The sequence below is a fragment of the Natronorubrum sediminis genome (assembly GCF_900108095.1).
Classification (GTDB): Archaea; Halobacteriota; Halobacteria; order Halobacteriales; family Natrialbaceae; genus Natronorubrum; species Natronorubrum sediminis.
This window is the reverse complement of record NZ_FNWL01000004.1, coordinates 227950-276255: the sequence shown is the minus strand read 5'-3', so window position 1 is coordinate 276255 and position 48306 is coordinate 227950. Positions and strand designations below refer to the sequence as shown.

The window sequence follows — 48306 nt, the reverse complement described above, 5'->3', positions numbered from 1 at the left end:
CGCTACTGGTAGGCTTTGAGCCCGGTGAACGCCTCGCCCAGCACAAGCGTGTGGATGTCGTGGGTGCCCTCGTAGGTGTAGACCGTCTCGAGGTTGGCCATGTGACGCATCGGCGAGTAATCCGTGGTGATGCCGTTGCCCCCGAGCATCTCGCGGGCGATCCGGGATTGGTCGCGCGCCGTTCGCACGTTGTTGCGTTTAGCCATCGAGACGTGCTGGGGGCGCATCTCGCCGCGCTCTTTGAGTTCGGCGAGGCGGTGTGCGAGCAACTGGGCGAGCGTGATCTGGGTGCCCATCTCGGCGAGTTTGCGCTGTTGGAGTTGGAAGCGCCCGATCGGGCCGCCGAACTGGTCGCGATCCTGGGCGTACTGACGCGCCTCCTCGAAACAGTCGCGGGCCGCGCCGACGGCTCCCCAGGCGATACCGTACCGGGCTTGTGTGAGACACGACAGCGGCCCCTTCATACCCGAGACGCCCGGCAGCACGTTTTCTTCGGGGACGTGGACGTCGTTGAGGCCGATCTCGCCCGTGATCGACGCGCGCAGTGAGAGCTTCTCCGTAATCTTGTTCGTCGAGACGCCGTCGCGGTCGGTCTCCACGAGGAAGCCTCGGACCGGGTCGTCCTCGCTCGAGCGATCGCGCGCCCAGACGATGGCCACATCGGAGATGGGGGAGTTGGTGATCCAGGTTTTCGCGCCGTTCAGGACGTAGCCGTCACCGTCGGCTTCAGCATACGTCTCCATCGCCGAGGGGTTCGAGCCGTGTTCAGGCTCTGTCAGCCCGAAACAGCCGATGGCCTCGCCGCGGCCCATCGCCGGGAGCCACTCCTCTTTCTGTTCGTCGCTCCCGTAGGCGTGGATGGGGTACATGACGAGGGCACCCTGCACCGAAGCCATCGAGCGCAGCCCCGAGTCGCCGGCCTCGAGTTCTTGCATCAGTAGTCCGTACGCGGTTTCGGAGACGTTCGGCGAGCCATACCCCTCGAGATTCGGGGCGTAAAAGCCCAGATCGCCCATCTCAGTGATGAGGTCGGTGGGGAACGTGCCGTTCTCGAAGTGTTCGCCGATGTCCGGTTTGACGCGTTCGTCGACGAACTCTCGAGCCGTATCCCGAATCATGCGTTCTTCCTCCGCGAGGTCGTCTTCTACGTTGACGAAGTCGAGCATTACGTAGATCTAACGAGAGTGGCGATATAGACCTTTGTTTCGAGCGAGCCGAGAGGACGTGACAGAAACGGATGACACGAAAACCGACCGGGACGTCAGCGGTACGTGAGTTTGAGTTCGATTTCGTTGACGACGCCTAACAGCATGTTCGGCAGTTCCTCGCGGAAGTACGACCCCCGAAAGCGCTGTGCTGGGCCGGCGATCGAGACGGAGCCGTAGACGCCGTCGTCGAGGACGATTGCCGTCCCGACGGCCCGAATCTGCTTGTGGGACTCGCGGTCGTTGAACGAAATGCCCTCCTCGCGTATCGTCTCGAGTTCCGCCTCGAGTTCGTCTCGAGACGTGATCGTGTGCTCGGAGGCCGCGGGGAAGCCGTGTTCCTCGACGACCGCATCGAGTTCCTCCTCGGGTAACTCAGCGAGAATCGCTTTGCCGCCCGCGAGCATGTGCAACGGTCGTCGTTTGCCGACCCACGAGTCGGTCGGGACGCCTCGAGTGCCGAACAGGCGGTCGACGTAGACGGCCATATTGTTCTCGTTCGTGATGAGGTTCACCGTCTCGCCGGTGTCGTTGACCAGTTGTTCTAACACCGGTTTCGACGCCGAGAGGAGGGTATCGTAGTAGCGTTTGGCCTGCGTCCCCGTATCCATAAACCGCAGACCGAGTCGGTACCCATCGTCATCCTCGACGACGTAACCGTGGTCTTGCAACGTCGACAGGTGTTCCGAAGCGGTGCTGTTCGCGACTCCGACCTCGGCGGCGATGTCCGACAATCGTGCACACTCGAGGTCGGCCAGCGTTTCGACGACAGCGAAGGTCGTTTCTGTCGCCTTGATCCGGCGTCCGTTATCGGTTTTGCGTGTCATTGTCTATATTACAGTAGGTGAATGTACATATACTCTTTGATGATCCGGACCAGGAGAAGTGGTGAATATAGGGTTTCTGAGTGTTGTAGCGTGAAATTCGATATTCGGCTCTCGACGTGGCCACAACTATTCGGTCACACCGAAATCTACTCACGGCGAGATTCTTCAACAAGTTGGCGTTACGACTCGTCTCGAGAACGACGAAACAGGTTCGTGGTGGCGCGAGGAACGGTAATTTGGGCAAAGAAACGGAAAGCGAAATCTAGCGAAGAGTGTGAGTGGAGTGAGCATATCGATAGGAGAGGGGTTCGTCGAAGAAGTGACAGTACGATCGACCAACCCGCATCAGCCATCGTATATCGGGAATCCAGACGGTAGAGAGGCGGTTGCCGCCGAGACAGCGACGAAATGGTGTCGAGTCGAACGCACACGTAGTAGCGACAGACGAAATTTGACGGCCGTTTCGGAATCGTCGAATCCAATTCGAGAGAACGGCCAACTTCAGGAAGACGTTTCGATATAACATAGGTGGCTAGACACTGACTAGAGACACGTCGAGTTCACGTAACCGGGCAGATACTGATACATACCGTGTACGCTCGCGACGACGACGACAGTTTTCGACCGCTTGAGGCACAACAAGGGACAATCGGTCCGCTACTGGCGGGTTCCCACAATTGGAACTCCTCGTGAAAAGCGTAACCGTGTTTTCGGGATAACCAAAACCAGGTCCAACAAGACCGAGATATGGCTAGACGGGGTTCAAAATAATTAGCAGTTGCCAGTACAATCGACCACATTCTAAGATCGTGTCGAACAACAGTGTGAACGGAATCGAATCTTCGAGCAACAGTGGGGCGAGGAACGAGACAGGCCTGCACGCAATCGATAACACTGGTACCACTGTTCGACCACAGCGATCGACCGGAGACGACAGCGGGCGAGCCGAACGACGCTCTCGGTCGATCGAACGAATGCAAAACGAGCGACGAACATAGATTCCAGAAACGAAGCTCCTTCAATTAGATCTCTGAAACGTATCGATACTCGTCGTCCAGTGCTGCAGCGTCCTCTTCGAGCAACGCGACGACCAGCGACGGACTGTACTCAGTGAGATAATCGATGAGCGTCGCGATTCGTTCGGAGTCGATCGCCTCAAGTGAGTCCAACAGCACGAACGGGACGGTCTCGTAGACGTCGTGTGCCAAGTAGCCAGCCAATCCGAGGATCAATCCCGTGATTTCGCGTTCGCTCTCGCTGAGGTGTTCGACGGTGTCCTCGTACGCCGTGCCACTTTCGGTCTGGCGGATCACGTGGAGGGTGAAGGTGCTCTTCGTCACGATCTGGCGACCGTCGCGAACGTCCGTCTCCGCCCGTTCTAACCATATCCGTTCCAGATTCCGGTAATCGAGCAACTCGAGGACGGTGTCCATGTGCTCGTTGAACTCGTCGATCACCTGCTGTTCGATCCGTTCGACCGTCATCCGCATCTCTTCGATTTCGTCTTTGAGCCGTGCGTGCTCCGCCTCGAGGTCGTCCTCACGCCGGAGTTTCGACTCGATCGACTCGATTTCGTCCTCGACGCGTTCGAGGTCGCTCTCCAGGGAACCGAGGTCGTACTCGAGTTGATTCGCCTCGCGGTGGATCTCGAGAATCGCGTCGTAGGAGTCGTCTTCTTTCGACTCGATTTCGTCTTCGAGCGAGGCAATCTCTTCGCGCAGGTCGTCGCGCTCTGTGGCGAGGTCGTCGATTTGCTCGTCGGTGTCTTCGATTTCGTTTTCGAGTTCGTCGATACGACGGTCGATTTGGGTACGTCGTTGTGCCGTTTCCTCGAGGTCGGCTTTCTCGTCTCGAAGGGCAGCGATTTCGGATTTGAGATCGCTGACGACGTCGAGATTCTCCTGACACCGGTCTCGAAGGATCTCCGCGGTCGTTTCGATCTGGTCGACTTCGACCTCGCTGTGACAGGTCCAGCAGGTAACCGTCTCCTCGGAGACGAGCGCGTCCGTCACCGGGCCGTCAGTGTCGGATCGAGCGTCGGTGAGGAGTGACGGTGTATTTCCATCTAACATGTCCTCGTTGAAGCGGACGACGCTCTGGACGTCGCTAATTTCGGACTCGAGGCGCTGCTTTCGCTCTCGCAGGGACGAAATTTCCGATTCGAGTTCGGAACGCGTACTCGCGGTGGGTGCTGGCAGGTCCTCGAGTTCCGCTTCGAGTTCCGAGCGTTCGGATCGAAGCGAAGTGAGACTCCGTTTTTCGGTCTCGAGGGTGTATCGGACATCTTCGAGCGAACTTCGTTTCTCTCGGAGATCGGCGAGGAGTTGTTCGACTTCGTTTTTCTCCGCTCGCGTTTCCGCGACGTCGGCGTCGTGGTCGTCGAGTTGTGCTTCGAGGTCTGCGAGTTCCGCTTTCGTCGATTCGATCTCGTCTCGACGCTCCGTACGTTGCTCCTCGAGAGAGGGGAGTCGTTGTTTCAACGACGTGAGTTCCTCGAGTTCGTCGGCGATCTCCGCTCGGTTCTGAACGAGGCGTTCGGTTTCGGCCTCGATCTCGTCCGTGTCGACGGGTTCCATGATGAGTTCCCGGAGATCCTGCTCGGTCGTGACCGCCCGACGAATGTCGTTCGACTCGAGCAAAAACGCGAAGAGATCCGCCAGCGTCGAGTCCTCCAGGTACGGATCGCCCCCCGTCTGTCGCGTCCCGTTTTCGGTCGAGATCGTCCGCGTGTACGTTTCCTCGTCGATCGAGAGCGAAACGTGTGCCGTCGAACTGTCGGCTTTGACGGAGACGTTGTCGCTACCGAGGACGGCCATGATTGCCTGTAAAAGCGAGGTTCGATTCGTCGCATTTCGGCCCGAGAGCACCGTGACGTCCGATGACAGTCGCACAGCCGTCTCGTCGATACCCCCCACGTTCGACGCCTCGAGAGAGAGCGATTTGGTCTCGAGGGAATTAGTTACCATGCACGAATGACCGACGGCTGAGTACAAAAAAGATAGCACTGCGATTCCCAGAGATAACACTGGTACCTGTGTTATACACGAAGCGATCGGACGGTCGGCACACCGATTCGAGTCGACGGACCGATCACGAACACTCACAGCCGTGCTCTTCGAGGAGTTCGGTGACGGTGTACTGCGCGCCACACACGCGACACGTCGCCCGCACGTCGACGGTAACGGCGAGGTCACCGATGGCCAACTCGTCGGCGCGCTCGAGGCGCTCGAGGCGGTTTTCCGAGACAGTCTCGGTCTTGCTCCGCAAGCGTTCGATCGTGGTCTTCGTCTCGTCGAGGCGGTCCGTCTCGGGCTTCTCGTAGGTTGCGTCGCGATGTTTCGTGAGGTAGGTCCGAACCGCCTGATACGAGACGAAGTCGGACTCGAGTTGGTCGACGTCGACACCGCGACGCTCGAGACGACGGCGGATACGCGTCTGATCCGCCGAACTAACGTCCTCGTCGACGAGACCGTGATAGAGGGCGCCGAGTTCGGCCTCGAGCGAATCGCCGTCCGCCCGACGAATCGACGCCCGCAAGAGTTCGTGATTGACGTCGGCGGCGAGCGCTCTGAGACTGCGTCGCTCCTCGCCATCAGCAGTCCAGGCGCGTTCTAACTCGGCACCGAACCCCTCGAGGTCGTACTGCTGAATCACGCGTGCGACTTTCCCGCCTCTGGTCCGACGTTGCTCGTCGTCTGATTCCGCTGGAGCCATCGTTTTCGAGAGGTGGGCACAGCATCCTTACTGTTTCGGAGTTCGTGTCGTCGAACTATACGGAAGGAGGGGACGACTCCCGCAACGAGTGAAGCTCAAAGCAAAAGTAGTTACCCACTAGTTAATAATCGCGAGGTGGAGCGTGTTACCTAGCGCGATAATTCGACAGAGAGAGGCCAATATCGAACGATTCCATGACAATTATCAAAATCTACTTATGTGGAATGGTAGACCTATACTACTCTAAAACCCACTTTCCGGGATGATTTCGTTCGTTACCAGCCTGCTCATTGGATTCGTTTCGTCTTTCCAGACTATTTGTCCGAGTCCGTTCTCGATATTCGAATCCAACTTCTTTCAGTATTCGACGGCAACTCGGCAGCGAATAGTGGACGTCGTAGGTGTCCACTAAATACTGCTGGACGATCGACGGACTCCAACCCGAACCGACATCGTACGCATCGGGTGGGGACTCCTGTACCGTTCGTTCGAACTCGAGTCGCTCGTCTTCGGAGAGTTTTCGCGGTCGGCCGGGCCGGTGTTCGTCTTCGACGGCCGCCTCGAGTGACTCCGCGTCGAGTCTGTTGAGCCAACTGTAGATCGTCTTTCGCTCGACGTTGTGCCAGTCTGCGAGTTCTGTCTGTGTCACGCCATTTTTGTAGGCAATCGCTGCGAGCAAGCGCTGTGTCGGCTTTTTCCCCTCGACGTTCTCGAGTGCGGCGTGCAGTTCGTCGACGGAGAGGTCCTCGAGGTGATCCATTACTCCCCGGTAGGAGTTCTGAGTAAAAAGTTCTAACGCTTTTGGAGACGTGATGAGAGTAGTGAGATGTGAGAAGTGAGAGGTGGACGGTGGGAGGTGTGTGGTGGGCGGTAGGTGGTGGGTAGTGGGTGGTGAGTGGTGGGTGATGGGTGGTGGCGGTCGAATTGCGAGTGTAACTGACATCGAGGTCGAAACAATAACACTGTCGCGCTCGAGAGAAGCGGGTGTGATACTCGCCGGTAGCGAGGCGACGATTCCCGATCTCCTGCGCCTCGTCGCGCTTCCCGTCTTCGCCTGGGCTGCAGTTCGCGACGTTAAAACGAGACGCGTCTCGAGTGCCGTTTGGATCCCGCTTGCGTTTCTCGGAAGCGTGTTGCTCGTCTGGGACGGCTGGCTCGCCTGGAACGCGGAGGCGACCGTCTGGGCCTACGAGTTCCTCCTCCCGACGGCGGTGAGTCTCGGCTTCGTCGTCCCGATCGCCTACCTGTTCTGGTGGTTCGGCGGTTTCGGCGGAGCGGACGCGAAGGCGTTACTCGTACTGGCGTTGTTGTTTCCGACGTACCCACACTACGAAATCGGTTCGATGACGTTTCCGCTGACGGTGACGCCGATCGAGACGTTTTCGTTCACGATCCTGACGAACGCCGTCGTCATCGGCATCGCCATTCCGATCGCACTCGTGGTCGCGAACGCCCTCGCGGGACGATTCAACGGCGTGATGTTCATCGGCTGGCCCGTCTCGTGGGACCGAGTTCCCGAAACGCACGGCAGACTGCTCGAGGACCCGTCGGGACGGTCTCGTGGCGGACTCGACCTCGATGCGTTGCGGATGTACCTCCGCTGGCGCGGCCTCACCCTCGAGGACGTTCGGGAGCGGCCGGATCGATACCGCGATCCGGCGACACTGCCCGACGAGCCGAATCCGCCGACCGACGGAGCCGTCGACGCGGACGTTCGCAGCGACGGCGGGGCGGCCGTGGCCGACGATGAGGTATCCGAGGCGGCCGAAGCGGACGCGAGCGACGATGATCCGTGGGGAGCCGAGGCCTTCCTCGAGGACATTCCCGGGACGGCCTACGGTACCTCGCCCGCGGAGTTGCGGACGGGACTCGAGGTGCTCGCGGAAAAGGAGACCGTCTGGATTTCGCCGGGGACGCCGTTTCTCGTGCCCGTCTTCCTCGGTCTGGTGCTCGCGTTGATATACGGTGACGTTCTCGTCGGAACGCTCTTCTAACGCGGATTTCGGTTCGCCGAACGGTGGCCGGTTGGGATCAGGAGTACAGATAGCGTTCGTACAGCGGCACCAGCGCCGTCCAGAAGACGACGAACGCGGCGCCGAGAGCAATCAGGGCGAGCCACGGATCACCCCGTCCTGCGGGCGGGCCACTCGCGAGCAACGCGAGCGTTCCGAGGAACAACAGAGCGCAGACGACGACGCTACCGAGTTCGAGGATCGTCGCGAGCGGGTAGCCACGAAGGCGGGCGGCGAGATCGGCGACCATACGCGGATCTCGCGCGCGGATCGTAAAAATACCACGGCAGTCGGCGCGCGAACGGTCGATCAGGAGCAACTGGCCGTCCTCGAGTTCGACCGAGGTTCGATCGACGGCCGATATCTCCTCGAGCGGACGGGAACGGAGCGTCCGAACAAATTACGCGCGTGATTCGATGTCGGCAGCGATCTCGTCGAGTTCGTCGTCCGCGAGGTCGGTCGGGCCGTCGAAGACAGCGTGGATCGGTCCGCTCGAGTCGTCCTCGAAGCGAGGAACGATGTGACAGTGGACGTGGGGAACCTCCTGACCGGCCGCTTCACCGTTATTGAACGCGACGGTCGTCGCGTCGGCGTCGACGGCGGACTCGACGGCGGGAACCAGTCGATGGATCGTCGCGTAGAGATCCGAGGCAACGTCCTCGGGGACGTCGTTCAGCCGTTCGTACTCGTCTTTCGGGATGACAAGCGTGTGTCCTGGCTCGAGTGGGTTCGCGTCCAGAAACGCGATTGTCGTCTCGTCTTCGTACACGATTCGAGCGGGAATGTCACCCTCGACGATCTGCGTGAAGATCGTACTCATACGCAGGTATGTGTCGGCCGGCTGTATGAAGGTTACTCGCCGTGTCGTCGCGCGGGGCGACGAGCGGATAAACTGGGGTTAAATCGGCGCAAGTGCGGGTGAGCGTCGGTGGTGTTCAATACCCTCTGTCGTTGACACGCACGTGCCCGCACCGACGACGGGTACGCTTGCACAGTCACGAAACACACCATCACGCATCCCAACGCATATCGCCACCACCCATTTTTCGGCATCGGCTCCGCTACGGTTCGTCGTAAGCGGTGCAGTATCGGCTATGGAGCGCCGTCACACAACTCCTCGAGCGTCGACCGAATCGCCTCGAGGTACTCCGCCGGCTCATAGCCGAGTCGGCCGATCCAGACGTCCTGATAGGACGGGTGGAGAATCGGGACGAGCCAGGTCTCGAGACGGGAACAGCGAACGGGCTCGAGGACGGTCTTGAGGAAGCCGTCCAGTTCCCGCTCTTCGGCCGCGAGGACGGACGCCGTCGCGTGCTTTCCGGTGGCCAAAACGACGGTCGGCTCGAGCGTCTCGACTTCGGTCACGAGGTGCGTTCGGCAGTTCGTGCGTTCCTCGGGCGTCGGCTCGCGGTTGCTCGAGGGATCGTCCGGATCGGCGGGGAAGCACTTGACGGCGTTGGTGTAGTAGGCGTCGTCGCCGTAGCCGACCTGGTCGACGATTCGCCGAATGCGCCGGCCGGAGTGTCTCGAGGTGTAGGCCTTGCCGGTCCAGTTGCCGCCTCGCCAGGTGTCGGCGTCGGGAATCCCGGCTCCCGGTGCTTCGCCGACGACGAGCACGTCGGCGTCGAGCGGGCCGGTTCCCCACGAGATACACTCGCGGTGTTCGGCGAGGGCCGGGCAGCGCTCGCAGTTCGGTTCGATCACGTTCCGCATCGACGGGAAGGGAGGGTCGCTGGTGCCGTCAGCGTTCGAATCGAAGGACACGCTCGAGTTGAGGGCCGCGAGCAGTTTAGGCCGCTCGGTTCGGTCGACAACATGTGGCCGCCGGAGGGACATGTTTACCTCGCTCGAGCAACTCTCGAGAAGTAATGGCATCGTCCAATCCGGAACTGCTCGCGGAATTGATCGTCCTGCTTCTCTACGCGCTCGTCGCGACCGCCCTCACTGCCGCCGGCGTCGTCGTCGAGTACACGAGCGTCCAGTATCTCACCGCCGGCGAGGCCGCCGTCGGCGTCTGGCTCGCGGCGATTGGCGCCGTCATGCTCTACGCGGGCGTCTACGGTATCGGGTACCAGAAAGTGCTTCCCGAGCTGCTCGCCCGCCGGTAATCCGTTTCGTTGTCGATCGTTCGTACGTTCGTTTGTTCGTTTTGCAGCCGTGTCGTGATGGTTCCGATTCGTCGTTTCACGAGCGATGAGAGAAGAAGTACTCGTCGCGGAACGACTCGGGGTCCGGATGTTCGGCGCGGAACGCACTCGCCGCGGCGTCCATCGTCTCGAACTCGACGCCGGACGTCGACGACATGTACTCGAGGAGATCCTCGAGACGCGAGAGCCGGTGGGCCTGCCCGATCACCTGCGGGTGCAACGTCAGGACGAAGACGCCGCCGTTGACGTGCTCGACCATCCAGTCGAACTGGTCGTACCACCGCCTGAAGAGCGAGTCTTCGCTCACGTAACCCATTCGGTGGGGCTGTGACCACGTGTACGTCAGCGCCGGAAAGTCGTCTCGCTGCCACGAGGCGGGGAGTTCGACGATGTCCGTTGGCTCGCCCCGGTCGTATGGGCCGTCTTCCGGCGCGTTCCAGTCGTCGTAGACGTAGTGCGGTTTGAAGTCCGACGCCATCTTGCTCGAGTCCCACTCGAAGCCCAGTTCGAGGAGAATCTCGAGCGTGTGCTCGGAGAAGTCCCAGGCTGGCGAGGCGTAGCCGGTCGGTTTCTCGCCGGTGAGGTCGTATATCGCGTCGATTCCGCGCTCGATATCGGCCTTCTCGGCTTCCCGACTCTCGTAGGTCGAGGGACCGCGATGGGTCCAGCCGTGGTGTTGAACGCCGTGGCCGCGGTCGGCGACCTCGGCGCAAATCTCCGGGAAACTCTCGATGGTGTGTCCCGGAATGCACCACGTAGAGTCGACGTCGTAGGCGTCGTGGAGGTCGAGCAGTCGGTGGGCTGCGATTTCGGCCCCGAAGACCCCCCGAGAGTGTCTCGTGGGCGCGTCCCAGGAGTCGTACGACCAGAGCCACGTCGAGACGGCGTCGAAGTGATACGAGAAGCACACGGTGGCGTTCGACATGTCCGGAGCGTTCTGCGCGCTGGTACAAGTTGTTTGCTATGGGTTACCAACACAATGTTGGTCGACGGATCGTGTGGCGACGGTCGGCCCGCCCCGGGTTCACCGTCTGCAGGACCGATTCCCCTTTAATGTCGGAGCGAATCACTCCCAGTATGAGCAGGTTCGGCGAGGTCGACGACCAGTACGATCCCGACGCCCTCGAGGGGCGAGTGTTCGACTACTGGGACGACGTCGACGCCTATCAGCAGACGGTCGATCACCGGGCAGACGGTGAAACGTACTTCTTCGTCGACGGCCCGCCGTACACGTCGGGGTCGGCGCACATGGGGACGACGTGGAACAAGTCCCTGAAGGACGTGTACATTCGCTTCCTCCGGATGCAGGGCTACGACGTAACGGATCGACCCGGCTACGACATGCACGGGTTGCCGATCGAAACCCGTGTCGAGGAGCAACTGGGCTTCGAGAACAAGAAAGACATCGAAGAGTACGGCGAGGAGAACTTCATCGAGGCCTGCAAGGAGTACGCCGACGAGCAACTCGAGGGCCTCCAGTCCGACTTTCAGGATTTCGGCGTCTGGATGGACTGGGACGACCCGTACCGAACGGTCGAACCGGAGTACATGGAAGCCGCGTGGTGGGGCTTTTCGAACGCCGCGGATCGCGACTTGGTCGAGAAAGGACATCGCTCGATTTCCCAGTGTCCGCGCTGTGAGACGGCGATCGCGAACAACGAAGTCGAGTACGAAGACGTCGAGGATCCCTCGATCTACGTCAAATTCGACCTCACGGGCCGAGACGGCTCGCTCGTCATCTGGACGACGACGCCGTGGACGATCCCCGCGAACACGTTCGTCGCCGTCGACGAGGACGGCGAGTACGTCGGCGTCGAAGCAACGAGCGACGGCGAGACGGAGTTGCTGTACGTCGCCGAGCCGAAAGTCGAAGACGTCCTGCAGAAAGGGCGCTACGACGACTACGAGATCGTTGAGGAGCTGACCGGCGAAGACTTACTCGGCTGGTCCTACGAGCACCCGATGGCCGAGCGCGTTCCGGACCACCCGGACCACGACGGCGCGTGTGAAGTCTACGCGGCCGACTACGTCGACACTCACGGCGACGGCACCGGACTCGTCCACTCCGCACCCGGCCACGGTGAGGAAGACTTCGAGCGCGGGAGCGACCTCGAGTTCCCGATCTTCTGTCCCGTCGGCAGCGACGGGGTTTACACCGCCGAAGGAGGCGAGTACGAGGGCGAGTTCGTCCGCGACGCCAACGAGGGGATCATCGCCGATCTCGAGGCCGACGGCTCCTTGCTCGCCTCGGAGACGATCTCTCACAGCTACGGCCACTGTTGGCGCTGTGATACGGGCATCATCCAGATCGTCACCGACCAGTGGTTCATCACGATCACGGATATCAAAGACGAGCTGCTCGAGAACATCGAGGACAGCGAGTGGCACCCCGAGTGGGCCCGCGACAACCGCTTCCGTGACTTCGTTGAGGAGGCACCCGACTGGAACGTCTCCCGCCAGCGTTACTGGGGCATTCCGCTCCCGGTCTGGACGCCAGCGGACGGTGACGATACGGATCGAATCGTCATCAGCGACCGCGAAGAACTCGTCGAGCGCGTCGATCAGGATATCGACATCGACACGGTCGACCTCCACAAGGACACCGTCGACGATCTGACGATCACCGAAGACGGAACGACCTACACGCGCGTTCCCGACGTGTTCGACGTCTGGCTCGACTCCTCGGTCGCCTCGTGGGGCACCCTCGACTATCCCTCGGACGACAGCCGATTCGACGAGCTTTGGCCCGCGGATCTCATCCTCGAGGCTCACGACCAGACGCGGGGCTGGTTCTGGTCCCAACTCGGTATGGGAACGGCCGCCCTCGGCGAGAGTCCCTACGAACAGGTCCTGATGCACGGCCACGCGCTCATGCCAGACGGCCGCGCGATGAGCAAGTCCAAGGACATTCTCGTCGACCCACACGAGGCCATCGACCGCCACGGCCGCGACGTAATGCGGCTGTTCTTGCTCTCGAACAACCCGCAGGGCGACGATATGCGCTTCTCGTGGGACGGCATGCAGACGATGGAGGACAACCTCCGGACGCTCTGGAACGTCTTCCGGTTCCCGCTGCCGTACATGCGTCTCGACGGCTTCGATCCACAGGAAACCGAACTGGCGAACCTCGAGGACGACCTCGAGTTGGTCGACGAGTGGGTGCTCGCCCGCCTGCAGTCGACGAAAGCCGAGATGACCGAGCACCTCGAGGAGTTCCGACAGGACCGTGCAGTCAATGCTCTCCTCGAGTTCGTCGTCGAGGACGTCTCCCGATTCTACGTGCAGGCCGTCCGCGAACGCATGTGGGAGGAAGAAGACAGCGCATCCAAGGAGGCCGCCTACGCGACGATTTACCGCGTCCTGCGAGAAAGCGTCGTCCTGCTCGCCCCCTACGCGCCGTTCATCAGCGAGGAAATCTACGGCACGCTCACCGACGACTCGGCTCATCCGACGGTTCACATGGAAGACTGGCCGACCGTCGAGTCGGCCTTCGAAGACGAGCAACTCGAGGAAGACGTCGCTATCCTCCGCGGGATCGAGGAAGCCGGCGCGAACGCCCGCCAGCAGGCCGGACGAAAGCTTCGCTGGCCGGTTCCACGCGTCGTCGTCGCGGCCGACGACCAGCGCGTCGTCGACGCCGTTTCCCGTCACACCGACTTGCTCGAGGATCGGCTCAACGCCCGCGAGATCGAACTCGTCTCGCCGGAAGATCGCTGGGGCGAACTCGACTACAGCGCCGAGGCCGATATGAGCGAACTCGGGCCAGCCTTCGGTGGCCGCGCCGGCGAAGTCATGAACGCGCTCAACGAGGCCCGGATCGACGAACCGTCCCTCGAGGAACTCGAGGACGCCGTCTCCGGCGTGCTCGAGGACGACGAGACGATCGAGGAGTCGATGGTGTCGTTCGTCACGCAGACGCCAGACGACATCGCCGGCACCGCATTCGGCCTGAACGGCGACGACCGCGGCGTCGTCTACGTCGACGCCTCGTTGACCGACGACATCGAGAGCGAGGGCTACGCTCGAGAGGTCATCCGCCGCGTCCAGGAGATGCGAAAGGATCTCGAACTCGACGTCGAGGAGCGAATCGCGCTGGAACTCTCGATCGACGACGACCGCGTCGCGAGCCTCGTCGACGAACGGATGGCCCTCGTCCGCGAGGAAGTCCGCGCCGACGAACTCGGTGACCTCGAGGTCGACGCCGGCGCTCGCAAAGCGTGGGATGTCGACGGTGTGACGATGGAGATTGCACTCGAGCCGTTAGCGTCTGCTGAGGCGTCCGATTAGGACTGCCGAGCGGAGCGAGGCAGCTTTTTGGTCCAGATTTTTCGAGGCGGGGTGAGCGGAGCGAACCTGACGAGAAAAAGGTGGAGTCTGAGCCGTTAGCGTCTGCTGAGGCGGAAGGCTGACAAGTTGCTTCAGAACGTCGGGTGTTCCTCTCGAGTACGGCCGTGAACGGGCCATACCGACAGTCACGATGTCACAACAGTAATGGTAATTGACTCGACAGAGTGGTATAGTGACAACTCGAGGTGCAGTCTTCGTCTTCGTCGTCCTCCTGTGTGCGAGCCTTCCCGCGGGTGTCGTCGGAGCGGGCGAGTTCTCGTCGGCATCGGCTACGGACGCGGATACGAGCGATCCGGCGTTCGCCGCTGAGGTGACCGACGGCACGAGCGCGATGGCGGACGAGGACGACGTGATGGAGCAACGAACCGAACTGACCCACATACCGGATGACTCGGACGTCTTCGGCGTCGAAACGACGTTCGAGCCGCCCGAGGGAGTCCACGGATTCGAAGTCGGCCTCGAGTCCGACGCGGAACTCGAGGCCCTCGACGGGTTCGAAGAGGGTAGCGACGGAACGTATCGGTGGGACGAGACGACGGCAGAGCCCTCGATCGAGTACGCGATGCCGGCTGATCGAACGGACGACGGACATCACCACGACCACGCAGACGGCGGCTACTCCTTCGTCGACACCGGCGAGTGGGGACTCGTGCAGGTTCCCGACGTGAGCTACTCGCTGCAGGTGCCGGAATCCGAAGCCGTCGGCGTCGAGGAGACGGTGTCGATCGACGGCGACGGAACGGCCGGCAGTGACGTCGCATTCTTCGGCTCGCTCGAGGAATACGAGCGAACCGTCGACGGAGAGACGATCACGCTGGCAGTACCCGACGCGGCAGATATGACCGAGGAGCCCGGAGACGTGCTCGACACGCTCGAGACGGCCAGCGGGGACCTCGAACTCGGTCCGCGAAGCGACGAGACGTTGATCGTCGCGGCTCCGACCGACGCCGACTGGGGGCCACGAGGCGTCCAGTACGGCGACTCCGACGCGTGGGTGCGCGCCGACGCCGAACTCGAGGAGGCCTCGAACGTCTGGCTTCACGAGTACGTTCACGTTCGCCAGGGCTACGATACGTCGGCGACGACGAGCGACGCCGAGTGGCTCGTCGAGGCTCAGGCCGAGTACTACGCCGCCTCGCTCGCCCTCGAGCAAGGACTGATCAGCTTCGACGAGTTCGCAGACTTCCTCGAACGCGGCGAACAGCCACCGTACGCCGACGAAACGCTTGCGGAGCCGACGACGTGGGACGAAAGCGAGACGGACTACGTGAAGGGGCCGCTCGTCTACGGCGAAATCGACCGCCAGTTGCGAGTGGCCACCGACGGCGATCGAACGCTCGAGGACGTGTTCAGGCAGACCAACGCCCAGCACGCGGAGATCAGTCAGGAAGCGTTCCGCTCCGCACTCGAGGACGCGGGCGGCGAGGACGTCCGGGCTGTCGCCGAAGCGTACACGCAGACAGCGGAAACGCCCAAGATGTGGAGCGAGGGGGCACACACTGACGCATTCGAGCAGCCGCGCTCGAGCGTCGAGACCACCCTCGACGCGCCGTCGATCGACGTCGCGGGCGAGGAGTGGGAGTACTGGGAGAGCGACGAAATCGACGGTCTCGAGACCGACGGCGACGGCGTACTGGCGGTTCCCGAGGGCGAGACCGTCACCGTGCCGGTCGACGTCGAGAACACCGACGAGCAGGCTGGCACGGCCGGCGTGACGCTCGAGGTCGGAACGGAACTCGTTGACGGCGAGCAGCGAGCGCTCAAGGACGGCGAAACGGCGACCGAGACGCTCTCGTGGGAGCCAGGCGAACCCGGCGTCACCGACGTTCGCGTCGGCGATGAGCGCCTGACGGTGTTCGTTCGCTCGAGTCCGAGTCTGAGCGTCGAGGACCTCGAGGTCGAGCCGAGTAGCGTCGACGCCGGAGAGTCGGCGACGGCGGTCGCCACGGTCGAGGCCGCCGGCGACCTGCCCGCCGCCGGGACGCTTTCGTTTCGAACCGCGGACGGTATCGTCGACGGCGCTCCGGTCGCGCTCGCACCCGGCGAGACGGCGACCACGGAGGTGGAGTTGACGTTCGACGAGGAGACTCGCTACGAGGTCGCCGCGGGCGAGCAAACCGCGACAGTGACCGTCGGCGGCACAGTGGCGCAACTCGAGTCGATACCCGGGTTCGGCGTCGTCGCCGGTCTTCTCGCGATCAGCGTCGCACTCCGAATCGGGCTGCTCGGTCGACGACGCTGACCTGAGTTCGCGACCCGCTCGCTTTCTCGAGAAAAATTGTCACCGCGTGAGCTGGTAGCGACAGGCCGACTCGTCGTCGTGGACGCACGCCGTTTTCACGATCGTCACCTCGGCGTCGAACTCATCGGCGAGTCCCTCGAGTACACCCTGAGCCAGTCCGCAGTACGCCGGCTCGCGGTGCGTTCGATAGGCGAGGTGAACGTCGTCTGTGGACTCGCGAGTCGTGGTGAGCGACGGGAGCGAGGCGTCGGTCGTCGCCTCGTCGACGTCCCCTCGAATCGACTCGAGGGCGGCGAGGAACGCGATGAAGTCGTCGGTGCGAACGTGCGCGTTGAACGTCGAGAGCAGTTCGGGGGCAAGCGCTCGGCCGAAGTCGCGTTCGATCTGGCGGCGGTCCTGGCTCGCCATCGACGTGATGGCCGAGAGAATAGCCTGTATTTCGTGATCCTCGTACGAGGAGACCGGAAGATACAGCGTCGGCTCGAGATCCGCGCGCTCGAGAATCGTCTCCCAGGTCTCTTCGTCGGTGCGGTCGATGGCGTACTCCTTGAGCGTCTTGTGGACGATTCCGTGCATAATCGGTTGGAATGGCGTGTTGATTGGGAAGTGTTCGTTTGTGCCGTGTGAACGAACCCGATCTGGATACCACCGAATCAGTGTAGCACCTATATAATAGTTACAGACTGTCCAAAGTTTTGAGTGATATCCCGGAGTCAGAGCGAGCTGAACCGTCGTGTCTCCTTAGAGTTTCGCTGCAATCGCCGGCGCAACCGAGACGGTACTCGTCTGGCGTTCGATCGTGTCGGTTCCGTAGATTGCCGAAACGCCTGCTCGAGAGAGCTTGGTAACGGCGTCTCGAGCGAGCAACGGGTGGACGCAGGTGACGAAGACGTTGCCCACGTCTCGTTCCTGTAAGACGGCGACGGCTTCGCTCATAGTCGAGCCGGTGGCGATGATGTCGTCGGTGACGACCACGTCGCGGCCCGCGACGTCCACGTCGCTCGGCGTGATTTCGACCTCGGTGCCCGAGTGTCGCGTCTTTTCGAAGTAGTCGGTGTCGCCGTCACCGTAGGTGTCACGAACGGTTTTGGCGAGATCGATCGCACCCGCGTCGGGCGAGAGAAAGACCGGGTTCGCGAGGTCCTCAGGGAGCGGATCGGCCAGTCGTCCCGCCGCGTCGACGGCCGTCGCCGTCGGCTCGAAAAAGTCACACACCGCCTCCTCGTGGGGGTTGACGGTCAGGACGCGATCCGCGCCGGTCGAAATCGCGCGAGCGACGGCCCGTGCGGAGATGGGGTGGCCCGCCTCGAACGCGGTGTCCTGTCGGCCGTAGCCCATGTACGGCAAGACCGTCACGACCTCGGACGCGCCGGCTTCGCGGACGGCGTCCTGTAACTGGAGCACTTCGAGGTGTGCGTCGCTCGAGACCGTCGAGGCGACGACGATGGCGCGGTCGTCGTCGAAGTTCGGAACGGAGGCGAGTACTTCGCCGTCCGGAAATCGGTTGTACTCGACGGCGGCGAGCGGTTCCTCGAGGTCGCGTGCGAGTGCAGCGGCCAACGACTGGGACGTGGATCCGCTGACGATGGTCGTCATACTCGAGTCCAGCGCACGGAGAATAAACCAGTTTTCGTTCTGTTGGCCTGAAACGCTTGCTCGAGACGGGCGCTCGAGTGACCCGCCAGTCTGTCGAGTGTGCTACTCTGCTTCGGCGTCGTCGATATCGGCCGGATCCTCGCCGCAGGTGTCGTTGTTCGTGTCGCTCAGGAACGTCACCTCGTCGTCGTCGATCCGAACGAACAGGTCGAGACAGTCGGGTTCGTTCCACTGCTCGGGCGTCGTCTCCATCGGCTCGCCCTCGTCGAGACGGGCCGTGACGCGAATCGACCCGGGATCGTTCGGCCACTCTCGCTCGAGTGTCACGGAGTCGTTGCCCTCGAGCGATTCGGTCACCCACGACTCGGTTTCGCGGTCGAACTCGACGATGACGTCGACCGTGTGACTCGAGTCACTCGAGTTGTCGACGACGATGTCACCGAGGATCGATCCCTCGTCGTCGGTTTCGCTCTCCGTTTCGCTCTCTTCGTTCGATTCGTCGTCTTCGCCCTCGTCGTCACCATCGCTGCTCGTGCACCCAGCGACGACACCGGTGAGTCCGACACCGGTTCCCGTGAGGAGTTGCCGTCGTGTTATCCCACGCATACGTGAGAGCGATGGGAGCGAAGATAGTTAAAGTATCGTCAGACGATGATGTTCTCGGTTTTGATAATTATGGTGTTTGAGAGTCCGAATAGCGACTCTACAACCGCGTTCGAGCCGTCACTAGCAGTTATCCGCTCGTCGGAAGAATAGCAAGTCCAGTGACATCACCGACGCCGAGCGTCTGTGAGCGCCACGAATCGGTTCCCCCCTCCGGCGTGCCAGCGAGGAACGTCCCGCGTTTCGTCACGGCGTAGACCGTCTCGCCGTAGCCGAGGCCGACGATCGGTTCGCTCGAGCGGTCGTACGCGTACCACGAGTCGTTCCCTTCGGACGCACCGTCGCCTTCGGACGCGTCGACCCTACCGTACGCATCGGCCCCACCGTACGCGTAGACCGTCTCGCCCGAGACGGCGTGTGCGCGAGTGAGTTGCCCGGGTTCGGTTCGGGGATCGGCCGCGACGACGTCGAACTCGCCCTCGAGGACTTCCATCCAGCCGTTGCCGAGTTTGTAGAGGCCGTCGGCGGTCGCAGCCAGCGGGACGCCAGCCGTGGAGACGTCTCGAACGTCAGAGAGTCCGGCGTGGTCGAGGTGGCCGTCGTGAAGTCGGTAGACACCGTTTTCGGTGCCGACGAGCCCGCCGTCGATCGCGCGAACGTGTCCCAGATCGCCGCGGTCGACGGTGGTCCAGGCGTCCGTCTCGGCGTCGAGTGAGTCGCCCACGCTCTCGAGCGAACGCGTGGCGAGCTCGCCGTCGGGAGTGGCCGCAATCAGGTCTCCCCCGTGGAACCCGACGGCGACGGCGGGGCCGAAATCGGTGGAAACAAACGTCTCGTCGCTGCCTTCGGCGTCCTCGGCAGACTGATCGCGTTCGCCAGCGCCGCGCTCGAGGTGGAAAACGCGAACGTCGTCGTCGGTCGCGATCGCGACGGTATCGTCAGTCGCTGCAACGTCGCGGGCGTCACAACGGTCACAGAGCCCGAATTCGCCGACGGTGTCGCCGGCGACGCGGACGCGGACGACGCCGATCGAACTCGCGACGTATCCCTCAATGGCCCCCTCGCGGTCGCCGTAGACGCGTTTCTCTTCGATCGAGTCCATACGTGGACGCTCGTGCCCGCGCGCCGAAAACGTTCTGTCTGCTTCGGAATCCCTTTGAGGAGTCCGGTCTGAGTAGTATCCATGCAAGTGTTCGGATCGAGCGGGACGCGCGGCGTCGCCAACGAGGAGTTGACGCCCGCGTTCGTCCTGCGGGTCGCAAAAGCGGCGGGGACGGCCTGGGGAGCCGACCGGGTCGCTATCGCGCGAGATACGCGCTACACGGGGCGAATGTTGGCCGACGCAGCGTCGAGCGGGCTCGCGAGTACCGGGACGGACGTCGACCGAATCGGCATCATTCCCACGCCGGGCGCACAGTTCTACGCAGAACGTGAGGGGATCCCCGTGATAGTGATCACGGCCTCGCACAACCCACCCCAGTACAACGGCATCAAGCTCGTCGGCCGCGATGGGATCGAACTCGCCGTCTCGGACTTAGAGGGCATCGAAGACGTGTTACTCGCCGAGTCGGCCACCGTCGCGCCGTGGGACGAAACCGGCCGCGTCCAGGAAGTCGAGGGCGTTCGACGCGCCTACGTCGACGAGTTACTCGAGGCCGCAGACGGGGAGACCATCGCTGACGCAAACCTCACCGTCGCCCTCGACCCCGGCCACGGGGCGGGATCGCTCACGAGCCCGGAGTTCTTCCGCGAACTCGGCTGTCGCGTCGTCACCGTCAACAGCCAACCAGACGGCCACTTCCCCGGACGCGACCCCGAGCCAGTCCCCGACAATCTCGAGGATCTGGGCCAACTCGTCCGCGCGACGGACGCCGACGTCGGAATCGCCCACGACGGCGACGCTGACCGGGCTATCTTTTACGACGAAAACGGCGAGTACATCGTCGGCGATGCGGCCCTCGCCGCGCTCGCCGCCGCGGAACTCGAGGCCGGCGAGACGACCGTCTCCGCGGTCAACGTCTCCCAGCGACTGGTGGACGTGGTCACCGAGATCGGTGCCGACCTCGAGTTGACGCCTATCGGTTCGACGAACATCATCACGCGAATCGAGGAACTCGAGGCTAACGGCGAACGCGTGCCGATCGCCGGCGAGGGCAATGGCGGCATCTTCTTCCCCTCGTTCCGACTCTCGCGCGACGGGGCGTTCACCGCGGCACGGTTCCTCGAACTGGTCGCCGACCGACCGGCGAGCGAGATCGTCGCACCCTACGACGACTACGCGAACGTTCGCTTCAACATCGAGTACGAGTCGACGGCTGAACGCGACGCGATGATCGACGCCGCGGCCAATCACGCCCAGGAATCCGACGCCGAACTCAACACCCGCGACGGCTACCGACTCGACCACGGCGACGCATGGGTGCTCGCACGCCCCTCGGGTACCGAACCGCTCGTCCGCATCTACGCCGAGGCTCGAGACGGCGCGCGCGCACAGGAACTCGCGGAAGAACTCTACGAGACGGTCGCCGACGCGAAAGCCGACGCCTAATCTTCGGTCTCGACTCGCGTCGGTCGACGTCGCCTCGAACGAATTTTCGTCGATACGTTTCGAGAGGAGCACTCGAGTGTCCACGACGAGACGTCGAGCTAGTACAATCAGTTCGATCGGATTGGTATCCCGTGTGGACATTTTTTCGATATTGTAAAAATTCTTATTTGATCGTCAGGCGTAGAGTGCCCATTATGGGGGACGATCTCGAGGAAACGAATCGGCGCGAACGACGGCCCGTATTCGAACGGACGGAGCGATTGGCCGACGATTCGTTCTATCGTGCGCTCGCTTCGAGTGAGCGACGGCGAGTGTTGTATCTGTTACTCGACAAAGAGCAATACACGATCGAGCGACTCGCCACCGCCCTCACCGGCTGGGATGCGACCGACTCGGAGACGATGAGAACGCCGGCCGACTACGAACAGCGGAGAATTCGACTCGTTCACGCCGATCTCCCCTTCCTCGTCGAGGCCGACCTGATACGCTACGACGTGACACGAGGAACCGTCCATCTCGAGTCGCTCGACCCCGTTGTTCGTGATCTCATCGAAGCGAGTATCGAAACTGAGCGCCGCCAGCGTGGGTAATCGTGTTCGACACGTTACTCGACGAGCGGCGGAACTCAGCACTCACGCTCACCGTCTATCGCGATGGGGAACGGACGGACGTCGAACGGATGTTCGCGACGCACAACGTCAGCGTCGATCACGAACCCCTCTCACCGGCCGTTCCCGAACCGTTCGTGGTGATCGAAACGGACGGCGAGTTCGTCGGCGCACTCAGTCTGGAGAGCCTCGAGACGCTGTTCGAGCCACCGATCCACCGTCCGGGTGACGACGAGCGTATCTCAGCGGGCTATCAGATGCTCTTCGACGCGCTGGACGAGACAGTGTTCAGCGCGCTCGATCGCCGGCAACTCCTCGCGGTCAGCCGGGAGATCGAGGACCGAGCCGAGCGAGTCAGCAGCGGCAGCCTCCACGTCGGCTTCCAGACGCTCTCAGCCTTCCGTCCCCAGATCGAGGTGTACCGGCACCTCGCGACGGAGACCGCCGTGGAGATCGATATTTACGCGGTTCCGGACTGGGACCCACCGGAGATCGAGGGTCTCACGTATCGACCCTACCCGACCGACGCGCTCGAGCGATACTGGGTCCTTGCCTACGACGGTGGAACGGACCGCGAGCACGCCTGCGGGCTCCTCGCTCAAGAACAATCGGAGGGGTACGACGGCTTCTGGACCGACGACGAGGCAGTCGTCGCTCGAATCGCCGCTACACTCGAGGACACCCAAGCCACGAACTGAGCGCTCACTGTGGACGTCGGCTCGAGTGATCGACGACCGGACGCCTCGACGAACACCCGCGTGACTGTCCCAGCCGATGTTTGGTCAGCGATGGAGTGTCTCGAAGGGAGCAATTAGCGATAGAGTGTCTCGAGTGTTCGAAGCACCAGCAGGTGGACCGCGACGAGGATGACGACCGCCCCGACGATCAACGCGCCCTCGAGCAGCGTCGTCAACAGCCCGAGCGAGACGATGAGCGTCGTCGCACAGGCGGGCGGGTGACGAGTGTCCGTCGCGAGCATGCCGCCGGCCGTCACCATCGTCGCGAGGACGCCGCTGACTGCGAGTCGGAGTCCCTCGATCGAGCCGGGGTCGGCCGCGCTCGTCATCGTGACGCCGCTGGCGAGCAGGTGATAGGCGAGTAGCCCGGCGACGACGCCGATGAGGTGTCCGCCGATGACGCGTCGCGGTCGCGTCGCGTCGCTTCGCTGAAAGAGCGCCAGCACGAACGCGGAGGGACCGAGACTCGGAAACAACATCGGCACGCCAAGCAGCCACGAGAGCGCTGCCGTCGTCGACAGCAAGAGGCCGGTGTGCAACGTCGTCCCAACCCGGTCGTCCATGGCCGTGCTTCGTTCGTCAGCAGAAAAACCCCGCTGGTTCACCGATTGTCGAACCCGAGGTGCCACAGGGTTCGTCTCAGGGTACGATCGTCACTGGAATCTCAGACTGTCGCGTGACGGCTTCGGCGACGCTGCCGAGGAGCACTCGAGAGACGCCCGAGCGACCCTCACTGCCCATAATTATCTGGTCGACGCCGTGCTCACGACCGAACTCGAGGATCGCGGTCGCAGACGTTCCCTCGACGACGGCGGTCGCAACCTCGTTGTCGTACTCCTCGCCGATCGTGCGCACGTCCGCGAAGAAGTCGGGTTCAGGCGTTCCAGCGTCGGTGTCAGCGTCGACCGGCGAGCCGCCGCCGTAAGCCGACTCGAGGTCGTCGATGGCGTGGACGACCGTGATCTCGTCGTTGGGAAAGACCGTGAGCGCGTGCTCGAGCGCCCCGCGAGCCGGCTCGGAGTCGTCCATCGGTACGAGCAGGTGGCGCGTCATATCGGAGCGTACGGCAGCGATTGCCTTCAGTTATCGCCTCCCAGCAGCCGGGCGACGGGACGCACAGTCACTCGCCGGGATTCGATTCCGGTTGTGAGAGCGTGCTGTCGCCGGCAGGGGCGAGATCCGCTCGATCCGAATCGTACAGTTGGAAGAAAAACGTCGATCCGACGCCGGGTTCGGTATCGACCCAGATGTCGCCGCCGTGGCGTTCGACGACGCGTTTACAGACGGCCAATCCGATCCCCGATCCGGACTGTTCGTCGGCCGTGTGCAGTCGCTGGAAAATGTCGAAGATTCGGTCGGTGTTATCCGGGTCCATCCCGATTCCATCGTCGCTGACGAAAACGGTCCACAGCGGCCCGTCCCGTTCGGCCGAAATTCGAATCCGGGGCGTCCCCTCGCCGCTGTACACCATCGCGTTCGTGAGCAGGTTCTGGAACAGTTGTCGCAATTGCGCCTCGTCGCCGTGAACGGTCGGCATCGGCGCACGCTCGAGGTCCGCGTCGGTCTCCTCGATTTTGAACTGGAGATCGGTGTACACGTCGTCGAGGACGGCCTCGAGATCGACCGACTCAAAAGGATCTCCCCGCGTTTCGACGCGTGAATACTCGAGCAGGCCGTCGATCATCGCTCGCATTCGCTCGGCGCCGTCGACGGCGTAGTCGACGAACTCCTCGCCGTCTTCCTCCAGTTCGTCGCCGTACCGTCGCTCGAGCAACTGGAGGTAACTCGTCACCATTCGAAGCGGCTCCTGGAGGTCGTGCGAGACGGCGTAGGCGAACTCCTCTAAGCGTTCGTTCGACGCCTCGAGTTCCGTAATCGCGTTTTCGAGGCGGCGTTCGGTTCGTCTCAGCCGTTCGTTTTGCTTCTCGAGTTCGTACTTTCGTTTCAGTTCACGGTTCTTTCGCTCGAGCGCCTTCGCCTGCGTGTGGGTACGGGCGTTCAGGACGCCGACGAGGAGTCCGGTCACCGAACTGATCGAGAGTAAAATTACCTGCGTGCCGCCCGTGAGCGTGAGTTCGACGCCGGGGTGAAGTTCGCGGAGGCCGACGATGAGTCCCATGACGGCGATTCCCCCGCCAGTCCATGCCACAATACGCGAGTACAACTCGGGGAGAATTGTCGTCGACGGTAACCATGTCCCGGCGTACACCATCGCGATCCCCGGGACCCCGATCAGAATCGAGTCGATGGCAGCCTCGAGCAACGCCGCACTGAGGTGGTTTCCCTTGATGAGCAGCGTGTACGTGATCGAACCCCCCGCAATAACCAGCAAAACGACACCCAGTGCACTCAAGAGGCGGTTCCAGTTACTCATTGCCACCGGGTACGGCGCACCGACATAATAATAGTGCGATGTGAATTGTTAAGACTCGGAAGACAGTCAGTCCGAGCGGCTACTACCGCTGTCGCGAGCACTCCAGTCTCAGATCGGGTCCTCGACGTCGAGTGCCGCTTCGAGTCGCGCTCGCTCCGACCGCAGCTCCTCGAGTTCGGCCGCGACGCGACCGTCAGCCAGTCGGTCGCGCTCCGTCGGTGTGAGCTGGTCGACGGCCTGAGCCGCCGTCTGTAAGCGGTCAAAGTCGAACTCGGAGTCGGTCGTCAACCGACGGAGTTCACGCACTCGGGCGACGGTCTCCTCGTCCGCGACTCGCTCGACGAACGGCCGAATTTCCCGGGTTTTTCGCCGCAAGACGGGTGCCTCCGTCGGCGGCCACTCGAGTCTGAGCGGGCCGGCGTCGATGCCGTCGAGAAACGTCCGCTGGGTCGCCACTTGCCGCTTGAGTTCGTCCGCACTGTCGACGTAGTGGTCGAGTTTCGACCGCGAGTAGTCGGCGTACTCGAGGAGTTCTGGAATCGTGTACTCGCCGGCCGGATCGTCTCGAACGTACGCAGCCAGATCGTCCGGTGGCTGTTCATACTCGACGAAGGGGTACCAGCGACTGCGTTCGAGCAGGGCGAACACCTCGCGGGCCGACGCTTCCAGCCGATACGCCGTAAACGCCTCGTCGATCGCCTCGTTGTACGCCTCGAGCGGTGCTCGAAGCTCCTCGACCGGCGCGTCGATATCCGCGTTCCCGAGTTCGAGTAGTCGCTCGTGGGCGTCGATTTCCTCGCCCAACGCCCGATAGCGTTTCGCAGCGTTCGTCCGCGCCTCGTCGATCGCCTCCCGGGCCGCCTCGCGCTCCTCGAGCAACTGCGCGTACTGTTCGGCCGGCTCGAGCGCCTCGTGCGCTCGCTCGAAATCCGACTCGCTGAGCCGGCGCTTGTCGATCGCGTCTAGCGCATCCTCGAACGCCTCTCTCCCCCTCAGTTCGTCGGAGAGCTCCGAAACGAGCGAGTCGAACTTCCCCTCGAGTTCGAGGTACGCCTGAAAATTTTCTCGGCCGGTTCCGGTCGCCCGGTCGACGTACGACTCGAGTAAGTCGGTCGCGTCGCGGTAGGCTTCAGCCGCCTCCGCGACGGCGTCACCGCCGGCGTCGTCGATCCGTGCTTCTGCCTGCTCGAAGCGCTCGCGCGCGGCCTCGAGTGTCTCACGTGCCGTGTGATCGTCGCGACTCGCGTCGTCACCGGGGGAGTGAACGCGCTCGCTCATTGGTGATCACTCGTCGTAGACTGCGTCGGGATCGAACACCCGTTCGCCGACCGTCTCACCCTCGATAGTGCGATAGAAACACGAGCGATAACCGGTGTGACAGGCCCCGCCGTCTTGCTCGACGACGTAGAGCAACGTATCGGCGTCACAGTCGACGCGAACCTCCTGGACGTGTTGTTCGTGGCCGCTCGTCTTGCCCTTTTGCCACAGTTCCTCGCGGCTTCGGGAATAATAGTGTGCGACACCCGTCTCGCGCGTGCGCTCGAGCGCCTCGGGCGAGACGTACGCGAGCATGAGCACCTCGCCCGACGTCGCGTCCTGTGCGACGGCAGGGACGAGTCCGTCCTCGCCGAAGTCGACCGCAACGGCGTCGTCCATATGCGATGGTTGTCTGGAAGGGCGATAGGTCTTTTGCCACGGCGCTCGCCCGGGGATGGCGGGGTGCTAGCGTGTACTCGGGACACTCGAGAAGCAAAATCCGAACGTCGTATTCAGCGGCCGTTCAGGACGGCGGCGATCACTCCTCTCGGTCGTCGGACGGCCACGCGAAGCCGATGACGACCAGCGAGAGGATGACGAGGACGCCACCGAGGGCGAGTTGCCCGGTTCCGAGCGAGAGGTCGATCAAGCCCGTCATCACGTCGAGCCCGACGATCAAGACGAGCAAGGCAACGATGGAGATGAGTGCGAGGGCGATTCCCTTGCGGAGCATCCACTGCATCTCCGCCGCGTCCGATTCGGAACTTGGCGTCGAGTCGGGTTCGTCTGGATGGTGTGCACATGACATGGGTCGTCCCTCGAGTTGGGTCTCGACCGCCGACGTAGATAACGCTGTGTGCTGGCAAACCGACCTATCACACGCAGAGAGCGCGTCCCCGCGGCGGTTTCCGCGCAGCCTTGCAAGCGTGAGCGCGGACGCTATTGCAATCGCGGGTGGAGCCATCGACGATGAGTTCTCGCAGGACATTCGAGAAGCCGGTTACCTGCCGGGTTTGTGAGACGACGAACGACCACTGCTATACGTACTGTCGAAACTGCCTCCGAACGCTTCCCGCACGCCCTGACGGGCATCGAATCTGAGCCGAAACGGGACGGGCGACGAACGAAGAGTCGCGAAAAAAACCTTCGCCGATTGAGACCTCAGACCTGTCCGTTCAGCGTAATGTAGTCGATGCCGATGATCCGATCGTCGGACTCGAGGTCCTCCTTCGCGGCGTCGGGAACCTGACTGTCGACGTTGTAGACGGTCAGGGCCTCGCCGCCGTGGGTTTCGCGAGCGTTGAACATGCCGGCGATGTTGACGCCGTGTTCGCCCATGACGCTCCCGATAAGGCCGATGACGCCGGGTTCGTCGGTGTTTCGCGTGACGACCATCTTTCCGTGCGGGATGGCGTCGACGCGGTAGCCGTCGACGCGAACGATCCGTGGATCGTCGCCAGCGAAGAGGGTGCCGTCGACCGCGACTTCGTCGTCATCGTTGCCGACGGTGACCGAGATCAGACTCTGGAAGTCGGCTGCCTGTCGCGTCTTGGACTCGGTGACGTCGACGCCGCGGTCCTCCGCGATCTGGGGGGCGTTGACCGCGTTGACCTGCCACTCGAGGGGTTCGAAGACGCCCTTGAGTGCACTCGCGGTAACGAACTCGACGTCCTCGTCGGCGATGTCGCCTTCGTACGTGATTTCGACGCGCTCGATTCGACCGTCGAGTAACTGTGCGGCGACCTTGCCCGCGGTGTCGGCAATTTCGATGTAGGGCTCGAGGCGCGGGAACGCGCTCTCGTCGATCGAGGGTGCGTTGAGGGCGTTCATGACCGGTTCGCCCGCGATCGCAGCGACGACCTGTTCGGCCGTCGAGGTTGCGACGTTCTCCTGGGCCGCCTCCGTCGAGGCACCGAGGTGGGGCGTGACGATGACGTCTTCGTGCTCGAGCAGCGACGAGTCGACCGGCAGTGGCTCTTCGGCGAAGACGTCGAGTGCAGCGCCGGCGAGCGTGCCGTCTTCGACCTTCGCGGCGAGAGCGTCTTCCTGGATGATGCCGCCCCGGCCGACGTTGACGATGTAGCCGTCCTCGAGCAGGTCGAGTTCGTCTTCGCCGATCATGCCCTCCGTCTCGGGCGTCAGCGGCGTGTGGATGGTGACGAAGTCGCCGCGCTCGAGACACTCCTCGAACTCGACGAGTTCGGCACCGAGTCGGTCGGCGCGCTCCTCGGAGATGTAGGGGTCGAACGCGACGATGTCCATGCCCAGCGAGTCGAGTTTCTTGGCGACTTCCTGGCCGACGCGTCCGAGGCCGACGACGCCGAGCGTCTTGCTGTCGAGTTCGGCACCGAGATAGTCGCTTTTCGCCCACTCGCCGTTTTTCAGGCGAATGTGTGCCTGCGGGATCGAACGAGCGGCGGCGAACGTCATCGCGACGGTGTGTTCGGCGGCCGCGCGAACGTTTCCTTCGGGCGCGTTCGCGACGATGATCCCCTCGTCGGTCGCAGCCTCGATGTCGATGTTGTCGACGCCGATCCCTGCTCGGCCGACGATCGCGAGTTCTTCGGCCGCCTCGAGGACTTCTTCGGTGACTTCGGTTCCCGAGCGGACGATCAGTCCGTGGGCGTCAGATACGGCCTCGAGCAGTTCCCCACCCTCGAGTTCGTAGCCAGTCTCGACCTCGTGGCCGGCATCTCTGAGAACGTCCAGACCCGCATCAGCGATCGGATCCGTGACGAGTACCTTCATGCGCGAGACAATCGTGCGGAGCGTGTAAACCCTTCCGTTGTCGCCAGCGCTGGCAAAAACTACCTCATCGGCGCGAGCCAAGCGAGTACGGACTGCTCGAGACGTGTTCACCACCACGACTACCACCAACCGGTACGACCACCACCGCTACCACTGGCACGTACTGTCGGTATTCTGGTGTCGGCAGACGGTTGTGAGGCGAGATCGTGCGATGAGACGCTGAGTCAACCGCTCGTTTCGTTTCATCGGAACGGAGGGGAACGCACACCGTCGGACGCGAAGACGAAACAGCCGGAGAGGCGCACCTCGAGCCGTGAGGGCGTGTTTTTCGCTCGAGGATGAGATCGTAGTTACCAGTTCGTAATTCAGTATGAACAACTGACGTGGCACGTTCTTCGATTGTCGGCAGAATAAACAGTTGGCGACGTGTAACACGGTCGTTTCGAACCGTTAAATCAGAAGGAGTTCGTTTCCAGCCGACGCTCGCCTCTGTGTGGCCAATGACGGTAATGTACGCCCGCTATCTCGAGTGAAACGCCGTTTCACGTCACGTCCATGGAACGACTCACTAGTGAGGGGTGTCCGAGAGCTAACTAGCGGTTAGATGGGAATTGACCGGCGAGAAACTGTACAAAATGCCATCGGTGAGCGACCTCCGTGAGCCGGTGATCCTCACCTCGTTAGAACGACGCAATCACGTGTTTTAGCGGCGGTTGTGGCTATGTCGAGTGGTTGGCATCACCGTCGTCGGAATATAGTTTGATGGATCCGAGACAGTTTCAATCGATGAGTTATCGGTGTGATTTGACGTGAACACCGAATTACAGAGCAATCGAGGGGTATTCTGCACGCCTGATTGCCCCGAAGGAAATTCATTGATATGAGAAGGAACAGTCGTCGGTGTTAATCTGGAAACTGGGGGTACTCTTGTCTGTCCCGTAAGGGGCGTGAGAGACAAATGAGCAACCAAGATCAAACTGGCGACTCGAGACGGTCGTTCATGGCCAAGAGTGCCCTCGCAACGGGTGCGCTTGCGCTCGGAACGGCCGGATTTGGCACCGCCACCGTGGGCGCACAGGAGTCGGATCGAGTAGCCGTCTTCGCGAACAACTACTATCCCGGCGCGGACTTCAGCGTCATCGCGGTACTCGAAACGAGTACGACGGTCAACATCCTCCAAGACGACGACGAGACCGTCGACGAGATCAGCCAGCCCGACGAGTGGGGCGGCCACATCATCCGTTACGATATCGGAGAAGAAGCGGGAATTACGACGTTCCTGTTCGCCGACGGTCAGCAGCTGAGCGCCGGTGACACCGGGACGATCAGCGAAGACGCTTCGATGTTGAGTCCGGATCTCAACCTCCTCAGCACGTCCCTGGACGACGCTGCGGAGCCAGACGACGATGTCGACGATGATGACGACCTCGAGGACGATGACCTGGACGATGACGATCTGGATGATGACGACGACTTCGAGGATGACGTCGACGATGACGACGACTTCGATAACGACGTCGACGACGAAAACGACGACGACGTAATCGGAAACGGAGGGAACTAACCATGGTTCAAGATCAAGAAGACCGCGCACTGGTGTTCACCTACGACTACGAATCCGGCGAGAGTTTCGACGTCGTTGCGCAACTCGAGACGAGTACGACGGTCGATATTCTTCAGACCGGAGACGGAGAGACAGTTCCAGAGATATCCCAGCCGGACGACTACACTGGACACGTTATCCGGTACAACGACGGTGATGGGGCGACTGCACCGACGACGTTGCTCTTCCTCAGCGACGAGAGCCTGAGTGCAGACGATAGCGGCACACTCGGCGAGGACGCGACGATGTTCAGTTCCCGGCTGAACCTCCTCGAAACGACGCTAGACTAACACCCACTCACCACTTTTTCGCGCGTTGATTCGTTTACACGGTCCCCGACTCGCGATCCACTCCGAACCACCACGACGGAATCCGTTCCGAACCGATACGGCGGACCCGCGTTCCACCCGCGGACGAACGGACTGGCAGACCGAAGTAACCCGTGATCACAGGCGACCTGTGACTACAACCGGGCCAACCACCACAGGGGGCGACCCGACGACTCTCGAGACAATGGCACATCGATCCGACCCACCCAGACGACCGACGAACAGTTCGACCGACTCGACGAACACCGACGGAGAGAACCGCTGTCGCGAAGCGGAACGAAAGACGAGCGCTGCAGGGATTCTCGTAGTCGGGTCCTCGGGTTCGATCGACGGCGGCCGCGCCTCGAACGACGGACCCGAAGACGGGGAGGTAGCGTCGACGAGCGACGACGAGACCGAAGAAGCAAACGAACCCGAACCGGATCTCCTCGACCGACCGCTGTTGGTGTCAATGGACGACTATCAGCCGGGCAGTTCCTTCCGCGTCGTCGACCGACTGCCGGCACCGCTTACCGTCCAGCTCCTTCGGCCGCCGGACGGGGAGACGATCGCCGTCCTCGAGCGTCCCGACGAGTACGCCGGTTACGTCGCTCGCGACGAGAACACCGACTCGGTCTACGCGACGACGTTCCTGTTCACGCGCGACAGCCTCGAGACGGACGCCGAGTACGCGCTCGAGCCGGACGCGCAGGTGTTCAGTACGCAATTGCGACTGCTCGAATCGCGGGCACGGCGCGTGGATTCGGACTGAGCGGCGACCCGGTCACGTCCGACTCGCCGGTGGGTACTGGCCGACTCACCGGAGGCTACTGCGTCACTCGCCGATACCAACGGGCCGACCCGCCAGCGCCGACGGGGCGAGTCGGCGCTGGCCGTCGACAGCCCTCGTACCGATTACGACTACTGACCGCGAGCGACGCCAAACCTGAACTGGTTTATTCGGGGGCGCACAACCACCGGCCGATGACAGTCGTCGCCTTCGACTTCGACGGAACGCTCTCCGATTCGGAAATGACCGTACTGCTCGGCGATCGCTGTGGGGTCGCCGACGATATGGCCGAGATCACCGAACGGGCGATGAACGACGAGATTGGCTACGCCGAAAGCCTCCGGAAACGAGCCGCCTTACTCGAGGGGCTGGCGAAAGCCGACGTTACCGCCGCCTTCGACGAGGTCGAACTCCGCCCCGGCGCAGCGGACCTCATCGAGGAACTCAACGACGCGGGCGTGACGACCGCAATCCTCACCGGTGGCTTCGAACGCGGCGTCGCGGCTGCACTCGAGGCCGAGGACGTCACCGTCGATCACATCGTCTCGAATCGGCTGCCGATGGCCGACGACGGCGAACAGCCGGGAGCACTCACAGGAGACGTCGAAGGGCCGCTCATCGAGGGCACGAAAGACGACGCGCTCGAGGACCTTGCCGCCGATGTCGGTGTCGACCTCGCGGAGACCGTCGCGGTCGGCGACGGCGCGAACGATCTGCCGATGCTCGAGGTCGCCGGTCTCGCCATCGGCTTCGAGCCAAAGCCAGCCGTCGAACCACACTGTGACGTCGTCGTTTCGACGATGGCGGAGGCGCGAGAGGTCCTCGTCGACGAGAACGTGCTGACGGCGTACTGAGGACGGACTGGCCGATCGAGTCACTCACGTCAGGATGTTGACTCGAGTAGAGACCGTAGAATCGGCTGACAAGCGGCGATTACCAGCGAGTTGCAGACGAAAATCGGTTTGTGGAGCACTCGGCCGACCGTTCTCACAGCACGCGTTCGTAGTGCTGAAAATCCGTTGTAATAGCCTATTTCGCCACCGAGAGAGTTTTAACTCGTAATCGAGTAAGCCCCTTGTGATGTGGCAAGACTTCGTCTTCATGATCGGTAGCAGCCTCTCGATCGCCTTTCTGGCACCGACGCTTCGGGATGCCAGTTCTCGAGTGCCACTCGGAACGAGTCTGCCGTCGATGGCGATCGGTGTCGTCTACGGGATAACGTTCATGACCCTCGGTATGACGCTCTCCGCGCTCGGCGCACTCGCATCGGGCACGATGTGGGCACTGATCGCCGCGATTCGTTCACCGACTGGCAAGCACCTGACCGGGCGACTCCTCCGACTCGAGAGCCCGACGCTCCTCGCAACCGACCTCCGACGGTGGCTCGAGGCGGTTCGCTCGTCGGTCGACGTCGACCAGTACACGACGGGTGACCAAACGCATACCCACACCCACACCTCGAGCGATCACGCTGCAGATTGACGCGCGAGCCTAGAATTCGAACGGGCTTCAACTCGGTAGCTCTTCTCCGTCGAATGCTGGCGCTCCCGAAGAGAAGCAGTAGTCGCGAAAACACCGGCCGATTCCTGTGGGTTCCCCCACCACACTGAGTCGGCAGTGTCACGTCGAGATGCTCTTACTGCTGGTCGACTTTCGCCATCACGGTCTCGAGTGCGTCACGCCACTGCGTGATGAGACCGCCGATTGCGGCGAGCACAGCAGGGACGAGGAGTCCAGCGTAGAGAACGGCGCTACTCGTTGCTGGGCCGAACTCGATGTCCGAGACGCCGTCACCGTCGATGTACTCTCCTTCCTCGAGGCCCGGTGCTGCGTTCACACCGAGGTCCCCGAAGAACGCGGTGACCGTAGCATCCTCGGTGAACGTGTGGGTCATCACGACGGCGGCGATGAGCGCGAACACGAGGTACGGCGGAACCACGGTCAAACTGGCTTTGACCGCCTCAGTCGCGTCTTCGGCTTCTGTGTAGCGAGCGATTGCGTATCCCGCACCAACTGCACCGCCGATTGCCACTACGAACAACAGCGACGACGAGAGCAAGAAGGGAGTCGAGACGAATGCGGCGGCCTGATTCGGAACGTCAGCGAGAACGGCACGTTCACCCTCGGCCTCGAATCCGGCACCGAACACGCTGAGGTAACTCCAACCGGCAGCCTCCCACGAGGCGACCAATTCGGTAACGTCCTCTCCACTTCCGACCGGACTCGCCTGTGCCGTCGCGATGACCGTCACCAGAAGGTGTGAAAGGTACGTCGCGATGACCGCAATTGCACCGATTACTGCCCCTTGTTTGAACGGCAGGCCATTGTTTGTATTTTGATGAGTTTGCGGTTGTTGTGTCCGCTGATCATCGTGCTGTTCGTCTTCGTATTCGAGTTCGCTATCTTCCACCACGCATGATAGGTAAGATATCTTGATATTATGTATTTCGATATTGTACTACGAAGCAATATTTCGAGTTGGGGAGAGGAATCAGAGACGGCTACTGCTAACAGACAGCGTGGAGTGTCACTCTGAAAACAAACTCGTGTGCACCGGCGCGAACGAGTCGGTCTCATCGGGCGAGGAGTCGGTATCGGTGATCGTCCGTCCCGAAATTCCCTCCTCGAGCAGTTCCGAGAGCGGCGGCCCGACTTTTTCGGGTTCGACGAGGAAGGCGTCGTGGCCGTGGTCGGATTCGACGACGTGGTGGGCCACGTCGACGCCGGCCTCGCGACAGGCGTCCGCGAGCGCCTCGGATTGCTCGACGGTGAAGTGCCAATCGCCGGTGAACGAGAGCGCCAGCAGTTCGCCCTCGAACGCCGCAAGGGCGTCCGCGTCGGACTCGTAGCCCGCCGAGAGGTCGAAGTCGTCCATCGCGCGCGTCATGTAGAGGTAGCTGTTCGCGTCGAATCGATCGGTGAACTTCTCGGCTTGATAGTCGAGGTAGGACTCGACCTCCCGGTACGGGAAGAAGGCAGCCGCGGGATCCGGCGGCTCCTCGCGGACCGTTTCCCGGCCTGCCGACCGCCTCCCGAACTTGCGAGCCATCGAGGCCTTCGAGAGGTACATGATGTGACCGATCTGGCGCGCTCGAGCCAGTCCCTCTTCGGGGTCCGGGCCGTCGTAATAGTGCCCGCCGTTCCAGTTCGGGTCCGCAGTGATCGCCCGCCGCGCGACGGTGTCGAGCGCGAGACACTGCGGATCGAGGCGGGCGGCGGTGGCGACGGCACCCGCTCGGTCGACATCGTCGGGGAACCGTCGCAGCCAGTCGAGGACGTTCATGCCGCCGACGCTGCCGCCGACGACGGCGTGGAGGCGGCCAACGCCGAGTTCGTCGAGGAGGGTCCGCTGTGCGCGCGTCCAGTCCCCGACCGTCACCGGCGGGAAGTCGGTGCCATACGGTTCGCCCGTCTCGGGATTCTCACTCGAGGGTCCCGTCGTTCCGTAGCACGACCCCGGCGCGTTCGCACAGACGACGTAGTACTCGGTGGTGTCGATGGCTTTTCCGGGCCCGACGACGTCGCCCCACCAGGCGCGAGCCTGTCCGGCCGTCTCGTCGCCCGCATCGGGCCGTCTGGCGACGTGTGAACTCCCCGTGAGCGCGTGACAAACCAAGACGGCGTTGTCACCGTCGAACTCGCCGTAGGTCTCGTAGGCCACCTCGAGCGACGGAATCGACTCTCCCGACAGGAACTGAAACTCGCCGAGATCGATCGTGTTCTTGGTCGTCATGAGCGGTCAGTCACCTCCCGTCGCGTCCGTCTGGGTGGATTGGGCACGTGTCGCTGCGTCGATTGCCTGCTCGAGGTCGTCTAAGATGTCCTCGGGATTCTCGATTCCGACGGACATCCGGACGAGGTCCTCCGTCACACCCGCATCCGCGCGTTCTTCGGGCGTCAGTTGACCGTGTGTCGTGCTCGCGGGGTGGATCACGAGCGTCTTCGCGTCGCCGATGTTCGCGAGGAACTGCGCGACCTCGACTTCCTCGCAGAAGGTCTTCCCGCCCTCGAAACCGCTCTCGAGTCCGAATGCGACCATGCCGCCGAAGTCGTTCAGATACGTCCGAGCGTTGTCGTGCGTCGGATGGTCCTCGAGTCCGGGGTGGGTCACCCAGGCGACGTCCTCGTGTTCCGCGAGGTACTCCGCGACGATGGCGGCGTTCTCGCAGTGTTTCTCGACGCGAAGGGGCATCGACTCGAGTCCCTGCAGGGTCTGCCAGGCGTCGAAGGGTGACTGCTGGTTGCCCAGACTTCGCAGCGAGCGAAAGCGAACCGTCTCGGCGAAGGGGGCGTCAGGAAAGTCTCGCGAAAAGTCCACGTCGTGGTAGGCGTGATTCTCGCCCGCGATTTCGTCGTATCCGTGTTCGCCCCACGGGAACGTGCCGCCGTCGACGAGCACGCCGCCGACGGTCGTGCCCGAGCCGTGGAGCCACTTCGTGGTCGACTCCCAGACGATATCCGCGCCGTGCTCGAGCGGGCGACAGAGCGCCGGCGTCGCGAACGTGTTGTCCACGACGAGTGGAACGCCGTGGTCGTGGGCGATATCGGCGACGCGCTCGAAGTCGGGCGTGACGAGGGAGGGGTTGCCGATGGTCTCGACGTGGACGAACGCGGTGTTCTCGTCGATAGCCTCGGCGTAGGCGTCGTACTCGAGCGTCGGAACGAATTTCGTCCCGATGTCCCGGCGAGAGGCCGTCTTCGAGAAGTACGCCGTCGTTCCACCGTACGTGTCGGTCGAACAGACCACGTTGTCACCCGCCTCGGCGAGGACGAGCGTCGCCGAATCGAGCGCGGCCATCCCACTCGCCGTCGCGACCGCGCCCGCGCCACCCTCGAGGGAAGCGAGTCGGTCCTCGAGCGTGGTCACGGTCGGGTTGGCGATCCGCGAGTAGATGTAGCCCTCGGCCTCGAGGGCGTAGAGATCGGCCGCGGTATCGGCGTCGTCGAAGACGTAAGAGGTCGTCTGGTAGATCGGTGGTGCCATCGCACCCGTCTCGGAGTCGGGGGTCTGTCCGGCGTGTACGCTCCGCGTCCCGAGACCGCGCTCGGGACAGTCCGATTCGTCGACGGTCCCGTCGCTCGCGTCGTCGCTCATGTTTAGTATGCATACTACTGGAGCCACATATGCGCGTCAGTAACGGCAAAAACCGCAGTCGACTCGATGTGATTCACACACAAGGCGGTGAGAGCAGTCACGTCTCTCGCAGGCCGTATGACTACCGTCTCGGGAAACGCAGCGACGCCCATGCAGACGGTGTTTCACCTCACGACCGACGATCACGATGAGCAACAAACGACGCTAGCTATCGCGGAGAACCTCACGAAAGACGACTCCGTCGAGATGGACGACGTCGCAGTCGTCGCCCAGTCCCACGGCATCGAACCGCTGACCGCCGACGGTGAAGGCAGCGACACCGTCGAATCGATGCTCGAGTCCGGCATCTCGTTCAAAGCCTGTCACAACACGCTCGAGTTGAAAGAGCTGTCAGAAGAGGATTTGCTCGAGGGCGTCGAGACGGTTCCCTCCGGCGGCGGCGAACTCACGCGCTTGCAACACGAGGGGTACGCCTACATCCGTCCCTGAACGGACCCGATGGGATACGCCTACATCCGCCCCTGAACGGCCTCCATCTTCGAGCCCCGTTTTCGGGCCGTACTACCTGTTGGCGTCCCCCCACGAGCGAGGGAAAACGAACGACTTGATGGTTCCATAGTGTCAAGCGACGAGCGTGCACTCGAGTGACCGCGACCGGATCGTCCTCGCAGCCGTCGTCTTCGCCGTGTTGTTCTCCCAGCTGTTGCTCTATCCGGGCGTCGGGACGCTCGTCGAGACGCTGGGTGCCGACGAGACGACGTCCTTCGCGACGAGCGAACTCGATGCGAGCATGTGGTTTCTCGTCGCTGAGTTCGCCGCGTACGTCGCCTTCGTCGGGGTCTGGGGTGCCGCGAGCGACGTAACCGGTCGGCGAACGCCGTTCATCGTCGCCGGCGCGCTCGCCGGAGCCGTCAGTTACGCCGCGCTCGCCGCCGTTCCCGCGGTCGGCTCGATTCCGTTCGAAGGCGTCCTCCTCATTCGCGTCGTTCAGGGAGCGATGACCATCGGCGCGTTCTCGCTCACGATGACGATGCTGATGGATCTCGAGGGGGGCCACGGCCGAAACATGGGTGCCGCAGGAATCGCTATCGGCCTCGGTGCCGCACTCGGCGCACCGATCGGCGGGCAACTCACCGAAGTCGATCCAGTCGCACCACTCGCCGGCGCCGCCATCCTCCTCGTCTGTGTCGGCGCGCTCGTCACGCGCGTCCCGTGATCGAACGCAGGCGCACAGTCGGAGCGCGCGCGACTTGCTCGAGGGCATCCGCTGTCGGCCGTCGCTCTCGATTCCGTACGCGTTCGGATTCGTCGACCGGTTGACGGCCGGCTTTTTCGCCCTCGTCGGCACGCTGTACTTTCAGGAGACGTTCGGCGTCGGTCCCGCGACGACGGGGCTGTTACTCGCGTGCTTTTTCGCCCCGTTCGCGCTGTTGCAGTACCCCATGGGCGCACTTTCGGACCGAATCGGGCGCACGATTCCGATCGTCGTCGGCTCGCTGTGTTACGGACTCGGTATCCTCGCCGTCGGTGCCGCGCCCTCGGTCACGACCGTCGCGCTCGCGATGATCACCGTCGGCGTCCTCGGCGCGCTTGTCTCGCCCGCGACGATGGCGCTGGTCACCGACATCGCCGCCGAAGACGAGCGCGGCCTCGCGATGGCCGGCTTCAACGTCGCCGGCAGCCTCGGCTTCCTCGGCGGGTTTCTCATCGGCGGCACGGTCGCGAGCACCTACGGCTACGACCTCGCGTTCCTCACCGTCGGCGGGCTCGAGATCGCGATCGCCGTGATCGCCGTGCCGGCATTTTTACACTGGTCTCTCACTAAGAGTGACCGTCTCGATTACGATCGTATCTGACCGTCATCACGTAATTTCCAACGAGTTTAGACCCGAGAACTACCAGGATTTACACTGGTATGTAACCGCATGACAGCGTCGCGGTAGAGCGTATGAATTTTTATGTGCTCAACTCTAACGAGAAGGTGATGGCACGAGATAACGCAATTTCACGGCGGACAGCACTGAAGGTCACGGGTGCGGCAGCGGCAACCGCACTCGTCGCCGGTTGTTCCGACGATGACGACAACGGCGACGACGACAACGGCGACGATGACACCGCAGAGTACGAAGCAGAGCCTGACGACGAGATCATCTTCTTCGCCGAGAGTGACGGCTGGGAAGGCGAGTCCCCAGACGACATCGATGGCGAAGTCAACCCGACGCTCATCCTCGAGGAAGGCGAATCGTACACCATCGGCTGGGAAGAAGGCGACGGCTCCAGCCACAACATCGAGATTCGCGACGACGGCGGCAGCGTCGTGGACGGCCACCAGACTGACGAGGTCGACGAGCCAGACGGTGACGACCAGATGCTCGAATTCGAAGCCACCGAAGACATGGTCGAGTACGTCTGTGCACCTCACGACAACGCCATGATCGGTACCATCGAAGTCGAATAACGCGACAATTCACCAATCGCAGGCGGCCACTGTCGTCGCGCCGACGACTCATCGCCGAGTTTTCACGACTCCGGCTATTGGAGATGTGCTGTCGGCCTTCTCGACTCAGTCGAGATTTGCCGAATTTTCGTTTTCAACGAGGGACTCGAGAGCCAGCGGCTGCTCCATACCGGGTTTCACCAACGTGGTGAGACAGCCAAGATCGAACCCACCTCAGCGAATGAATCTGAGTGTGAATACGGGACCGAAAGGATCCCACAGCACCACGTCCTACTCACCGAAATATTCGCACAGACGCCGCGAGCAGTGGCCTCGCGAAACTGACGAGAGGGTCCCGTCTCGATTCGGCATCAAAAGTACCATACCGTCTCGCTCCGCAGTGGATATTATCAGGTGGTTTGCGTGACCAAGAAATCCGAGTACACGGGCGACTATCCCGACAAGACGCTGTATATCCCGGGCCCAACGGAGGTACGCGAAGACGTGATCGACGCCATGTGCGAGCCGATGTTCGGCCACCGCATGGATCAGATGACCGACCTCTACACGACCATCGTCGAGGACACGAAGGAGTTCCTCGGCACCGACAACGAGGTCGTCATCCTCACGGGGTCGGGCACCGAGTTCATGGAGAGTTCGATCCTCAACCTCGTCGACGAAAACGTCCTCGTCACGACCTGTGGCAGTTTCAGCGAACGCCAAGCCAACGTCGCCGAACGCCTCGGCAAATCGGTCGACACCCTCGAGTACGAGTGGGGACAGGCCGTCAAACCCGAAGACGTCCGCGAAACGCTCGAGGAACGCGACACCGACTACGACGCCGTCACCTGCGTGATGAACGAGTCTTCGACAGGCGTCCGAAATCCAATCGAGGAAATCGGTGACGTCCTCGCCGACTATCCGGATACGTACTTCATCGTCGACGCCGTTTCCTCGCTCGGCGGAGACTTCGTCGACATCGACGAGCACAACATCGACGTCATCTTCACCTCGGTCCAGAAGGCCTTCGCGATGCCACCCGGATTAGCGGTCTGCGTCGTCAGCGACGACGCCTACGAACGCGAACTCGAGTCCGACTCGGCCTCGTGGTACGGCGGCTTCCAGCGAACCCTCGACTACTACGACCGAAAGGGCCAGACCCACTCGACGCCCGCGATTCCGATCATGCTCGCCTACCGCAAGCAGATGAAGTACATGCTCTCCGAGGGCCACGCTGCCCGCGACGAGCGCCACCGCGAGATGGCCGAGTACACCCGCGAGTGGGCCAACGAACACTTCGCGATGTTCCCAGAGGACGGCTACGAATCGCAGACGGTCGCCTGCATCGAGAACACGCAAGGGATCGACGTCGCGGCGACCATCGACGCCGTCGACGAGGAGTACGGCATGGTCTTCTCGAACGGCTATGGTTCCCAACTCGGCGAAGAGACGTTCCGCATCGGCCACATGGGCGAACACGACCTCGAGAGCATTCAGGAACTGACCGATGCCATCGAGGACGTTGCTGGATTGTAGCCGTCTACGACGTACTTCGACCGCGAGCGAACGAAGTGAGTGAGCGGGCCGACGAGCGACCGGGGCGCGGCGCGAAGCGCCGCACAGAGGGTGCGAGGAGTGCGTTTGGTCCAGCTTTTGCCGAGCGTCGCCGAGCGTGCGCAGCGGATGCGGCTTGTCGCGCACGCTCGGCAAACGCGCAGCGCAAAAGGGGGTCTACGTGGGCGAACACGACCTCGAGAGCATTCAGGAACTGACGGTATACCGCTCCGTGTTGCTACCGGAACAATCCACCGAGCCACTCGAGAAAGCCGGTAAACAGGTCCACGACTCGTTCGAACGTCGAGACGACGCGATCGATTGGCGAGGAAGAGACGACCGGGTACTCACCGCCGTCGGTCGCGCGGTCGTCGCCGACTGCACCACGCGCGTCGATCAGTCCGTCTCCTTCCTCACAGGACTCGAGGACCGGCTCCGCGGTCTCGCCGAGAATCTCTCGAATGGAGTCGTTTGGCCCCGGACCATCCTCTTCGCGGGTCTCCCAGCAGAGCGCGGCGACGCCGGCGACGAATGGAGCGGCGACGCTCGTGCCGCTGGCTTCGGCGTACTCGTTGTCGACGGTGGTCGACGTAACGTCAGTTCCTGGCGCGAGCAAGTCGATTGCCGAGCCGACGCTACTGTACGACGCGAGCGTGTCGTCCTCGTTCATCGCGGTGACGGCGACGACATCGTCGTGGGTCGCGGGATAGGTGAGCGTCGCCTCGTCACAGGAGCCGTCACCATTGTTGCCCTCGTTGCCGGCGGCAGAGACGAGGAGGTGCCCCGCCGCGTGCGCCTCTTCGATCGCTTGATCGACCGTCGAACTCGAGGAGTCGCCCCCTAGACTCATCGTGATGAGTTCGATATCGTTGGAGAGACACCAGTCGATTCCGGCCACGAGTTCGCTGTATCGGCCTTCGCCGTCGTCGTTCAGAACTTTCACCGCGTAGAGGTCGGTTTCCGGTGCCACGCCCACGACGCCGACGTCGTTGTCGGACGCCCCGGCGACCCCCGCAACGTGAGTTCCGTGGCCGTGACGGTCCTCGTAGTCACTCGAGGTCCCCGAGGTAGTGACGTTCTCTCCGCCGGCGACCGAAACGCTGCAGTGGTCCGTCTGGATTCCCGTGTCGAGGATCCCGACGTCGACGCCAGACCCGTCCGGCTCGACGTCGTCGGCACCGATTCGTTCGATGCCCCACGACGGCTGTTGGCTCGGGTGTCTCGAACAGTCGCTCCCACCGCCGGGGTCCAGAAGATCCGGAATAGACGGCGACCACTCGTCGGGAATCCCCGTCTCGTCGTCCTCCTCGACGTCCGAGACGAGCCGATCCTCGAGCAGGGTCGAACGGCTCTCGGCCGGCACCTCCGCGACGACGAACTCGAAGTTGTCGTACTCGAGGAGCGTTGTGCCGCCGACGGCCTCGATGACGTCGAGGAGGTCACCGATTCCCTCGAGCAGTCCAGTCTCGGGGTGGACGAACAGTCGCTCGGTGTCGCTCCCATCGTCGTCGTCGGAGTCAGTATCGGTATCGGGTTCAGTGGCCGATCCGGGCGTCCCGAGTACGCCGACCGCGGCCCCGGCACCGACACCCTGGAGCACCCGCCGCCGACTGAGTTGCATGCACGGTCACACGACCAAGTTCGGAATAAGTCTTCCGTGTAATCGTGACAGTCATTCGAAATGGTATGTAGTGGTACGCGAACAAAGCGCGGTACGGAGCCACGGGGTGATCTGAGACCTAGTGCCCCGAACGAGCCACGCTCGTGAAGATAGTGCCTCGAGTCCCGAGAGCCAACAGGAGAGACTCGAGAGCGCGCCCGAAAAGAGCGTCGCTGGCGCTCTCGCCGGAAGCTATCGGAAGAAACGGTCGTGTCGTCGCTATTGAATGTGGCCTTCTCGTCGGAGCTGGTCGGCCTCGCTCTTCTCGTAGCGCCAGGTGATGTCGCCCTTCTCGTCTTGCCAATCCCAGGGCTCGACGAGAACGACGTCGTCCTCGCGAATCCAGATACGTTTTTGCATCTTGCCGGGGATGCGTGCAGTGCGTTCTTGGCCGTCTGCACAGCGTACTTTAACGCGATTCGCTCCGAGCATGTTGGTGACGGTCGCGAAGACCTCGTCGTCGTCCGGCATCCGGAGGTTCTTCCGGCCGCCCTCACCGTCGTCGCTCATAGTTCGCCTTTCGGAGGCGATCCGTTTAACCCTTTACTGATTGCATCGCAGACCAGCCGAGGACGGGCCCGAGGCGGGAAACCACGTCGTTTATTTCCTTCGACAGGACAAAACTCGTATGCTGCAGAATCTCGGCCCGTTGGGAATCGCTGGGTTGGTGCTCGTACTCGCCGGAATTGGGCTCATCGCGTACGTGAGTCCGCTAATCGCCATCGGGATCGCGCTCGTTCTCGGGGGGCTCGGACTCGTCGTCAAGGCGCTGGTCTCGGGGCTGCTCCAGAGTTTCGGCATGTTCTAATCAAACCGACGTTGCCATCGCGCTCCGAACCATTTTGTCGCACACACCCGTACGGTGCGTATGGACTACACGCTCCAGTACTACGACCTCGTCCTGGTCTGTATCGCCGCGAGTCTCGGTCTTGGAGCAGTTATCGGCTACGCCACGCCGGTCGCCCTCGAGCTTTCGATCGTTGCACTCGGACTCGTGTCGATCGGATTTATCGTTCACGCGTTGTTCGTCAACGGCCCAGTCGACGAAGTGGCGGATCTGACCGAGGAAGTCGAACCCGAAGCGGTGCCGAAGGTGCTCTCACCGATCGAATCGCCAGAGTAGAATAATCGCGAAGCCGCACATGCGGCCCTTCAGACCTCGTTGTCGCCGGCTCGGTGTTCGCTGATGAGTTGATCGACCATCGCCGCCTTACGATCGAGTTCTCGCTCCGTCGCTCGTTCGTGCCAGTCGTCGATGACCGCCTCGACGTCGTCTTCGCGAGCGACGGCCAGTTCGTCGACTTCCTGCATCGCGACGTCGTCCGCCGGACCGACCGGAATCTCGTTGTCGAAGAGAATCTCGTCTGCGATCTCCGAGAGGCCGCCGTCTTTCAAGACGACTCGAGGCTCGAACTCCGCGAGGAGCGTGGCCGTCGATTTCCCGGCGCCACTCGCGTCTCGCACGTAGACGACGTCGCCCGAGATGATGCCGTACTGTTCGTCAGCCTCGCGAATCGCCCCCTTCGTGAACTTCTCGACGACTTTGACGGGAACGAGTCCCTCCTTTTTCGCCGAGACGTCACTGAAATTCGAGTGATCGAGTTTCCAGAGCGCCTTCATTCGCTCGACTTTGTCCTCGAGTTCAGAGACATCCTCGCGGGCGTCGTCGCGCTCGCGTTCCAGCCGGTTCGCTTTTCGCTCGAGGCGGCTGACCTCTCGGTCCGTTCGAACCTGCGTCCGTTCTTCACGACGGGCGAGCGTCAGCTTCGACTCGAGTTCCTCGATTCGCTCGTCGCGCTCGGAAATCCGTCCCTCGAGCGTGTCGACGTGTGAGTCGAGGCGTTCGACCTGGCGCTCGAGGGAGTTGATTCGCTTTTCCTCCTCGGTCAGTTCTCGCGGCTCGTGCTCGGTGGCATCCTCGTCGCTCGAGTCGTCGTCAGACAGGTCCGTGAGGACGGCTTCGACGCTCTCCTCGCCGGCGACGACGCGGGCGATCACCTCGCCGCGGTCGATTCCCGGCGGGAGCTTTCTGGCGATGCGTTCGAACTGATCCTCGTGGGCGTCGAACGCGTAGAGCGCGGCGGCCATGGCGTCGCGCTGGTGATCGTCGTCGTAGGGCTCCTCCCGCGTCCGATGTTGTTTCTCGTCGATCGGCAAGTCGCTCGTCGGCGTCCAACCCGCGGCGTCGAAGCTCCGACGAAATTTCTCGACCGTTTCGGGCATCGGCGTCACGTCCGCAGCCACGACGATCGGGCGGCCGCGTTCGACGATCCACTCGATCACGTCGGCCGTGTCGCTGGTTCGCGAACTCCAGACGTCGAGCACCTCGCCCTCGAGGCTCACGATGGCGGCGGCAGTCGTCGTCCCGGGGTCGATGCCGACGAGGACGTGATCCCGACGTTTGACGAGCGGGCGAAATTCGATCCCGTCGCGGCGCTCGCGTTCGATTTCGACGCGAACGTCGCCCGATCTGTTTCGTGAGACGGGGATATCCTGGGGACGGCTCTCGACGGTGAACACGGCGTTCGCGAAGCCGCCGTAGGCCTCTCTGACGTCTCGGTCGTACTCGAGGTTCGCCTCCTCGAGTTCGGATTCGACCTCGCGGGCTCGTTTCTTCACGGAGCCGTGAATGCGGCGGGTGAAGCGGTCCTCGCTCCAGCCGCCGCTGCCCGTCGAGCGACCGCGAGCGACCTTGACCTCAGTGGTGTCCGTAAACGCGGAGACTTCGTGGCCGACGTTGTGGGCGGCCAGTCGAGCCGAGGCCTCGGCTTCCTCCATGGGGTCCTTGCCGTAGGGGATGCCGTGGCGTTTCGCGACTCGAGAGAGCGGCTCGGGCTGATTGGCCCCCGTCACTTGCACGAGTTTCGTTTCGGCAGGCAGCGAGCCGAGGAGGTGGATGAGCTGATCCTTGTCCGCCGCCAGCTCGTACATGTTGTCCGTCGCAACGATGGCTGGCTCCTCGTCGTCGATCAGTCTGCGGAGTTTGCGATGGGTGACGACGTCTCGAGTGACGCCCTCGCCGTCGTAGACGACGAGTGCGTACGATGGGGCGTCGCCACGGACGTCCCCACTCTGAATATCGACACCGAAGACGACCGCGTCGAGGGCACTCGTTCGCGTACTCACAAGAGCGTCTAGGGACGAGTCGGTGATAAATCCGGCGCGGGTTCGTGCCGGCCGTCGGCCCAACTGCGACGGAACGAGCTGTCGTGACAGAGAGATGGATAATCGAGAGTACGAGGACTAATCGACATCGGTTGCTCGTGAGGAGTCGTCGGGCTGTGTCGCCAACGGCCACGAGAACGTGAGCAGGACGCTGTCACACCTCGATTCAGGCGTCCGGATAGAAAATCTCGAGTTCGTCGCCGTCGTCTGGAAGAAACACCTCACCGTCGAACACCTCGCGGGCTTGCTCGAGGTGGTCACCGGTGTGACCCGCGTAACGCGAGGAGAGGTGCAGTAGTGCGAGGCGGTCCGCACCAGCCCGGTTCGCGATTTCGGCCGCCTGTCTGGCCGTCGAGTGAGCCGTCTTCGCGGCTCGATCGGCCCAGTCGTCAGCGAACGTCGCGTCGTGGATCAACAGGTCTGGTTCGTCCGCGACCTCGATCGTCTCCGTGGTCGGTCGCGTGTCGCCCGTGTAGACGATCGATCGACCGGGGCGAGGGTCGCCGACGACCTGCTCGGGCTCGACGACGGTCCCGTCCTCGAGTTCGACGGAGTCGCCCTCGTGAAGCGTGGAGAACTTCGAGCCGACGGGGACGCCGAGTTCTTCGGCACGCTCGCGGTCGAATCGCCCCTTTCGGTCGTCCTCGACGAGCGCGTAGCCAACGGAGCGAGCGTCGTGATCGGTGGCGAACGCTCGCACCTCGTAGTCCTCACTGCCGTAGGCAACGTCGCCGTCGCCGACCTCGTTGATGTGGACCGGAAACGACGGGCGGTTTCCGAGCGCGTTCACCAGTCCCGAAATTTTGCGACGGGTTCCGTGGGGCGCGTGGATCGTGAGCGACTCCTCGCGGTCGTTGAAGGCCATCGTCTGGAGCAGTCCCGGAATGCCAAAGACGTGGTCCCCGTGGAGGTGCGTGATAAATATCTGTGAGATCGAGAAGCCAGTTCCAAAGCGCATCAACTGACGCTGGGTTCCCTCTCCGACGTCGAAGAGCAACTGCTCGCCTTCTCGAGCGACGAAGATACTGCTCGGGTTGCGGTCGGTCGTCGGAATCGCCCCAGCCGTCCCCAGAAACGTCACACGCAGTGGCATCGCTCCCTACTGGGAGTGCCGTCACTAAACCCCCTTCGGATGGTGCTGACCGACTCGATTCGTTGTGGTTGAAAACAGTCCGCTCGAGCGAAGCTGTCTATTTTGTCGACTCTCGAAAGTCGGCGATGGACGATGGTCGATAGTGAAATCCACGAGTAACGTGACATTACCGTCACGAGGACCCGACTGAGACGGGGTACAACCGGTCAGTGTCGGTGAGGATGTACTGTCGCGTGGCACCAATGCTCGAGTCCTGTGAACAGACTCAGCGTTTTACGTCCCTCGAGTGTGTATCCGAGAACGATACCAGTCTCTATGAGTTCAGGACTGACGTTTGGCACGATCAAGCGCGTGGTCGCGATTCTGATCGCGATCGCGGTCGTGCTCGCCGCCGGGATCATCGTCGGGCAGGCACCCACCCTCTTCGGCGTCGAGGACGATCCCGAAGCGTCGATCGAGTTCGACGATCAACAAAGCGACGGCGAGAACGTGACGATCGAGGAAGTATCTCTCTCTGATGGCGGCTTTATCGTCGTTACCGACGGCAGTGGCGAATCACTCGCCGTCTCCGAATACCTCGGCTCCGGGACGCACGAGGATGTGACCATCGATCGCGACGAAGACGCCGACGACGAACTCGTCGGCCAACTCACCGCGACGGTCCACCAGGACACGACGAACGACGAGGAGTTCGTCCACGAGGAAAGCGAGGGCGAAGACGACCAGCCCTACCTCGAGGGCGGATTCCCCGTCGAAGAGACAGCGACGGTGATGACGACCGACGACGACGAGTCGTTCTCGGACTCCTTCGTCGTCGAATCCATCGACGCACCGACGTCGGCGACGACCGACGAGGAGATCGAAATCACCGCCGAAATCAGGAATCCGACGGAGATCGAGACCCAACAGAACGTCGAAATTCGTCTCGGCGGGACCGTCCTCGAGCAACGGCCGCTCGAACTCGGCGGCGGCGAATCCAGCGACGTAACGTTCGACGTCGAAACGAGCAGTTCCCCGCCCGGCGAGCAACCGATCGGCGTCTACACCGAGGGCGACGGGGAGATCGAAATGATCGACCTCGAGTTCCACACCGACCCAAGCGTCGACGTCGTCGACGCGAGCGACGAGCGCGTGACGGCCGATGTCGCGATCCCCACCGAGGGAGCGCTCGTGATCGAAGACGAAGACGGCACGGTCGTCGCCTCGAGCGAGCAACTCGATCCCGGCGAACACGAGGACGTGACCGCGGACTTCGAGGACGACGCCGACGTCGACGAGGAGGCAGAACTCACCGCCGTCCTCTATGACGGCGATCCGGACGAGACGGGCGTGCCACTCGAGGACGAAGACACCGGCGAGCCAATCGAAGAGACGTTCACGATCGCCGAGGTGGAAGCCCAAGCGGACGACGCGGACGACGAAGACGATGGGGACGACAGCGACGAGTAACGCAACATCGACTCGAGACGACTGACGCGAGGTCGAATCACGACGGCCGACGCTGAATTGGACCGTGACAATCGACTTCCAAAGACTAACTTTCGGGCCGCCCCTACTATCCGGCGATGGACGCGCCGCTGTGGACCGACACCCACGCCCCGGAGCTGGCCGAGTTGCCACAGGACGACGCTCGCGA

At 62.5% G+C, this 48306-nt stretch carries 45 protein-coding genes and 2 pseudogenes (1 of these 47 only partly in view); 20 read left to right on the top strand and 27 right to left on the bottom strand.

Going from position 1 to position 48306, the window contains the following annotated elements:
• Window positions 1–2: 2 nt before the first annotated feature.
• The 5 genes and pseudogenes from BLW62_RS16405 to BLW62_RS16380 all read right to left on the bottom strand — a co-directional run.
• On the bottom strand, window positions 3–1166 hold the full coding sequence (locus tag BLW62_RS16405; protein ID WP_090508109.1) for an acyl-CoA dehydrogenase family protein: 1164 nt from the start codon (window positions 1164–1166) through the stop codon (window positions 3–5).
• 95 nt (window positions 1167–1261) lie between these two features.
• The gene (locus tag BLW62_RS16400; protein ID WP_090508108.1) at window positions 1262–2032 is read right to left on the bottom strand and encodes an IclR family transcriptional regulator; all 771 of its coding nucleotides are present in this window, start codon (window positions 2030–2032) and stop codon (window positions 1262–1264) included.
• Between the two features lie 1022 nt (window positions 2033–3054).
• Entirely contained in the window at window positions 3055–4998 is a 1944-nt protein-coding gene (locus BLW62_RS16390) for an archaea-specific SMC-related protein (protein WP_090508106.1), read from the bottom strand.
• Window positions 4999–5122: 124 nt separating this feature from the next.
• Window positions 5123–5746, bottom strand: coding sequence for a rod-determining factor RdfA (gene rdfA, locus BLW62_RS16385; RefSeq protein WP_090508105.1), 624 nt, complete (start codon window positions 5744–5746; stop codon window positions 5123–5125).
• A 286-nt stretch (window positions 5747–6032) separates the two neighbouring features.
• Window positions 6033–6506: pseudogene (locus BLW62_RS16380) on the bottom strand (helix-turn-helix domain-containing protein); the annotation flags it as partial.
• A 226-nt stretch (window positions 6507–6732) separates the two neighbouring features.
• On the opposite strand from BLW62_RS16380, the gene BLW62_RS16375 reads away from it, so the two are divergent.
• On the top strand, window positions 6733–7740 hold the full coding sequence (locus tag BLW62_RS16375; RefSeq protein ID WP_090508103.1) for an A24 family peptidase C-terminal domain-containing protein: 1008 nt from the start codon (window positions 6733–6735) through the stop codon (window positions 7738–7740).
• Between the two features lie 37 nt (window positions 7741–7777).
• On the opposite strand, the gene BLW62_RS16370 is transcribed toward BLW62_RS16375, so the two are convergent.
• The 3 genes from BLW62_RS16370 to BLW62_RS16360 form a co-directional block, all read right to left on the bottom strand.
• Complete coding sequence (locus BLW62_RS16370) at window positions 7778–8008, bottom strand: hypothetical protein (protein WP_090508102.1); 231 nt, start codon at window positions 8006–8008, stop codon at window positions 7778–7780.
• 150 nt (window positions 8009–8158) lie between these two features.
• A complete protein-coding gene (locus BLW62_RS16365; RefSeq protein ID WP_090508101.1) occupies window positions 8159–8578 on the bottom strand; it encodes an HIT family protein in 420 nt (139 codons plus the stop codon).
• Between the two features lie 272 nt (window positions 8579–8850).
• Window positions 8851–9471: a uracil-DNA glycosylase gene (locus BLW62_RS16360; protein ID WP_245726736.1), complete on the bottom strand. Its 621-nt coding sequence runs from the start codon at window positions 9469–9471 to the stop codon at window positions 8851–8853.
• 155 nt (window positions 9472–9626) lie between these two features.
• Here BLW62_RS16360 and BLW62_RS16355 point away from each other — a divergent pair, with 155 nt between their 5' ends.
• The gene (locus tag BLW62_RS16355) at window positions 9627–9866 is read left to right on the top strand and encodes a DUF8151 family protein (RefSeq protein WP_090508099.1); all 240 of its coding nucleotides are present in this window, start codon (window positions 9627–9629) and stop codon (window positions 9864–9866) included.
• 76 nt (window positions 9867–9942) lie between these two features.
• On the opposite strand, the gene BLW62_RS16350 is transcribed toward BLW62_RS16355, so the two are convergent.
• Window positions 9943–10830, bottom strand: coding sequence for a polysaccharide deacetylase family protein (locus BLW62_RS16350; RefSeq protein ID WP_090508098.1), 888 nt, complete (start codon window positions 10828–10830; stop codon window positions 9943–9945).
• A 152-nt stretch (window positions 10831–10982) separates the two neighbouring features.
• Between BLW62_RS16350 and ileS the strand changes: the two genes are divergently transcribed.
• Both ileS and BLW62_RS16340 read left to right on the top strand, forming a co-directional pair.
• Window positions 10983–14192 carry an isoleucine--tRNA ligase gene (gene ileS, locus BLW62_RS16345; protein WP_090508097.1) on the top strand — a complete coding sequence of 1070 codons (3210 nt, stop codon included), beginning with the start codon at window positions 10983–10985 and terminating at the stop codon, window positions 14190–14192.
• 232 nt (window positions 14193–14424) lie between these two features.
• Window positions 14425–16494, top strand: a complete 2070-nt coding sequence (locus BLW62_RS16340) for a hypothetical protein (protein WP_090508096.1) — start codon at window positions 14425–14427, stop codon at window positions 16492–16494.
• Window positions 16495–16533: 39 nt separating this feature from the next.
• Here the strand turns inward: BLW62_RS16340 and BLW62_RS16335 are convergent, their stop codons facing one another.
• The 4 genes from BLW62_RS16335 to BLW62_RS16320 form a co-directional block, all read right to left on the bottom strand.
• Window positions 16534–17070, bottom strand: coding sequence for a heme NO-binding domain-containing protein (locus BLW62_RS16335; RefSeq protein ID WP_090508095.1), 537 nt, complete (start codon window positions 17068–17070; stop codon window positions 16534–16536).
• Between the two features lie 165 nt (window positions 17071–17235).
• Window positions 17236–18090 (bottom strand): ribose-phosphate diphosphokinase, encoded by an 855-nt coding sequence (locus tag BLW62_RS16330; RefSeq protein ID WP_090508094.1) that lies wholly within the window; start codon window positions 18088–18090, stop codon window positions 17236–17238.
• A gap of 102 nt (window positions 18091–18192) precedes the next feature.
• Window positions 18193–18696, bottom strand: a complete 504-nt coding sequence (locus BLW62_RS16325) for a hypothetical protein (RefSeq protein ID WP_090508093.1) — start codon at window positions 18694–18696, stop codon at window positions 18193–18195.
• 127 nt (window positions 18697–18823) lie between these two features.
• On the bottom strand, window positions 18824–19795 hold the full coding sequence (locus BLW62_RS16320; protein ID WP_090508092.1) for an HVO_0234 family beta-propeller protein: 972 nt from the start codon (window positions 19793–19795) through the stop codon (window positions 18824–18826).
• An 81-nt stretch (window positions 19796–19876) separates the two neighbouring features.
• On the opposite strand from BLW62_RS16320, the gene glmM reads away from it, so the two are divergent.
• The 3 genes from glmM (at window position 19877) to BLW62_RS16305 (ending at window position 22547) form a co-directional block, all read left to right on the top strand.
• Window positions 19877–21241 (top strand): phosphoglucosamine mutase, encoded by a 1365-nt coding sequence (gene glmM / locus BLW62_RS16315; RefSeq protein WP_090508091.1) that lies wholly within the window; start codon window positions 19877–19879, stop codon window positions 21239–21241.
• A 194-nt stretch (window positions 21242–21435) separates the two neighbouring features.
• On the top strand, window positions 21436–21831 hold the full coding sequence (locus tag BLW62_RS16310; protein ID WP_217630539.1) for a DUF7344 domain-containing protein: 396 nt from the start codon (window positions 21436–21438) through the stop codon (window positions 21829–21831).
• A gap of 2 nt (window positions 21832–21833) precedes the next feature.
• Entirely contained in the window at window positions 21834–22547 is a 714-nt protein-coding gene (locus BLW62_RS16305; RefSeq protein WP_217630538.1) for a DICT sensory domain-containing protein, read from the top strand.
• Window positions 22548–22660: 113 nt separating this feature from the next.
• On the opposite strand, the gene BLW62_RS16300 is transcribed toward BLW62_RS16305, so the two are convergent.
• The 7 genes from BLW62_RS16300 to serA form a co-directional block, all read right to left on the bottom strand.
• Window positions 22661–23149 carry an HPP family protein gene (locus BLW62_RS16300; protein ID WP_090508090.1) on the bottom strand — a complete coding sequence of 163 codons (489 nt, stop codon included), beginning with the start codon at window positions 23147–23149 and terminating at the stop codon, window positions 22661–22663.
• Window positions 23150–23225: 76 nt separating this feature from the next.
• Window positions 23226–23639, bottom strand: a complete 414-nt coding sequence (locus BLW62_RS16295; RefSeq protein ID WP_090508089.1) for a universal stress protein — start codon at window positions 23637–23639, stop codon at window positions 23226–23228.
• 67 nt (window positions 23640–23706) lie between these two features.
• On the bottom strand, window positions 23707–24960 hold the full coding sequence (locus tag BLW62_RS16290; RefSeq protein WP_090508088.1) for a sensor histidine kinase: 1254 nt from the start codon (window positions 24958–24960) through the stop codon (window positions 23707–23709).
• 108 nt (window positions 24961–25068) lie between these two features.
• Window positions 25069–26238 (bottom strand): DUF7118 family protein, encoded by a 1170-nt coding sequence (locus BLW62_RS16285; RefSeq protein WP_090508087.1) that lies wholly within the window; start codon window positions 26236–26238, stop codon window positions 25069–25071.
• Between the two features lie 6 nt (window positions 26239–26244).
• A complete protein-coding gene (hisI, locus tag BLW62_RS16280) occupies window positions 26245–26616 on the bottom strand; it encodes a phosphoribosyl-AMP cyclohydrolase (protein ID WP_076582903.1) in 372 nt (123 codons plus the stop codon).
• Between the two features lie 139 nt (window positions 26617–26755).
• Window positions 26756–27025, bottom strand: coding sequence for a hypothetical protein (locus BLW62_RS16275; protein WP_090508086.1), 270 nt, complete (start codon window positions 27023–27025; stop codon window positions 26756–26758).
• Window positions 27026–27378: 353 nt separating this feature from the next.
• Window positions 27379–28965: a phosphoglycerate dehydrogenase gene (serA, locus tag BLW62_RS16265; RefSeq protein WP_090508084.1), complete on the bottom strand. Its 1587-nt coding sequence runs from the start codon at window positions 28963–28965 to the stop codon at window positions 27379–27381.
• Between the two features lie 958 nt (window positions 28966–29923).
• Here serA and BLW62_RS18825 point away from each other — a divergent pair.
• The 5 genes from BLW62_RS18825 (at window position 29924) to BLW62_RS16240 (ending at window position 33148) form a co-directional block, all read left to right on the top strand.
• Entirely contained in the window at window positions 29924–30529 is a 606-nt protein-coding gene (locus BLW62_RS18825) for a calcium-binding protein (RefSeq protein ID WP_175459779.1), read from the top strand.
• A gap of 2 nt (window positions 30530–30531) precedes the next feature.
• Complete coding sequence (locus BLW62_RS16255; RefSeq protein ID WP_090508083.1) at window positions 30532–30858, top strand: hypothetical protein; 327 nt, start codon at window positions 30532–30534, stop codon at window positions 30856–30858.
• Between the two features lie 223 nt (window positions 30859–31081).
• Window positions 31082–31648: a hypothetical protein gene (locus BLW62_RS16250; protein ID WP_090508082.1), complete on the top strand. Its 567-nt coding sequence runs from the start codon at window positions 31082–31084 to the stop codon at window positions 31646–31648.
• A gap of 212 nt (window positions 31649–31860) precedes the next feature.
• Complete coding sequence (serB, locus tag BLW62_RS16245; RefSeq protein ID WP_090508081.1) at window positions 31861–32520, top strand: phosphoserine phosphatase SerB; 660 nt, start codon at window positions 31861–31863, stop codon at window positions 32518–32520.
• A gap of 223 nt (window positions 32521–32743) precedes the next feature.
• Window positions 32744–33148, top strand: coding sequence for a hypothetical protein (locus tag BLW62_RS16240; protein WP_090508080.1), 405 nt, complete (start codon window positions 32744–32746; stop codon window positions 33146–33148).
• Window positions 33149–33302: 154 nt separating this feature from the next.
• On the opposite strand, the gene BLW62_RS16235 is transcribed toward BLW62_RS16240, so the two are convergent.
• From BLW62_RS16235 to BLW62_RS16225, 3 genes are all read right to left on the bottom strand, one after another.
• On the bottom strand, window positions 33303–34079 hold the full coding sequence (locus BLW62_RS16235) for a DUF7978 family protein (RefSeq protein WP_090508079.1): 777 nt from the start codon (window positions 34077–34079) through the stop codon (window positions 33303–33305).
• Window positions 34080–34193: 114 nt separating this feature from the next.
• Complete coding sequence (metX, locus tag BLW62_RS16230; RefSeq protein WP_090508078.1) at window positions 34194–35399, bottom strand: homoserine O-acetyltransferase MetX; 1206 nt, start codon at window positions 35397–35399, stop codon at window positions 34194–34196.
• Window positions 35400–35405: 6 nt separating this feature from the next.
• Entirely contained in the window at window positions 35406–36761 is a 1356-nt protein-coding gene (locus tag BLW62_RS16225; RefSeq protein ID WP_090508077.1) for an O-acetylhomoserine aminocarboxypropyltransferase/cysteine synthase family protein, read from the bottom strand.
• A gap of 150 nt (window positions 36762–36911) precedes the next feature.
• On the opposite strand from BLW62_RS16225, the gene BLW62_RS16220 reads away from it, so the two are divergent.
• The 4 genes and pseudogenes from BLW62_RS16220 (at window position 36912) to BLW62_RS16205 (ending at window position 40734) form a co-directional block, all read left to right on the top strand.
• Window positions 36912–37250 carry a DsrE family protein gene (locus tag BLW62_RS16220; RefSeq protein ID WP_090508121.1) on the top strand — a complete coding sequence of 113 codons (339 nt, stop codon included), beginning with the start codon at window positions 36912–36914 and terminating at the stop codon, window positions 37248–37250.
• Between the two features lie 145 nt (window positions 37251–37395).
• A pseudogene (locus BLW62_RS16215) lies at window positions 37396–38617 on the top strand (MFS transporter).
• A 128-nt stretch (window positions 38618–38745) separates the two neighbouring features.
• Window positions 38746–39219: a plastocyanin/azurin family copper-binding protein gene (locus BLW62_RS16210; protein ID WP_090508076.1), complete on the top strand. Its 474-nt coding sequence runs from the start codon at window positions 38746–38748 to the stop codon at window positions 39217–39219.
• Window positions 39220–39621: 402 nt separating this feature from the next.
• Window positions 39622–40734 carry a pyridoxal-phosphate-dependent aminotransferase family protein gene (locus BLW62_RS16205; protein ID WP_090508075.1) on the top strand — a complete coding sequence of 371 codons (1113 nt, stop codon included), beginning with the start codon at window positions 39622–39624 and terminating at the stop codon, window positions 40732–40734.
• Between the two features lie 256 nt (window positions 40735–40990).
• Here BLW62_RS16205 and BLW62_RS16200 read toward each other — a convergent pair whose 3' ends face one another.
• Both BLW62_RS16200 and eif1A read right to left on the bottom strand, forming a co-directional pair.
• Window positions 40991–42373 carry a S8 family peptidase gene (locus BLW62_RS16200; RefSeq protein WP_090508074.1) on the bottom strand — a complete coding sequence of 461 codons (1383 nt, stop codon included), beginning with the start codon at window positions 42371–42373 and terminating at the stop codon, window positions 40991–40993.
• A gap of 258 nt (window positions 42374–42631) precedes the next feature.
• Entirely contained in the window at window positions 42632–42943 is a 312-nt protein-coding gene (gene eif1A / locus BLW62_RS16195) for a translation initiation factor eIF-1A (RefSeq protein ID WP_281246657.1), read from the bottom strand.
• A gap of 97 nt (window positions 42944–43040) precedes the next feature.
• Between eif1A and BLW62_RS16190 the strand changes: the two genes are divergently transcribed.
• Window positions 43041–43220, top strand: a complete 180-nt coding sequence (locus BLW62_RS16190; RefSeq protein ID WP_076583317.1) for a DUF7470 family protein — start codon at window positions 43041–43043, stop codon at window positions 43218–43220.
• Between the two features lie 60 nt (window positions 43221–43280).
• Window positions 43281–43535 carry a DUF8015 family protein gene (locus BLW62_RS16185; RefSeq protein WP_090508072.1) on the top strand — a complete coding sequence of 85 codons (255 nt, stop codon included), beginning with the start codon at window positions 43281–43283 and terminating at the stop codon, window positions 43533–43535.
• Between the two features lie 29 nt (window positions 43536–43564).
• On the opposite strand, the gene BLW62_RS16180 is transcribed toward BLW62_RS16185, so the two are convergent.
• Window positions 43565–45538, bottom strand: coding sequence for a DUF460 domain-containing protein (locus BLW62_RS16180; protein WP_090508071.1), 1974 nt, complete (start codon window positions 45536–45538; stop codon window positions 43565–43567).
• Between the two features lie 205 nt (window positions 45539–45743).
• On the bottom strand, window positions 45744–46670 hold the full coding sequence (rnz, locus tag BLW62_RS16175; RefSeq protein WP_090508070.1) for a ribonuclease Z: 927 nt from the start codon (window positions 46668–46670) through the stop codon (window positions 45744–45746).
• A gap of 315 nt (window positions 46671–46985) precedes the next feature.
• Between rnz and BLW62_RS16170 the strand changes: the two genes are divergently transcribed.
• Together BLW62_RS16170 and BLW62_RS16165 are read left to right on the top strand one after the other, a co-directional pair.
• Entirely contained in the window at window positions 46986–48119 is a 1134-nt protein-coding gene (locus BLW62_RS16170; RefSeq protein ID WP_090508069.1) for a DUF7282 domain-containing protein, read from the top strand.
• Between the two features lie 116 nt (window positions 48120–48235).
• Window positions 48236–48306: the start of an AAA family ATPase gene (locus BLW62_RS16165; protein ID WP_090508068.1), read on the top strand. Its footprint extends 934 nt past the window's final position; 71 of the gene's 1005 nt are visible here — the first part of the coding sequence; the start codon lies at window positions 48236–48238; its stop codon lies beyond the right edge, outside the window.

Coding starts and splice junctions, on each gene's coding strand:
- BLW62_RS16320 (WP_090508092.1), bottom strand. CDS start 19,795: ATGGACTCGATCGAAGAGAAACGCGTCTACGGCGACCGCGAGGGGGCC.
- BLW62_RS16225 (WP_090508077.1), bottom strand. CDS start 36,761: ATGAGCGACGACGCGAGCGACGGGACCGTCGACGAATCGGACTGTCCC.
- BLW62_RS16310 (WP_217630539.1), top strand. CDS start 21,436: ATGGGGGACGATCTCGAGGAAACGAATCGGCGCGAACGACGGCCCGTA.
- BLW62_RS16330 (WP_090508094.1), bottom strand. CDS start 18,090: ATGACGACCATCGTCAGCGGATCCACGTCCCAGTCGTTGGCCGCTGCA.
- BLW62_RS16200 (WP_090508074.1), bottom strand. CDS start 42,373: ATGCAACTCAGTCGGCGGCGGGTGCTCCAGGGTGTCGGTGCCGGGGCC.
- BLW62_RS16170 (WP_090508069.1), top strand. CDS start 46,986: ATGAGTTCAGGACTGACGTTTGGCACGATCAAGCGCGTGGTCGCGATT.
- rnz (WP_090508070.1), bottom strand. CDS start 46,670: ATGCCACTGCGTGTGACGTTTCTGGGGACGGCTGGGGCGATTCCGACG.
- BLW62_RS16220 (WP_090508121.1), top strand. CDS start 36,912: ATGCAGACGGTGTTTCACCTCACGACCGACGATCACGATGAGCAACAA.
- BLW62_RS16285 (WP_090508087.1), bottom strand. CDS start 26,238: ATGAGCGAGCGCGTTCACTCCCCCGGTGACGACGCGAGTCGCGACGAT.
- ileS (WP_090508097.1), top strand. CDS start 10,983: ATGAGCAGGTTCGGCGAGGTCGACGACCAGTACGATCCCGACGCCCTC.
- BLW62_RS16290 (WP_090508088.1), bottom strand. CDS start 24,960: ATGAGTAACTGGAACCGCCTCTTGAGTGCACTGGGTGTCGTTTTGCTG.
- BLW62_RS16210 (WP_090508076.1), top strand. CDS start 38,746: ATGGCACGAGATAACGCAATTTCACGGCGGACAGCACTGAAGGTCACG.
- BLW62_RS16300 (WP_090508090.1), bottom strand. CDS start 23,149: ATGGACGACCGGGTTGGGACGACGTTGCACACCGGCCTCTTGCTGTCG.
- BLW62_RS16355 (WP_090508099.1), top strand. CDS start 9,627: ATGGCATCGTCCAATCCGGAACTGCTCGCGGAATTGATCGTCCTGCTT.
- BLW62_RS16325 (WP_090508093.1), bottom strand. CDS start 18,696: ATGCGTGGGATAACACGACGGCAACTCCTCACGGGAACCGGTGTCGGA.
- hisI (WP_076582903.1), bottom strand. CDS start 26,616: ATGGACGACGCCGTTGCGGTCGACTTCGGCGAGGACGGACTCGTCCCT.
- serB (WP_090508081.1), top strand. CDS start 31,861: ATGACAGTCGTCGCCTTCGACTTCGACGGAACGCTCTCCGATTCGGAA.
- metX (WP_090508078.1), bottom strand. CDS start 35,399: ATGACGACCAAGAACACGATCGATCTCGGCGAGTTTCAGTTCCTGTCG.
- BLW62_RS16370 (WP_090508102.1), bottom strand. CDS start 8,008: ATGGTCGCCGATCTCGCCGCCCGCCTTCGTGGCTACCCGCTCGCGACG.
- BLW62_RS16350 (WP_090508098.1), bottom strand. CDS start 10,830: ATGTCGAACGCCACCGTGTGCTTCTCGTATCACTTCGACGCCGTCTCG.
- BLW62_RS16365 (WP_090508101.1), bottom strand. CDS start 8,578: ATGAGTACGATCTTCACGCAGATCGTCGAGGGTGACATTCCCGCTCGA.
- BLW62_RS16250 (WP_090508082.1), top strand. CDS start 31,082: ATGGCACATCGATCCGACCCACCCAGACGACCGACGAACAGTTCGACC.
- BLW62_RS16405 (WP_090508109.1), bottom strand. CDS start 1,166: ATGCTCGACTTCGTCAACGTAGAAGACGACCTCGCGGAGGAAGAACGC.
- rdfA (WP_090508105.1), bottom strand. CDS start 5,746: ATGGCTCCAGCGGAATCAGACGACGAGCAACGTCGGACCAGAGGCGGG.
- BLW62_RS16360 (WP_245726736.1), bottom strand. CDS start 9,471: ATGCGGAACGTGATCGAACCGAACTGCGAGCGCTGCCCGGCCCTCGCC.
- serA (WP_090508084.1), bottom strand. CDS start 28,965: ATGAAGGTACTCGTCACGGATCCGATCGCTGATGCGGGTCTGGACGTT.
- BLW62_RS16335 (WP_090508095.1), bottom strand. CDS start 17,070: ATGCACGGAATCGTCCACAAGACGCTCAAGGAGTACGCCATCGACCGC.
- BLW62_RS18825 (WP_175459779.1), top strand. CDS start 29,924: ATGAGCAACCAAGATCAAACTGGCGACTCGAGACGGTCGTTCATGGCC.
- glmM (WP_090508091.1), top strand. CDS start 19,877: ATGCAAGTGTTCGGATCGAGCGGGACGCGCGGCGTCGCCAACGAGGAG.
- BLW62_RS16275 (WP_090508086.1), bottom strand. CDS start 27,025: ATGTCATGTGCACACCATCCAGACGAACCCGACTCGACGCCAAGTTCC.
- BLW62_RS16295 (WP_090508089.1), bottom strand. CDS start 23,639: ATGACGCGCCACCTGCTCGTACCGATGGACGACTCCGAGCCGGCTCGC.
- BLW62_RS16390 (WP_090508106.1), bottom strand. CDS start 4,998: ATGGTAACTAATTCCCTCGAGACCAAATCGCTCTCTCTCGAGGCGTCG.
- BLW62_RS16185 (WP_090508072.1), top strand. CDS start 43,281: ATGGACTACACGCTCCAGTACTACGACCTCGTCCTGGTCTGTATCGCC.
- BLW62_RS16190 (WP_076583317.1), top strand. CDS start 43,041: ATGCTGCAGAATCTCGGCCCGTTGGGAATCGCTGGGTTGGTGCTCGTA.
- BLW62_RS16400 (WP_090508108.1), bottom strand. CDS start 2,032: ATGACACGCAAAACCGATAACGGACGCCGGATCAAGGCGACAGAAACG.
- BLW62_RS16255 (WP_090508083.1), top strand. CDS start 30,532: ATGGTTCAAGATCAAGAAGACCGCGCACTGGTGTTCACCTACGACTAC.